The following is a 57,671-nucleotide window of genomic DNA, read 5'->3' on the forward strand; positions in this document are numbered from 1 at the left end:
GCTCGGTAAAGAACTGGAACAGTATCGCCGCCGCGCCCAATAACGCTAGGCCGGTGCGAACGTAGGCGAGAAACGTTCGTTCATTTGCAAGGCGAGTCCGTTCTAGGGCCAGTTTGTCGCGGGTATCTGAAATACTGCTCATGCGTCACCTTGTTTTACGTGTCGATGCTATTCGTGTCTTTCTTTTTACTGGCTTATTACGTAGGCTTCAAGCGCTTAATTTGCGACTCAGTACAGGCCCAACATTTTGCACACCTTAGCACAGCTTAAGTCAGGGAAATTAGCCGGCAGTCAGCGCCTGACTTTAACCGCGGACCTCACATCACTTCCCGCCGAAATACTCAGCCTCGCTGATAGCCTGGAAATTTTGGATGTGTCTAACAATAAGTTAAGCAGCTTGCCCCCTGAGCTTGCTCAACTTAAAAAACTGAAAATCCTGTTTGCCTCTAACAATTGTTTTACATCACTACCAGAGGTGCTCGGTCAGTGTGAAAATTTAGAGATGATCGGCTTTAAATCCAACCAAATTAGGACGATTACCGCTAATGCCCTGCCGCCAAAATTGCGCTGGCTGACATTGACCGATAATGAAATTGAATCGCTACCTGCTGCGCTAGGTCAGTGCCCCCGCCTGCAAAAGCTAATGCTCGCCGGCAATCGGCTACAAGTGCTACCGCAAAGTCTAGCCCAGTGCCAAAACCTTGAATTGCTACGAATTTCAGCCAATCAGCTACAACACTGCCCAGAACACATCCTCGATCTACCTAAATTGGCCTGGCTGGCATTTGCCGGCAACCCCTTTAGCCAAGATGACGCACGCAGCGTTTCTGTGCCAGACGTACCATCCTCAAGCTATACGCTGCAGCATGTGCTCGGCCAGGGTGCTTCCGGGGTAATTTCTAAAGCGACTTGGAATACGCCACCGCCACACTTAGCTCGCGATATCGCTGTTAAAATATTTAAGGGCGAGGTGACCAGTGATGGCTACCCACAGAATGAACTACGCGCCTGCGTAAAGGCGGGAAATCATCCCAATTTAGTGAAATTAATTGCGAAGGTAGAAGAAGAAAACTGCCTCGCCTTGGTCATGAATTTGATTCCACCACGGTACAAGAATCTCGGACAGCCACCGAGTTTTAGCAGCTGCACCCGTGACACCTTTGCCGACGGCTTTACACTATCAATTGCGCAGATCAGTAAAATTGTTGAGCAGATAACATCGGTTGTTGCACATCTTCATGACCAACAACTCTGCCATGGCGACGTATATGCCCACAACACCTTATTTGATGATGACGCCAACATACTGTTTGGCGATTTTGGCGCTGCGTCGATGTACCACATGCTCAGTGCTCAACAACAAAGCAAAATAAAAACGATAGAAGCGCGTGCCCTAGACTACTTTATTGATGATTTACTTAGCGTGTGCGCGCAAGAAGACCAGTGCAACCCCCAGTTTATAAAACTGAGGAAACAGTCCCTCACGTAGATCACAAAAAAGCCCAATCAATACATTGACTGGGCTTTTTAATTAAAAATTTAAAATAAAACTATTTTTTACTTTTCTTATCGTCGCCATCAGCATCAATTTTGAGCGATGTATTTTCGCCATCGCTATCACTTTCAAACGCAAAAGCACCTTCGCCGGTGTCGATACTCACTGAGGTAGAGCTTTCCTTGGCAGCGGGTGCGGCGGCTTTATCATCAGCACAGCCCATTAAAAAAGTCGCAAATAGCGCCAATGTCGTTCCTATCAGAAGCTTTTTCATAATGTCTCATTTATTTATGAATGTAACGAACACTATTGAGACTAGTTTCAACCGGCATAGTTCACTATTGGCATAACACGGTGATTGAAATGGACCGTTAGACAAAACTATTTAGTGACTCAGAGATGCTGTTGACCAACAAACATCCCTGAGTAGTAGCATAACGGAAGTGCTATTTTCCGATATCTAACTTTGCCTCCACGCCTTCATGTGCGGCAAAAATAATATAGCTACGCAGTGCTTGCACATCTTTCTTATTCAGCCTGCCCTTAAACGATGGCATACCACGGGTGCTCAATGCGCCGTCGATAATAACCGACTGCATGGCTTCATCTGCGACAAGCAGGGGAGACCAACGTAGATCCGGTACTAAGCCACTAGAGATAACATGGTCGCCATGACACACCACGCAATTGGCGTCGTACAGTGTTTTGCCCATTGCGATCGTCTCTGCATCGGCGGTGGATTCTGGCGGCACTGGCCGCTTCACCACCTCGCTTGGCAGCGCCGGAAGGGCGGCTTTCCCACCGAGCTTAAACACCATTAAACGGCCGACGCCTGCGTCACTCGCTGCGGGGAACAAGCCACCGTATACCAAGGCGAATGTCCCGCCCCAGCCCGAGGCAACGGCAATATATTGCTCGCCATCCAGCTCGTAGCTGATAGGCGGTGCGACAATCCCCGTTTGCGCAAAAAAGTCCCAAAGACGTTCGCCGTTGTCGGCGCGGTAAGCCACCAATTTGGCATCCGCATTACCTTGGAAAACCACACCGCCAGCGGTAGAGAGAATGCCGCCATTCCACGGGCTGTTATGTTCTACCTGCCAAGCGGCCTTCTGTTTAACGGGGTCCCATGCCAGCAGACGGCCTTTTACCGCGGCCTTTACCGCCTTGAACTGGGCGATTTCAGTCGGCAGTGAACCCATCGCGCTGTCTGCACCGGTATTCCAACCCTTTGCGTTAAACACGAAGTCTTTATCGTCGGCGTAAACATAAGGTGTTTCCATTGCCGGAATATAGACTAATCCAGAATCCGGATTAAACGACATAGGGTGCCAGTTGTGTCCTCCAAACGGTCCCGGCAATTGCATATACGGCGCTTTACCACCCCAGCGCGCTTCAGGGATTTCTACCGGCCGACCCGTTTCCGAATCAACGTGCGTCGCCCAGTTAACTGGCACGTAATTATTGGCCGACAGCAATTCACCCGTCGCCCGATCAATGACGTAGAAGAAACCGTTTTTAGGGGCCTGCATAATGACTTTGCGAGACTTACCATCAATATCCAGTTCAGCCAAGATCATGTGTTGCGTTGCGGTATAGTCCCAGGTCTCGCCGGGTGTTGTCTGGTAGTGCCAAACGTATTCGCCGGTGTCAGGCCGCAGCGCGACGATAGACGAGAGATACAGATTGTCGCCGCCACCGGGGCTGCGGATACTCTGATTCCAAGGTGAACCGTTACCCACACCGATATACAGCAGGTCTAACTCAGGGTCATAGGCCATGGAGTCCCAGACCGTGCCACCACCGCCATATTTCCACCACTCGCCTTTCCAGGTATCCGCGGCATTGGCCATCGCCGGGCCTTCAAAACCATCGGCTGGGTTGCCGGGCACCGTATAAAAGCGCCACAGCAGCGCGCCCTTATTGAGGTCGTAGGCAGAGACATAACCCCGCACACCGTATTCGGCACCACCATTGCCGATAAACACCTTGTCGCGAACAATGCGGGGGGCACCAGTAATGGTGTAAGGCTGACTTTGGTCCACAGTAATTGTGTCCCACAATTTTTTGCCTGTTTTAGCGTCTAGCGCAAGAAGGCGACCGTCGATGGTGCCAGTGATGATTTTGCCCTCGGCGAAGGCCACCCCGCGGTTCACCGCGTCGCAACATAAATCTGCTGCCTTGCTGCGATCGACCTTAGGGTCATACTGCCAGAGCAGGGCGCCGGTTTTGGCGTCTAATGCAAATACCTTATTCCATGTTGCGGTGACGTAAATCACGCCATCAACCACCAGCGGCGTGGCTTCAATGCCGCGGCTAACCCCCAAATCAAAAGCCCAAGCCAAACCCAAATCACCGATGTTATTTGGGCTAATTTGGGTCAGCGGTGAAAATCGTTGTTCAGCATCTCCGCCGCCGTGTTTTGTCCACTCAACAGCGGTTACTTCTGCCGGACTCGCCGGCGGTGCCGGCGTTTTAGCGCAAGCGAATAAAAACAGTGAGCTGAAACATAAAAGGCTGGCAGATTTCAGGATAGGCAATGGCCGGATATTACGCATTATTGTCTCCATGTTTTACATGATTACTTTTATGGGTCAGACAATGCCAAGCAAATGAACAGGTGTAAAGCACAAGCGTAAAAAACTCATCCCCAGCCTCGGCTCGGAGATGAAACACAGGAAACAAAGAATGCCTGCGAGCGTCGACTATCAGCGGCCCGGCATTTTCTCCAGGCAAAAAAAAAGAGCGCTCATATGAGCGCTCAAAAATACCTAGAGTAGGAGACTTCAAATGATTAGAGGCTAGCTAATACAGAAAGTTCAGCGGCGGAGGGAGCAAACCAATAACTTCCGCTGACTGGGGTCGAAAAATCCGTTAGGTGATCGTGTACTCCGTCACCTGAAACACCAAACATACTAGCCAGAATATGATCAAATCGCTGCATATCGCAGCTAAATGCTAGGAAATACAAGCCATGTTCCAGCACCCCGCCATAGGGGACACTGCGCCGATATAGTTTTTGCGCCTCGCCATTTATTTTCACATCACTGCGACTAACATGGGAATTTTCTGGCATCCGCGCATCATCAAGCTCAATGCTGTCCGGCTTGGTACGACCAATAACGTCCTCTTGCTCGCGTTGACTAAGGGCGTGAAAACTTGCGAGGTTATGCACCCACTGCTGGCTCATTACATAGCTGCCACCCGCGCCAGCTTCGCCCTCAGGGATCAATGCAACCACCTGCTGGCCCCGGCCTTTGGGGTTTTCGGTGCCGTCGATAAACCCCGACAGATCCCGGAAATCCTTGTACACGAAGCCTATTTTCTCAAGGTTCAGCGTCGCCACCGCCGCCAAAGCAGCACTCAGTTCCATGGCGGCATCAAAATTCGCGCTGTGATTATCGCCGTGCAGCCACACTAAAATACTTTGCTGGGTGGCCGGCGCGACTAGGTGCCCCTCGCCAATGGCAGTGAACGATTTAAGCCCGTGAGGCACTGCATCTGGGGTAAGCCGCTGCCAGCAATCTGCACCAAAAGCCCAGACATTGTTAACATCGGCACTCAGTGGTAGCGCGATAGCACTGGCCAATGTCGCACGCAGTTGGGCGTCGCTTAGCCCCTCTATAAGTTGATACTCCAAGAAGAAGTGCGAGGCGCTGCCTTCTACAAAAATTCCCGCTTGTGGTTCCACCATGTCGGTCTCCTATTTCATTTGCAATTCAATCAGTATCTTATAAACATGACAATCACGTCATCTACAATGCTTGTTAGTAGCTTGGCGCGGATTTACACTGAGCGGCCTTTTTATGCTCCGCAGAGGATGCCATTTTGGCCGCATCGTTAGAACAAAGACTGGCTTTTTTTGCAGCAGAACCCAAACAACATCTACTGCGCCAAATTATGCGCGGCATTGAGAAAGAAAGCCTGCGCGCCGACCCCGACGGCATGCTCGCGCAAACAGATCACCCCGCCGCGTTCGGTTCGGCACTTTGCCACCCGTCGATAACCACCGATTTTTCTGAAGCCCTACTTGAGTTTATCACCCCAGTAAGCGCCTCAATTGATGAAACCCTTGACGAACTCGACGCCATTCACCGCTTTGCCAACAGTGAACTCAACGACGAGATCATTTGGAATGCGAGTATGCCTTGCCGGTTAGGCAAAGGCGACGACGATATCCCCGTGGCTCGCTTCGGCAGCAGCAACACCGCCACCATGAAAACCCGCTACCGTTTGGGGCTGGGTCACCGCTACGGCCGCAAAATGCAAACCATTGCGGGCATTCACTATAATTTTTCTCTGCCGAAATCACTGTGGGCAGAACTGCACGCCGCCGATGGTAGTGAACTACTGCTAGAAACCTATATCACCAATAGTTATTTCGGCCTGATTCGCAATTTCCGTCGTTACGCGTGGTTATTGGTGTATCTGTTTGGTGCCGCCCCGGCGGTTTCCCGCTGTTTTTTAAACGGCCGCCCCCACCAATTACAAGCCTGCGGCGATTACACCCTCTATGGCCCACACGCCACATCGCTACGCATGGGCGATTTGGGCTACCAAAGTGACGCCCAAAAAAATCTGAATATCTGCTACAACCACCTCGACTTCTATGTCGAAACACTGCGCCGGGGTATCACTACCTCACACCCTGACTACGAAAAATTCCCTCACGACCAGCAGCTGTCGAGCGGCCTGCTGCAAATAGAGAACGAATTTTACAGCCCAATTCGGCCAAAACGCGTCACCCAAAGCGGCGAAATTCCAATTGGCGCCCTGCGCCGTGCCGGCGTCGAATACATTGAAGTACGGTGCCTAGATGTGAATCCTATGTTGCCGCTGGGCATCAATGCAGAGCAAATTCGTTTTATCGACGCCTTCTTACTGTTTTGCTTATACCAAGACAGCCCACCATGTGACGACGACAATAACGCCGAAATCAGCGCCAATTTATTGGATGTGGTCAACCGCGGCCGGGAGCCAGGCCTACAGCTAAATCAAAATGGCCAACCTCGCGCGCTGCAAGCGTGGGCCGAAGAGCTTATCGGCGGCATTGGCAAAATCGCCGCGCAATTAGATACTGCCCACAGCAGCAGCGATTACCGCGAGAGCTGCGCCCAACAGTTGGCTAAAGTTCACAATTCAGCGCTTACGCCCTCTGCGAAAATTGTGGCCGAACTCGAGAGTGGCGTGGAATCCTACTACCACTACGCCATGGCGCAATCCCAGATTCACGCCAAAGGTTTCCGCGATCGCGGCCTGCGCTCGGCTGAGGCGGCCCGCTTTAAGCGCATGCAGGAGCAATCATTGACCGCGCAGGCCAAACTGGAGGCGGAACAAGCAGGCGAAAATTTTGAGGATTACCTAGCGCGTTTCTACGAGCAATACCAAGCGCTGTGAATTACCTCGCCCACTTTTTACTGGCCCAAGAAGTATCTGAGCACTGCAACTTAGACACGCACGGACTACTAGTGGGCGGATTGCTCGGAGACTTTGTTAAAGGCCCGCTACGTGGCGATTACCCCAGCACCTGGGAAACCGGCATTCGCCTGCACCGGCGCATTGACGCCCTGACCGACAGCCATCCACTGGTTGGCCACTGCTTAGAATCACTACCAAGCGGCTACCGACGTTTTGGCGGCATTATGCTCGACGTGTGTTTTGATCATTGCCTAAGTGTGAATTGGCAAGATTTTTACTCTCAGGAATTAAGTAGTTTCACCGCACAAAGTTACCAACGCCTATTAGCGAGCAGCGATGATTACCCCAATGCCGCCAAACGTCAGATTCGATTTCTGGCCGAGTACGATGTTCTAAGTAAAATGGACAACTGGCATAATATTGAAGCCATGTTGGGTCGCATTGGCCAAAGGGTTAAGCGCGATAATCCACTCAATCATTGCGGCCCAGAATTGGCATGCTTACTGCCTTTAATTAACCAGCAGTTCACGGCCTTATACCCGCAACTCGTCGCACAATTATGCGATGAATTCGCGTTAACGCCGCACTAAACCACCCGGCTAAGGTCGGACTTGTCAGCTTTCAGATAATCCCCTACTGTATGGCGCTCACGGAGAGACCCACTATGCCACTCACATCCCGTTGGATTTATGCGTTTATTGTATCTTGCTGCTCCGCACTGCTGGGCTATGCCCTGTACACGCAATACTTTGATGGGCTTCATCCCTGCCCACTGTGTATTACTCAGCGCGCCTTTTTTGTCTTAACTGCCCTGGTCGCGCTCACCGCGCTGATCGTTCACCCCCAGCAAAAAGGCCGTTATTTTAGTGCTGGTTTAATGCTGTTATTTACCGGTTTCGGCGGCGCAGTAGCCTACCGACAGGTCTGGTTACAAGGCCTACCCGCTGATCAAGCTCCAGCCTGCGGCCCAAGCCTCGAGTATATGTTTGCTAATCTGCCTTTTAGCGAAGCCTTTAGTACCCTGATGATTGGCGACGGAAATTGCGCGGAAATTGTGTGGACACTGTTTGGTTTAAGTATGCCCAACTGGTCGCTATTCGCCTTTATCGGCTTGGGGCTGTGCGCCATTGTCAGCGCGCTGCCCATGGTTAAGCGCTAATGCTGGCAGGCTTTTTAACCCTGCTCGGCTGTCAACTGATAGGCGAGGTTTTACAGCGCGCCTTTAACCTACCTTTACCCGGCCCAGTTATCGGCATGCTGCTGTTATTTGCCGGCCTGTGCGTACGCGGCAATGTGCCCAAGGACTTGGAGGCCGGCAGCCAAAAACTGATTGAGTTACTGCCATTATTGTTAATGGCTCCCGCAGCAGGGGTGTTTTTTCTGGGCGCCGGTTTTGCCGACCAATGGCCGGGCTTTATTGCCGCAGTTACCCTTGGCACGGTCAGTACCTTGGTATTTTGCGGCCTGCTAATCCGTTTTTTAGAACGCCGGAATAGCCGCTCATGACCGATATCGTCCACGGCCCACTGTTTGCAATCACCCTCACATTACTGGCCTATCAGGCCGCCATGATGCTCTACCGCAGTAGCGGGCGCGCCGCGATTTTGCATCCCACTATTAGCGGCGCCACTCTGATTGCCCTTGCGCTATTGGCCTTTGGCCAGGACTATCATGCCTACTACCGTAATGTTAACTGGCTAACCTTCCTCCTCGGCCCTGCCACTGTGGCTTTGGCAGTGCCCTTGTATCGGCAGTTGCACTTGCTGCGCAATATGGCCGGGCCTCTGCTCATAACGGTGACGGTCGGTGCTATTTTTGCGTCGGCGTCGGCGTTAATCCTGGCCTGGTTGTTTGGTGCCAATCAAAGCACCTTACTGTCCTTAACCACCAAGTCCATTACCACGCCGATCGCCATTACCGTGACCCAAGATATCGGCGGCATCACCACTATTGCAGTGGCATCGGTGATTTTGACCGGAGTCGTCGGGATCACCACAATAACGTGGTTATTTAATAAACTGGGTATTCAAGATGATCGCCTATGGGGCTTTTGTCTGGGCCTTGCTGCGCATGCCATTGGCACTTCGCGAGCCTTTGAACGCAGCCCCGTGGCCGGGGCGTTTTCGAGTTTAGCGCTGTGTTTAACCGGCGCGTTTACTGCTGTATTTGTCCCCTTTGCCGCACATTGGTTTTTATAATTAACGGCAGGCTAAACACTAATAACTAAACGTCAGCGGCTCTTTGCTTTCACTGTTTACCGAAACGGGGAGCCGGAAATCTGCCGGCATTTTTTTTACGGTATATAAGCGGTCTCGAGCGACATGCTTATAGCTAAAATAATCGTCGGTTAACGCCTGAATCTCGTAGGCATCGTAATGATCCGCATTGGTGGGGTCAGCCAGTTTCATTCCTTCCAAGGTAACCCAACCCCGGAAAATACGAAAATAGGTGCCGCCCGATATACCCCAAAATCCAACTTCAGACTGCGTGCGAACATCGCCATTCTTGGCAGTAGAACGAAAATCAGCGCGGTAGGTTCCGTCCGCCGAACGCTCGGTTAGCCACTCTTTGCGACCACCGTCGTTGGTTTTGCGAATGCCATACCACTTGCCTAGCAACATTGTGCGGCTATCGCCGCCAACGATTTTAGACGACTGCGTGGGCACATCCGCCAGGACGTCGTTGCTTTGCGCCTGCACATGACTTTCTAAGTTAGTAGGGACCGGTGTCGGCTGCTTGCTGGTTTTAAACTGACTGCAACCCGCCAGCAACACCGACAGAACACCGAAATAAAGCGCTTGTTTCATGTAAAAAATCATTCCTAAATACTAGCCAATCGGCCGTTTAGTGTTCATATTATTTCGTATAGCCGACTTCGGGCTTAGCTAAGCGCTTGAATTTCCTCTAATTCCAGCAAACGCTGATGGGCGGGGAAATACAGCGCCGTCACGATCGCGCATTCTACCCCAGTTGCTCGTAAAGCTTGTGCATAAATCTGCATTTTTGCGGTATATCGTTCCGCTTGCGCCGCTAAAAACACATCGACACTGCCGCGCGTGCTGGCGGTTTTGTAATCGACAATCCAGCAGCGTCCCTCATCAATAAATACGCGGTCTAAAATGAGAGTTTGCCAATGCCCAGCCAACATACGACGAATAGTCTGCTCGCTATCTTGCCATTGATAACTGCCGAGTATCCACTGCCCCTTAGCACAGTTGAGCGTGTTATCGAGTAGACTCAGCACACGCTCAACACTGTCTTCTAACGCAGGTTCTGGATGGCAGTGATGGCGCAAACGCTGAGTGACGCCCTGACGTAAACGCCGTTGATCTGCCGTCCATTGCGTGCTGTCGCCACCGCGACCCAGTCGCTCCATCAGTTCATGAAATACAATGCCTACTGCGCGGTCTTCGATATTGTCTTCCAGCACCGCATTCTCAGTTTGGCGCTGGGCGCGCTGCAATGGCGAAACCACGGGTTCAGGCGGCTGCCACGCGGGGTTGAGCCCAAGGTGATAATCCCGTAAACGCGGCGCCAGCGGCACCCGCATGGGTGCGACCGCGTCATCTTGCTCAATAATCTCTGCCGTTTCAAAGGCGTCGCCGACGCTGTCCCACAGCCTTGCCAACACACTGCCTGATTTAGCGGCAACATCGCCTTTACTATTTATTTGGCAAACACCAAATAAATGTAACTCACGCTTCGCCCTCGTCAGCGCCACGTAGATCAGCCGGTCCATTTCCTCGTCGAGGGCGCGGCGCTGACTCTCGCTCATATAGTTGTACAGCTGGTCTGCCGCTTTATCACCATTATTACGCTGAGGCTTCGGCGCAAAAATCATATGACCCCGCAGCCGCTGCCACGCTAAAAGGTCGCGGTCGGCATTACGGCCCGCCGAACCCAAGCCCGGCAAGATTACTACGTCAAACTCCAGACCTTTGGATTTGTGAACCGTCATTAATTCGATCGTGCTACTGGGCGGCGCAGCGAACAAACGTTCTAAAGCGCGCTCTAAGCCCTGAATATCTTCCAGTAAACCGGCTGGCGCGTAGTCGTCTAAAAGTCGCAAAACTCGATCAATATCACTTTGCTGATGGGTTTCAATACACGCCGGACCGCCCAGTAGATGCCAAGCACTGCGCAGGGCCCAGCGCAGATCACGGCTTTCTGGGCAGCTCTCCAACCATTGCAATGTGCTGCGCAAGCGGCTCACAGCATGCTCGCCATCATCGCTGAGTTGTGTGCTTAAGGCCTCGTCCATAATAGCGTCGCGCAGCAACATTGGGCTTTCTCGCAAGCGCAACAAATCGTCCCAGCTCAGACCAACAAAGGGCGCCCGTAACACACTCGCCCAAGCCACGTCGTCAGCCTCATGCCAGAGCGCCCGCAGCAGAGCCATAAAATCCATGACCGCTGGGGTCGTGCCAAGGCTATCAATGTCTTGTCCGGAAAAGCCCAAACCCGCCGCCTTAAGCGCCGGAATAATATGTTTTAAATGACTCCGGCTGCGAATCAGAATTGCCACTGATGACGTCCTGCCCACCTCCGCATCACTTGCCTGTAATTCCAGTAAGTAATCAGTAATCTGCTTGGCCTCGGCCAAGGCTGCACCCGCTTTGCCATCAACCCCCTTCGCCAATACTTGCGGATGAATTTTCACCACACCGGCATTGCTGCGCTGGGGCAACGCCGCTTCGTAGTGACGGCCACGGTCAGTAAACAAAACCTTAAACGCGTCGTTTACCCAGTTAACCAAATCTGGCGAAGAGCGGAAATTGGCCTTGAGCTGCAGCGGCACAAGGGTTTTACCAGCAAAGCTACCGCGCTGCATAAGTTCGTCAAATAAGCTCACCAAACTGCCGCGGAATGCATAGATCGATTGCTGTAAATCGCCACAGAAAAACAAACTGCGGCCGTCATTGTCTTCCCAACCCTGACACAGGGCCTCGAGCAATTCGATTTGACTAACCGAAGTATCTTGCATCTCGTCCACCAATATATGGCGCACGCGATCTTCCACTAATAGCGCATCGCCGACCGCCTCACCGTGCTCAATCGCGCCTTCGCTGCTCAGGGCAATAATTGCACGCTGAGCAATCTCGCCAAAATCGACGCCGCCTTTGCGCTCAAAACTGAGCCGCAGATGGGCGAGTAAGTAGGCGAGGGCGAGACGGAAATGGCCAACCAATTCTCGGCTGCTATCGGGGAAATACGGTGGCGGCAAATTGGCGATGCAGGCGAGGTGTTCTGATACCTGCGCAAACTGATCTGTGTCTTCGAGGTTTTTCAACCAGGCCTTGGCCTCGCTGGTGCCGGGCTGACCGGCTTTGAGTCCGGCGTAATTTAAAGAGCGCGGCTTATACAACTCACCCTTGCCGCTGAGCATGGTGCTCGCCAAAGTTTGAATCAGCGCAAAATCCGCCAAGCCCAAATTTTCAGCTAAGCGCAGATCCGCCGCCCACGAATGGGCTTCATTACTACCGGAAGACTCGACAAAGCCGCGAATTAATTGATCGATGTTTAAAGTCTGCAATGCCTCCCAGGCCGGTTCAAACTGGCTGGCGACCTCTTCAGCCAGCGCCTGCTCCATTTCATCGATATCGCCACTTAGCACGTCTTTTAACCACTGATCGCGCTTAGACAAAAGTGCCGCTAATAAGGGCAGCAAGGTCTCGATGCGATTGCTGCCGTAGGCCAATAAACTCTGCAGGGCGTCAGCCAGCGCTGGTGGGCAATTTGCGGCATCCATTTGCCGAAATAGGCTGAGTATCGCCTCACGGTAGAGCGAATCGGCATCGCTAACGGGCGCAGCGGCGCCCAAGCCTGACAACAAGGGCAGGCGGCGCACTAGGCTGCCGCAAAAGCTGTCAAAGGTGGTTATCCGCAGGCGAGCACTATTTTCTAGCAAGGACCAGTGCTGGGCAGCGTCATGGACCAAGACCTGATTCACCGCGTCGCGAATATCTTCTTCAAAGCCTGAGCTGGGTGGTTCAGTATTTTCGCCGCCCAGGGCTTTAGCACCCGCTTGCAAGGCATGAACAACCCGCTCTTTAATTTCACCTGCCGCTTTATTGGTAAAGGTGATGGCGACCACTTTTTCTGGCTGATCAACGGTGAGCAGGCAGCGCAAGTAGCGCAGCAGCAAAACACCGGTTTTACCGGAACCGGCGGGGGCGCGCACCAATACCGAGTGGCTGGGGTCAACGGCACGCTCGCGCTGATCTTGATCTGGCGGACGTGGAAAATTGCTCATTCGGCATCCTCCTGCTCGACGGTGTCCCGCAGCAAGGGCAGTAAAAACTGACTAAAACTGCGACCGTAATTCTGGCTGTAATCGTGATGAATATTGCCCGCCAAAATACCTTCCGCCATACCTTGCAGTGCGGTTGACCAAGCATCGAGCTCGGCCTGCCATTTATCTGGGCTATCAACGTCATTGTCTTTATCCGGCCGTTTAGCAATCACGCTATTAGCCCAATTGCTACGCATGTGAATCGCTAAGTCCTCTGGGCTTTTAAGCTGGGCGAGCATAACGCCGTCGATATGCAGTGAGTCCTTAACTTCATCTCCCGACTGCACCAAAGCATAGATCGGCAACTGAGGTTCAGTCAGGCTATCGACATTAAGTGAGCGGCCATTAATGCTGCCGGTTTTATAGTCGATCACCAGATGCTTTCCGCCAACATTGTCAATGCGATCCATGCGCAGCCTTAAGGGAATACCCGCCAATTTGGTTTCGATTAATTGCTCAACCGCGATCACTTCAAAGTCTTGCAGACGCTGTTTTTCTTTTTCTTCTAGCCAGCTGCATACCAGACGAATCACCCGCTCTTTTTCAATATTTAATAAGGATTCGCCAAAGCGGGCGACGCTAAACTCCGGCCCCTGCAACGCCTGCTCGCAGCAACTGCGCACGGCGGCCTCTAGCTGCACGTTATTTAGGGCATCGAGAGCCGCCTTGTTTTTTAGCCGCTCCCAAACATGCTGCATGGTGTCGTGAACCAAAATGCCCTGTATCCGATGATCAAGACCTTCGGCTGGCTGCGGGAATTCCCGCAGATTTAAACGGTACTTTAAAAATGCGAAGAACGGACTGCTGGCGTACTCCTTAAACAAACCCGTACCACCGCGAATACTGTCGCGCTGCGCTGAGTCTACCGCGCGAACCTCATCGCTAGTGGGCGTCGTCACCTGACCACTGGTTTGGTAGCGATTGCCAATATCCCGCTGCTCGTCGTCTTGCCAACGCGGCAACAGTGAACAAGGACCTTGGGGACTACCGACCTCGCTTTCACGGCAATGGCTAATGTGCACCTCCGGCGCCGACGCCAAAAGGCTACTTAAAAGCATGCGGTCACGCTGTAAACACAGGCCGGGATCGCTACCCTCTAGCCCGGCTTGCTGCTGCAATTCCAAAGGTAAAAACGGCGATGGTTCAACTCGGCGCGGCAAGGCACCGTCATCAAGACCCATAATCCACGCTGCGTCAAAGCGCAGGCCAAGGGCATCGTCGTATTGCATAATTCGCACAGGGCAAGCCCAGTCACGACTTACCGAGAAGCGTTTGGTACTGAGAATATGTTGCAGCCAAGACAAGGCGCTGTCATGGCTCACCGGCCCCAGCTGCCGATCGAGGGCGCGAAAGACATCCATGGCCTGACTAAAACCACGGCGGCATTGTTCAACCACGGGGTCGTTATCGTCAGCATTCGGCCAGCCCGCAGAGAGTAATAATTGATCAAAAAACCGCACCCACTCCGAGGGCAATTGCGCCCCCGGCATGGTCTTGAGCATGCTAGCTAAATCGTGAAGAAAATCACTGACCGCAGGCTCCTCTTCCTCCATTTTCTTTGCCAAGGCCAGCGCACTTTTAAGGGTGGCTTCAGGGCCAAGACGATCACGCCAACGCAGATCCAAGCGCGCTCGAACACTGCGCGCCTCCGGCCAACCACGCACAAAACGCGAGCGTAATACCCGACTAAATTGCTCTAGCGGCATAGCCTTAGCCGCAAGCGAGATTAGATCCCAAGCCGATTTAATTAAGGGGTACGACAATAGCGTTTCGCTGCCATCAAAAAGCCAAGGCTCCCTAGGCTGAGTATCCGCGGTGGGGAACAATCCGCTTGGGTAGAGCTGACGCTGCAACACCGCCTGCAAAACCGCCTGGTATTGATTCATATCCGGCACCAACACCGCGAGCAGTTTATTGGCGTGTTCACCCTCGGCGCTTAGGTAATCGCCCAGCCATGCCGTAAGTGCTTCACACTCTTGAGTCAACTGCGCTGCCGATTGAAAATGCGGCGTGCCGTTAAAACCCTCAATAGTCAGCTGTTTAATGGCCAGCACTTGCGCACATTGCTCAATAAAATGCCGTGGTGCTGGGCTAAGGCTCAATTCGGTGCTCAGTATTAACTGATCGGGCAACTCTAAACTGCCCTCAGCAAGCATAGGCAATAAAGCCGCCGGCAATTGCTGGGCACTCAGCGCCTGCTGCTCATCAAGCTTTTCCTGTAACGCTTGCTGCCACTGATGAAAGGCTTGGTATTCTTGCGAGAATAAATAATATTCCCGGTCGCTACTCAGACGGTACTGGGCGTGCAGCTGAAAGGCATCTACAAACTGGCGAGCAATCGCCATGCTATTTAGACAGTTTTCGGGAAAGTAACTACTGGACTCAATAATGTCCCTGGCCAAGGCCAGTAATTGAATAGGGCGCAGCACTTGTTTAGCGGGAAAGCTGGCGTCCCATAACTCGGCAAACCACTGATCCAGCGGCATGACGGTAATGGTTTCGATAAAGGCTTGGTCATGACTGCCACGCAGCTGCGCGATGTGCTCACGACACTGACGGGCGCTGGCATCGCTGGGCATCAGCACTACACTGCGGCCGGTAAAGGTCAGTAATTCCGCTAGCTTGAGCTGTTCCAAATGCGCGTCCTTTTCTATTTAGCTGGCATTAGCCTAGCCACGCATAATAACGCAACCGTATTCACATTGTCGTTCCTAGCAACACGGTAAAATTTAAACCGGACAGCAAGTAGGAAAGCCATTGATAATGCTATTTGACGAAGATCCTTGCAGAGAAATTACAGCGCGGCGCCATCAATTTTAGAGTTATCAGCTAACGCACAAAATTAGTTGGCTTCTCTATTTCATACAAGTCGTCTGAAATAGTAGCTAACTTTTCCTCGAGTACGGCCTTGGCATCGTTGAGCCCGCGATTATAAAAATAGGCGCCGACTTCTTCTGCAAAAAAATCGATAAGAAATTCAGCCTCAAATTTGCCAATATCCTGATCTAATTCAGCGACAAAATAGCGCTGTATCTTATCAATTATCAGGGATTTTTCTTCGGCGGAAAACTCAATCATCGCCATGGTCCGTATCTCCGTGTTAAATCATTTAAGCGTGTTTGGCAGGCTGGGTAGACGCTAATCGTTTCACTGCGGCGGCACCCGCCCAGTGACCGCTGGCAAAACAGGCGGTTAACAAATAGCCGCCGGTGGGGGCCTCCCAATCGAGCATTTCACCAACACAATAGGTGCCCGGCAGTTTTCTTAGCATAAAGTCCTCGTCGAGCTCGCTAAAGCAAAGGCCACCTGCGGTGCTAATGGCTTCGTCTAAGTTGCGGGTGCTGCACAAGGTTTGCGGCAAGGCTTTAATCAAAGCCGGTATCGCGTTTATATCTGCCATTTGCGCTTTACTGGTTAGCGTTTTTAATAAGGCCAGTTTGGCACCAGACAAACCGCACTGCTTGCGCAGCACATTGGCGAGGGAATCTTTAGGACGGCGCTTGGCAATTGCCTGCTGCAATTTTTCTAGGCTGCGGTCTGGGTCAAGATCCCAAAATACCGTGCATTGACCGTGCGCCGCGATGCCATCACGAATGGCCGCCGACACACCGTAGACTGGCCCTCCCTCAATACCATAGGCAGACACAAGCGCATCGCCTTGTTGTCGCCAAAGTTTGCCACTTGTATCGGTCACACTGATGGCAATCGTTTTTAGGGGCGCTCCAGCATATTCAGCGATAAACTCTGGTCGCCAAGGATATTCGAAACCACAATTACTGGGCCGCCACGGGGCGCACTGTATGCCGCGCTGTTCAAACAGTCCCAGCCAATTGCCAGTAGAGCCGAGTGCCGACCAACTGCCGCCGCCTAGGGCGAATACCGTAATATCCGGATTAACCTCTAGCTTGTGCTCAGGACCTTGAATCACAAGTTCCCCTTCCGCATTCCAGCCCTGCCAGTGGTGGCGATGGTGAATACGCACGCCACTAGCACGCAGCCGCTGCAACCAGCGCCGCAGTAACGGCGCAGCTTTTTTTTCAACAGGAAACACGCGACCGGAGCTACCGACGAAGGTTTCAACGCCTAAATCTGCCGCCCAATTGCGCAGGGAATTAGCGTCAAAAGCATCGAGGCAGGGCCGTAAGTCGCTAGCGCGATCGCCGAACCGAGCGACAAAATCTGGCCACGCTTCGTTGTGGGTGAGGTTAAGCCCACCAATACCGGCACGTAAGAATTTGCGCCCCACCGTTGGCATGCTGTCGTAGACTGCCACGGCATAGCCCGCTGCGCTCAGTTGCTCCGCGGCCATTAAGCCCGCGGGGCCACCGCCAATAACAGTTGCGCTAAGGTGGGTAGAGTGGGGCATATGTCGGGATTCCTGACGTGCAAAGCTGAGGCCGCGTATTGTAGCGTAATAGCGATAGGCCTTCAGTAAGCCTTAGTCTTGCGTATTGCTGTCCACTTTTACGCTCGAGCGCCATAGAATACGAGACACTGAAAAACCAAAATACACGCCGCTATTCTTCCGAAATAACGGGCTATCGTCAAAGCTCGCGCCATGAAGATCGAGGTAGCTCAGGCCCAGCATTACTCGCCAATTCGACTTAGCGTGCCATCGCAAATTGAGGCCTGCGCCACTGCTATTGTAGCCGGAGCTACCCCGATAGAGCGGCCTAACAGCAGTGGCGTCACGCGGCCCAACGCCGTAAAAATAATCATGGTAATCCGCGCTGCCATAGCGCATTTGCACACTTGCCCGCAATGAGAAAGCGTCACTTAAGCGCCGGCCCCAGCGTAACTCTGGATTAAACACCCAACCTTCATAGTTCATTGCCGGAAAGCCGTCCACCGCCAAGAGCGCCCGCAAATTAAACCGCAGCTGTATTTTTTCCATTGCACTATCATGCAGCTTAAGGCGCAACGAAGGTCCTAGTTCAAAACTAAAGTCGAGGTCGTCCATGCCCTCACGGGCACTATTATCAGCGCTATTTACCGGTAAACTCCCGCCAGCAGAAATATCGAGATCCCAGAGCGGGTGTTCAAATACCATGCCCCGCAAACCCTCCCTGTCGGCCTTTAGACGTTCACCGCGATAAATCACATAGGGAAATGGCAAAGCGTAGCTGCGGTCTTGATCGGCACCAGGATAATCGGGCAGGTGAAAAAATGCCAAACCGCCACCGAGTTCCCATCGCGGCAACTGGCCCGTTTTCAAGTCCTCAGCCTGGACTGCGCTGTTTAGTAAAATCCCCAGCAAGCTCAATATTGCTTTTCTTCTCACGCGCTTCGCCTCATACGATTTTACTTTCCGTCACATGCTCGCGACTTTTGCCTTAAAACTTTCAGGCACTGGGCAAACGGATTTTCGCTTATAATCAAAAAACAGCATGGTGTTTTTTACTCTTGCCGCTTCTCTATTTTTGCTTACGTTACGCAAGCTGAACAGTAAATCAAAGCTTTTGGCAGTGAAATTACAGGCAGTAACGTCGATTGCGAGGTGGTCACCATAGTCCGTCTCCGAGATGTAAGAAATCTCAGAGTGAGCCATGATCAATCCCGCTTCTTCAAATGCCGTAGCGTGCTCGTAGCCCAAGGCAATAATAAAACGTAGTTGCGCTTCAATGGCAATTGCCGGGATACGATCCGCAGCAAGATGATTGGCCACATTCACGTCGGAGTATAAAACGATATATTCAGTGGTAAATAGAAAGCGTTCGGGGAGTTCAATTGATTTTCTGGCCATCGTGGTTCTCATTTTCTAATTCATTTACGCAGCCTGCAGCTTGCGCAGCACTTTTTCAAGCGCGATTTTGAAAACCACCGATGGCGGGCAATTATAAGCGCCGACGCACGCGCCGTATGTACAGCGCCATGCCCATGGCAAATACAGTCGCAACCCCTGCAGCGAAAAGTGCCGACAGACTGTCACGGACATTGCGTCCAAGACCATCAATGAAGTGCCATTTATGTAGTGTTGCAAAGCTCAATCCTTCTAAACGGTCGCTGTCGCGTACGATGGCAGCTAAAGCACCGCTGCGTGGCTCAACATACACACTCACATGGTCAGTACTATCGTAATCCAAGGCAATGACTGGCAGACGCTTATTCACAAAACCGTATTCACCGCCAAAGTCCGTCACTGTGCGCATTTTTAGCAAGGGCGCGTCGACAGGCAAATATGCCTTGGCAATGGCGGCAGCGTGAATTGCCTCGCCATTCACGAGTTGCTCACCGCTTTGCGCACTGTAGTACCGCATGCCACCCTCAGCCCAAACCCGGAAGTAATGGTCCTGTGCGATATGAATAAGATCAGCTTGCACAAGCGTCGAACTCAACATTGACCAATTCAGCTGCACCTCAGCCAAGGGCGCAACCATGGCCGGCACTGCGGCTATAGATGGCAAAAATTGTTTTTGCCACAAATGGTATAGGCCGCTGGCGGTAAAGGTGATTGCTGTTATTGCCACCGCCAAGCCAAACCCCCGGTGCAGGCGCAGGAGTGCCGAGTTTTTGCGCCGTGGTCGTCCCGTCCGCCACTGCAAATAGTATTGCAAGATACCGGCAAGTGCGATCAGGCCTCCACCGAGGAGGCAGAGACTCATTAAACCTATACGCAGCGTCGAATTCTCAATAAAAACCCACGAATGCAAATTGCGGAAGAACGCACTGCTTAAGGCTTTAGTGTTGTTCACCATGGTGCCGAGTCGGTCACTGGCAGTGTCTACATAGACCCGCATTCCGTCGCCCCGTTCGAAGTCAACTCGCCACACCGGCAACAGCCGATTAACGTAAACGTAGTCTCCATCGAATTCGGTTTGCAATACCATTGCGCGAATCGCGCTGCGTTGATCACCCAAATAATGGCGGGCAAGATGCGCCGCATAGGCTGTTTCGCCATGTTCAATTACCTCACCGCTGCGGGCATCTAACCAAACCGCTTCACCGGCAACAACAATGCGATAACAAGGCCGGCCCTGCCAAGCGAGTAGGCGCACGGCCGATGCGTCGCCGATGACGCCAGCACGATTTGCCGCCTCGGCCACACTAAGTAAATCTGCACTTACAAGGGCCTCAAGCTTATAAGCAAAGGCATCTGCGACCGGCTGTATTCGCGAGATAATCGGGTGCGATAGTCCACTTAAACCCCAGCAAATAATGGCTACGCCCACCACCATACCCACTCGCGCGTGCCATCGGAGTAAGAGGGCAATCAAGCTATTTCGTCGCGATTGATTAGCATTCATTACAATTCCACTCGCAAGCCAATTGTCGCTATACGGGGACTACCGGGGGTAAATGCTGGCCCGTATTTGCTGGTTGTTTCTGCGTAGCGGCGATTAGTTACATTGTAAATTCGCGCATAAAAACTCATCTGCGAATTGAACTGATATTCAGTGTGAACGTTGAGTAGGCTGTGACCGGCGTATTTGTCTCGATCGCTGGCAATGCCGTCGTTGTCGTTTTGCTCATCGAGCCAATGTGCGCCTTGACGCACCCACTCGAATTCGATGTGGCCACCATTGAGAACGTGGGGACGATAATTCAAGCGCGCATTGAGAAAACTTTCTGGAGCGTCTGGCATACTATTGCCGCTGTAATCGCCGCTGCGGTCTAGCCATTCTTCATAGCGATGTTTTGAGCGGGTATACGCCAGACCAATATCCAAGCGCTCGCTAATATCGCGCTCTAGGCCCAGTTCTATGCCTCGGTGCGATGTTTCACCGGCATTGGCATTGCGACGGGTTCCAGTTTGCGGATCGGCTATCGATAAAATTTCATCTTGCTTGCGCATGTAATACACAGCGAAATCAAAGCGACTAGCGGAGTCCAGATTTCCCCGCAAACCAAGCTCAATACTATCGGCTTTTACCGGTGCCAAAGCGGTGGAATCAGCAGTGTCGCCAGCGCGAAATAATTGTGAAGCAGAGGGAATTCGAAACGCATGGCGATAAGCGGCATAGCCGTTGATCCCCTCAGAAAAATCGTATACCAAGCCCAGCTTTGGACTCAGATGTTCAAAATCCAGACTTTGATCTTGGGGACGTAAATGAGCGGGGTCTTGCGCTGCATCGGCAATATTATCTTGATAGTCATAGGCAATCGCATCGTAGCGCAGACCAGCACTGATACGCAGCGGCTCAGTCAATTGGCTCTCGACATGAACATACGGTGATACCGATAAATAATCGACGGTGTAATCGTATAAGCGGCCCGCTTTTTGATAGCTTAGCCAGTACTGGCCGGGATCCTTGTCAGTGCGCTCAATATAGTACTGTATTTGTTCGCCACGGCTGCGATCGATGTCGACACCGCTTATTACAAAACTGCTTTCCGAAAAATCCTTGCGGTATTTAAGCAACACGCCAACGGAGTCGTGGCCGTCTTCATTAATATGCGCGTCTTGGGAGTCCAGTGCGGGGGAACAACTTGGGCACCACGCCGGCGCTGGCTGCACTCGGCCGGTATTTAAAGTCCAGGTCGCGACATACGCCAGAGAATTACTACGGATAAATGGGGTGATGCTTACACTGTGATCGTCACCATTAAATTCAAACGCCGAAGATAGGCGCAGCGCGCTGACATCGCGGTAACCGATGGTATTGCCTGCTTTTTCAGGCTGACTATAGTAATCCGCAACACTCAGCGCCGAACCGCCAGTTGCCATCGACACATTACTAGCACTCAATACCGTGTTCACCTGCCACGCTGAATCAAGTTGGTGAAACCAGCCCAGGACTAATTCCTGCCGTTCACTTTCGTTATTTTCCCGCCAACTGCCGTTCTTTGCCACTGACACATTAAGCGTATAGCTATTTTTTTCGCTAAGCTGCGCGCCTCGAAATTGACTGCGATAGCTGTCGTATTCACCTGCTTCAATGGTGAGCGTACTGCGATCTTCCTTAGCTGGCTGAGCCAGTAAACTGTTAATCACCGCGCCCATGGCGTCTGAGCCATAAAGCGCCGAGCCCGGCCCCTTGATAATTTCGACGCTGTTCGCCAAGGCCGTATTCACCTCGTAGAGCGCATTATGATTAAAGAAGCCAGCGGAGCGCGTTGGTACACCATTCTCGAGATAGAGGTATACCGGGTTGTAAGACACCGGCTGGCGAATCGCCGCGGCCACACCCTCACCACCAGATCCCAACTGCACAATATTTACACCAGGAATGCGATTCATTAATTCACTGGCATGACGTGGATTGAGGGCTTCAATCGTCGCCTGATCTATAACGCCCACGCTCGCTGCGACATCCGCAAGATGCTGAGCATCTCGGGTAGCGGTAACTAAAACCGTTTCTAGCACCGCATGCTCAGCAATCGCCGGCAAGCAGACAAGGACAAGGCTTAATAAAAAAATACGCGACTGGTAATTCGGCATGTGCACCTCAATTTTGAGCTACACATTCTAGTGAATACTCTGCCTAGCACAATGCGACATGATGTCGCAGGGCGACTCAGCGTCCTACTCTTTTTTGGGCTTATGACTGTTCGCTAAATTGTGGTACGCCGTCCGGAATCTGGTACCAGGCCTGTTTCTGACTTACCCATAAATGGGCTTCCGGTTTAAGCACGCGGGTATCGTTTAGACTCGCCGCTTTAAGTTTAATAAGGCCTGGTTCATCAGGATTAAAATGATAAATTCGATTACCGCAGTGGGGACAAAACTTAGCGTAATTTTTATTGCCGCTGTCGGCCAGTCTCTCCCATTGCGCCAATTCCCCTTGTAGAACGAGGGTATCGCTTTCGATAAGCGCGGTTATACTAAAAGCACTGGTAGAGAGTTTTTGGCAGGCTATACAATGGCAGGCGATCACTTTTAATGGTGGTGCCAATAATTGATACCGAACATTTCCACATTGGCAAGATCCTTCAAGTGGGTATTGAATACCGCTCATATCATCCTCCGCTATGTCATTCACAGTGAGCCCAAAGACAGGCTAGGCTAAAGCGCCATTGGCATAGTACCGCTAGGTTTGTTCGGATTACAGAGATTCGCAGTAAAACAAAGGGGGTTATCATTAACGGAGAGGAGGCAATAGAATGATATGCACAGCATTCCGTTGCTAAATTCCAACGGGGCGATAGATGCCCCGACTAGAAATATTTATAAAGTAAACTTAGATTTTCGCCGCTTGGCGCTCAGAATAACGCTTCTGCTTTTTTTGGTCATACATAATGATATCGGCATCGGCGAGTATTTTTTCAACCGTTAAATGCTTGTTCGCATTAAAATCGACAATCCCATAGGAAAACGCCAAATCGTAACCGCGATTCACCCGTGCATTAAAATCCGCGAGTATCTCCGCAAAACTCACCATAACAGCCTCAGCCGCATCTGGCGGCGTATTGCTTAGCAAGACAACAAATTCATCGCTGCCTATTCGGGCAAACACATCGGAAGCACCTAATTTATTTTTCATTTGCTCGCTAAAACTACGCAATGCGCGGTCGCCTTCGCGACGGCCAAATGTCTCATTAACCGTCTTAAATTGATCAATATCAATCATGACCAAGGATGCCGGCAAATCCAGACGAGCACACATATTCAAACCATGCTCGGCCAACATCAGAAAACCACGTCGGTTACTAATATTGGTTAGCTCATCCAAGGTGTTTAATTCTACGGTTGCAATCTCAGCTTCCACAATCAAGGCGAGGTCGCGCAACATTTCCAGATCTTCGCCAGACAATGTCCGTGCGTGGGTATCGATTAAGCATAAGGTACCGAGTACATGACCGTCCGGCGCACGCAAGGGGCATCCCGCATAAAAGCCAATATTGGGTTCACTTAACACCAGAGGATTATTAAAAAACCGCTCATCGTCCTTGGCATCTGGCACTACCAGAATACTGTCGTCGAGTATGGCGTGGCCACAAAAGGAGATGTCCCGCGGCGTTTCGCGCACGTCTAAGCCCATGCACGACTTAAACCATTGGCGATCTTCATCAATCAAACTTACCAGCGCAATTGGCACATTAAACAAGCGTCGCGCCATTCGCGTAATACGATCAAAACGCTCTTCCATAGGCGTATTCAAAATATTTAGTGCACGCAGTGTTTTTAAGCGCTCAACATCATTTACTGGTATTTCAGGAGCTATCACAAAATCACCTCTGCAGCGTCGTTATACACGCAGCGTTTAAAATGGTAACGATCTATTTTCGACCGCTATCTCTGCCTCGACTATCGCTGCTAAATCACTCAACATTTCCAAGTCTTCCGTCGACATGGTTCGTGGCTTCGAGTCAATCAAACACAATGTCCCCAGCAATTGTCCGTCTAGCGCCCGTATAGGACAGCCCGCATAAAACGCAACATTTGGCGCATTTACGACCAGCGGATTGTCAGCAAAACGCTCGTCTTCTTTAGCGTTTTCTACGACTAGAATCTTGTTATCGAGAATCGCGTGCCCACAAAAAGAGACATTCCGTGAAGTTTCCCGCACATCCAAACCGATACAAGATTTAAACCATTGGCGATTCTTATCAACTAAGCTAATCGCGACTATTGGCACATCGAAAAGCCGTTTTGCCATCCGCGTGAGGCGGTCAAAACGCTCTTCCTTCGGCGTATTTAAAATATTAAGCGCACGTAAGGTTTGTAGACGCTCCACTTCGTTCTCTGGATTCTTTGGCGCTTTCACACAACCACCTCGGCAACGCAACTTTTGCGGCTCACTAACAGGATAAGGCTACTCGCACAAATCAAGCGTCTGTATTTTGTACAGCGACTTCCCAAGCCTTCGGCTTCAGTATAGACGACCATACAAAGTAAGCTTGTTTACCTCGGATAAACAGTGTGGCGGGATAATGATCCTTATCACATACGGGCTTACCACTATCACGCTCATTTAAGATGAAAAACCGCCGTCAAGTATCTGATTTAGAATATTTATTTTAAAAATGGAATCCCGGTACTTGCCGTGTTTATAGTTGTTGATTCGTCTTTTAAATCCGTGCCACTCAAGCCTTTTCGCAAAGCACCTCGCACTAAATAGAGTGCGGTCTCGGCGGCTTGCGGATAGCTCAAGCCCGCCTCGCGAATATTCGAGATACAATTGCGCTGGGCGTCCGAACGGCCTCGTTTTGGCGAATGCGTAATATAAAGGCCGAGACTGTCTGGCGAGCTCAAACCCGGTCGTTCGCCGATTAAAATAATACTCAATGTCGCGCCAAGCGCTTCGCCAATATCGTCAGCCAATGCCACTCTGGCCTGACTCGCCAAGCACAACGGGCCAAGCCGCAAGCCCAAGGCATGCAAGCCATCGATCAATAACCGCGACAAGTTCACCGCGTGGGCCACTACTGCTGCAGATGACAATCCGTCAGCTATTATCAAGGCCACATCAATCGGCCCTTGCTCCGCCGCTCGACTGCGCAGCGTTTGCCACTGCTGTTCGGGCAACTGACGTCCCAAATCTGGCCGCTGCAAATAGCGGTTACGATCCCCAGCAACACTGCATAAAGAAATAATAGGGAATAGCATATCGCGCTGATCGTTGCCTGCACTGGTCAGATCAGTTGTGCAGGCAACAATCAGTTCATCGAGGTTGAGCGCCTGGTGCACTGCATCTCTCGCCCTTGCGTGGTCTAGTTGAAATTGTAAATTTACCCTCGTGGGCGCAGCGACACCGGCACGACCGAGCGCGATACGCGCCGTGGTGTATTCCCGTAGCGGCCGCCAAGCATCAATTGTCTTACTTGTCATCGCCAAGCTCCGCTAATTCAATGGCCTTAGCAAACGCCGGTGGTAGGTGTGAACCGCTCACCAATTTACCGCCGCTGTCCATGATGCCCGTTTTCTGTAACCACTGAAAAAACTCCGGTGCCGGCGGCAAATTTAAGAGGCGACGAACAGCGAGGGCATCGTGATATGAGGTGCTTTGGTAATTCAGCATAATATCGTCGCCACCGGGCACGCCCATGATAAAACTGCCCCCCGCTAAGGCGAACTGGGTTAACAACATATCCATGTCATCTTGGTCTGCCTCGGCATGGTTGGTGTAACAAATATCACAGCCCATCGGCAGGCCAAGTAATTTACCGCAGAAGTGATCTTCTAAACCTGCCCGAATAATCTGCTTACCATTGTACAAATACTCAGGACCAATAAAGCCAACGACGGTATTCACTAATAGTGGTGAAAAGGTCCTCGCCAAACCATAAGCGCGTGTCTCAATGGTTTGTTGGTCTACGCCGTGATGAGCGTTTGCCGACAGCGCACTGCCTTGCCCCGTTTCAAAGTACATGACGTTGTTACCGACGCTACCGCGATTGAGGCCTAAAGCTGCATCCTGGGCTTCTCCTAGCATCGCGATATTTATGCCAAAACTCTTGTTCGCCGCCTCACTGCCGGCGATGGACTGAAACACCAAGTCCACCGGTGCACCTTGTTCCATCAGCGCCAAAGTCGCACTCACGTGGGTCAGCACGCAGGATTGCGTGGGAATCTCGAAGCGCTGAATAAACTCGTCTAACAAGCCCAGCAATCTCCCCACCGACTGCGTATTGTCCGAGGCAGGATTAATACCAATGACCGCATCGCCGCTAGCATAAAGCAAGCCGTCGATAATACTCGCCGCGATACCAGCCTCATTATCCGTGGGGTGATTCGGCTGCAGCCGAGTCGAGAAATGGCCGCTTAGACCAATGGTATTGCGAAAGCGCGTGACAACCTCACACTTCTTGGCTACCGCAATCAGGTCCTGTACCCGCATAATTTTACTCACCGCGGCCACCATTTCTGGCGTTAAGCCCGGGGCCAAGGCAGCAAGGCTTGCAGTGTCTGCGGCATCGGATAATAACCAATCGCGAAAATCGCCTACATTTAAATGCGCCACTGCTGCGAATGCCTCAGCATTATGACTGTCTAAAATCAGCCGAGTGATTTCATCACTCTCGTAGGGAATGACCTGCTCATTAAGAAAATGACGCAGCGGTAGATCAGCCAATGCCCACTGTGCCGCGACCCGCTCTTCGTTACTGCTTGCGGCTAGACCTGCCAGATAGTCGCCGGAGCGAGCTGGACTCGCCTTAGCCAATAAAGTTTTTAAATCAGCAAACTGGTAACCACGCTGACCCAAACGAATACGAAAACTCATTGCGCACCTGCGGTTGATAAATTTCTGGCAAGGATGCCACCGACCCAATCTAGCAAGCCCCTGGCCAAGGTGCAAAGCGCAGTATTAAAAATTCACCTTGGTTTTGAAGCCGCCAAATAGCATGCGCTTGCCATCACCCAATGGTCTCGATGTTCCCCTCTGGCACAGGCAATATAAGCCCATCTACATAGCTCATTGACGGCACTCCCACGGATAACTGAATGAGCTTATTTTTAGCACAAGCGCGGCCCGCAAATGTAGCCGCAATTTGCCTATAGGGTTACGAAGGAACTCCGTCGGGATCGCCAGCTTCCCTTGAAGAAATTGTAGTGAGCACCCACTACCCATAAGATCACGTTATATCTGAAAAGATAGCGTCAGCTCAAGGCGATTTTGACAAGACTCCGCAAGAATGTGTTCATGCGTTACAATAGCCAAAATCACCATGAGAACAGACAAGAAACCATGCTGAACTTTCTTCCTCATTGGCTGCGCGGCAGTCTGACCTTGCTATTAATTGCGTGCTCTACGCTTAGCTTGGTACCCATTCTCTTAGTTGTTGCGATACTCAAATTATTGATCCCGATCCCAGCCTGGCGACGCTGGTGTACCGTTGTGTCGATTGAGATCGCGAATTTGTGGGTGGGCTTCAATAATCTATTGCTCGATGCCATAAACGATATTCACTGGGATATTCAAGGTGTTGAGGACTTAAGCCTTGAGGATTGGTATTTTGTAACCTGCAATCACCAGTCGTGGGCCGACATTTTAGTTGCGCAAAAAGTACTATTTCGAAAAATCCCCATGCTCAAGTTTTTCCTAAAGCAGCAACTCATTTGGGTTCCGGTCATCGGTTTAGCTTGGTGGGCCTTAGATTTTCCTTTCATGAAACGTTACTCCGCCGCCGAGATTGCTAAGAACCCGGCCTTAAAGGGCAAAGATTTGGAAACAACGCGGAAGGCCTGCGAGAAGTTTAAATACACGCCGGTAACAGTGTTTAACTTTTTAGAGGGCACTCGCTTCACCCCGGCAAAACACCAATACCAGCAGTCGCCTTACCAGCACCTATTGAAGCCCAAGGCCGGCGGCGCTGGCTTTGTATTAGGCGCAATGGGCGAACAATTGCACACCATGCTCAATCTCACCATTTACTATCCTGGTGATGATCGTAGTTTTTGGCACTTCTTATCTGGCCGGATTACCGAGGTGGTAGTCCGTGTTGAAAAGAGAGCGATTTCGCCGCAGTTTTTAAGTCGAGACTACTTAAACGACGAGAAATTTCGCAGTGAATTTCAGCAATGGGTGTCCACTTTATGGGAAGAAAAGGATCGCTTAATTAACGATCTTCATCAAGAACTTCGCGATACTCATAAAAAAGCGGCCTAGCGAGAGGTACACAAGACTTTAAACGGCGAATACATTAGGAACTTAATGCGGGGCGCTTACGCGCCGCCGCCCTTCAGAATTAAAGCTTGGCGAAAGGGTCAGGTCTTGAACTGACCTTAGATTTCTTTGCTTGACGCTTTTCTTTTTGCGACAAGGCCGGTTTTTTTTTGGTTTCCTTATTACTCTTTTGTTCCTTACTCATAACAATGCTCCTTTACACGGTGGTGTTACTTCGCCGGTCTCGACGTCATACCTTTTAGGAACTTGAACAAATCGCTGTCGGTAGACAACACCAAGGTGGTCTGCTGATCAACAAGTGACGAGTAGGCCGCCATAGTCCGAGTAAATTCATAAAACTCGACCGACTGCGGGCTTTGATTATAGGCGCTTGCGTAAATTTCGGTAGCTTTTGCGTCAGCTACACCACGAATTTCTTCAACTTCGCGATAAGCTTCAGATTGTATTTTATTTAGCTCCCGAAGGCGGTTACCGCGAATCCGCGCGGCCTCACCATTGCCCTCAGATAAAAACCGCTCGGCAATCTGGCGACGTTCACTGATCATGCGATCATATATTTTAGGTCGCACACTGGCATTGTAATTAATGCGTTTAAAGCGAATATCCAGCAATTCGATACCAAAGACACTAACCTTCTCAGCGGCTTCTTTAAATATTTCTTGCTCGACTAATTGCCGACCTTTCTCAATTGGCACCAAGGCACCCATATTCAAACCTTCCGAGGACGATGCCAGCGCTGCATCACGCAGGGGAATGCGGTCCTTAGTGGTGCGAATAATTTCAATCAATTCGTGCTTGGCAACCGCATTGCGCGTTTCGCTGCCGAGAATATCGTCCAGCCGCGACTGGGCGCTGCGCTCATCGCGTAAGCGCAAGAAATACTGCAGCGGATCAACAATGCGCCAGCGCGCAAAGAGGTCAACAGAAATATACAACTTATCTTTGGTCGGCATATCCGACGGTGTACCGTCCCATTCCAAAACACGCTTGTCGATGGGATTCACTTCTTGAACAAAGGGCACTTTAAATTTCAGGCCCGCCTCAGTTACCGGTTCGCCAACGGGTTTGCCGAACTGGGTAATGATGACCTGTTCAACTTCATCAACGGTGTAGGCGGAGCTCATCAAGATAAACAAGCCACCAAATACAAGAACCATAGCTGCAATAGATTTAGTGTTTTTCATTTTTTGCCCCCCTTTTGTTCACCAATGTTTAATAGGGGTAGCAAGCCACTCATATCGTCATCAACCAGAATTTTGTTTTGGATACGGGGCATAACCTCCTGCATGGTTTCTATGTAAATTCGCCGCCGCGTTACTTCTGGCGCTTTACGGTATTCGGTAAACAAGGCGTTAAAACGCGCAACATCACCCTCGGCCTCATTAATACGTTTTAAACGATAACCATCTGCCTCGCGAATGCGCTGGTCTTTCTCACCTTCGGCGAGGGGAATAACTTTATTGTATTCCCGGCGCGCTTCATTAATAAGCTTCTCTTTTTCCTGCTGCGCCTGATTGACCTCGTTAAAGGACTCTTGCACCGGACGCGGCGGATTGATGTTTTTAAGCTGTACTTGGTCAATATTGATGCCCATCTCGTACTTACTGGACAGCTCCTGCATTTTTAACAGCGCTTCAATTTCGATTTCTTGACGACCAATGGTAATGACTTCATCTACGGTGCGATCACCGACCACTTCACGCATTACCGACTCCGACACATAGCGCAGTGTTTCGGCGGGTTCGCGCACAGCAAACAGAAATTTAACGGGGTCTGAGATACGGTACTGCACAACCCACTCAACCAACGCGGCGTTTAAGTCACCGGTTACCATCTGGGTTTCCAGATTGCCGTCCCGACTACCTTGGTAAGCGTCCCGCGCGCCTGGCGTAGAAAAGCCAAACTCTTGCTTGAGCTGCCGCTTTACTGGCACAACCGTCGACTTATCAATCCCCAATGGCAACTTGAAATGCAGGCCCGGGGGCACTTCTTTCAGGTACATACCAAAGCGCTGTACAACCGCTACCGAATCACTCGGCACCGTGTAGTAGGCCGACCACAGGCTCAGGCCCACGCCAAACACCAAGAACAATGGTAGTGCACGACTGAGGCCGCCAGCGCCACCGCCCTTGCCGCCACTGCCACCTGTAAATCGGTTTTTCAAATCATTGATCCCTTTATTTATGATCGCGTCTAAATCTGGGGGCGACTTCTGACCAGAGCCCCAAGGGTCTTTGGCACCGTTATTGTTCTGTGCGGACATGGACTTGCCTTTAATTAGAGTTCAGCACGTCTAGTTATGAGGGTAGGGACTGTAGATTGCAAGCTGAGTAGAGGCTTATGTCGTAAAGAGCGAGCGTAGGCAAAGTAAACGCACTCATCATAGTACCTAGGATTTTAACGGTGAGCGCATTACAATTTACGCTGCCCCCGTCGCGTTCTTTTCAAAATACTACACAGGATTTTTATGGCTGACCTCGCCCTTTATCAGTATGTGCTGATCGGCCTGATTTTTATTTGGAGTGGCTTTGTTCGCTCGGGACTTGGCTTTGGCGGCGCGGTGCTGAGCCTACCGTTCCTTCTGCTCGTGCATAACCAACCACTGGTCTTTTTACCTTTAATCTCGGTGCAATTATTGGTGTTTTCCTCCGCCACCTTATTGGTGAATAATCGTGGCAGCCAAGCGAGTAAGCGCGAGCACAGCAGTACCGTTGATTGGCCCTACCTCCGCTATATGCTCGGCATTATGATTGTGCCGAAACTTCTGGGGGTTTTCGGCTTAATTACCCTGCCGGCTGACATTCTCAGTATCATTATTTTTTCTATCGTCTCGCTTTATGCGCTTTCCTATATTGCGAACAAACCGTTTAAAAGTAACAGCAAGCTTATCGACGCCGTGTTTTTGATTCTTGGCGCTTATATAAGCGGCACCTCGCTAATTGGCGCGCCATTGATTATTGCGGTTGCGGCCCAGCACATTGCCCGCGAACGTTTGCGCGACACGCTATTCGCGCTGTGGTTTATTCTAGTCAGTATCAAACTAGTGGCATTTATATACGCCGGCATCGACTTACAGCTAATCCACCATCTTTGGTTACTGCCTTGCGCAGCTATCGGCCACTTTATTGGTTTGCGCTTCCACCAACGTATGCTCATTGCGGAAACTCCGATCTTTTTCCGAATACTGGGTTGCACATTATTACTGATAAGCGCGATCGGTCTCTGGAAGGCGCTCAGCTAAGGCTTATTCATAACGGCGCCCACCATGCTCTAACCAGCCACCGACGTGACGGCCAGCTGGATCGTGGTGGGTCCAATGCACTACACCACCGCGGTCGGTCCACTCGTATTCGCCATAAAAAACGATATTGTCACCCGTCTGTAAACCGGCGACTCGAGGAGCAAGATCAATATTATGGGCCACTAATATCGTCTGCCCAGACGCCAGCCGGAGAATGAATTTCTGGTGACGACTGCCTTTATTATCGTCTGGCAATATTTTTTCAACCGTTCCAGCACCACGCACCTGAATATCACTGCGTTTATTTTTATAGGCATTGCTGAGGATTTGATCTTGATCAGTCGCAACTGCCGTGTGATTCGGCGCAGAGGGCAGTGCAACACGTTCAGGGTTATTGCCATACCAGTTATATGCCGCAACAAGCACAACAATAAATAATGAAGCCAGTTTTTCCATGGGGAGGCGGAACCTGAATTACTGAAAGCGCTCATAATCAGTGAAATCTGCGCGTAGTTCAATTTCCTAGGACCAGGGAATTAATCGGCCGCTCAACAATATTACTGGAATACCTCACCCCGATATTTCAGCCAACCCCTATTATCTGAATTATCGGAATAAGTGTGACTAATATTTCCACCGGTCTCGCTCCAGTCATAAATACCATGAAACTCAATCACTTCCCCTTCCTTCAAGGTATCTAGGCTTGCGGCGTGACTGGTGTCATGCACTATATTCACAATCTGATTATTAGGAAGCCGAACAACAAAACACTGACAAGTGTCACCATCGAGGATTTCAATCACCGTGCCCGAGCCAGAAGTCATAACGTGCTTTGATTTTTGCTCGAACAATTTGGCGATGTCACCTTGAGCGACAGCCTGTATTGATTTAAATAAAAAAAGCAGCGCGAGGCTGCAAATAAGAACTCGTGTATTCATACTCTACCTGAGATAAACCATGCCGCCTTGGCAGTCCATTAACTCAAGTTAAGCAGAATTTCTAAGAAATTGTGATCCGCGTGTCACAAATTAAGCGTTTAATGACCTTAAGCGCAAAATCGTCTAATAAACCGTTACTTCAGCAAGAAGTGATTAGCTGATCATCAGAAATATTGGCACAATAGTTTCTAATTTTCACTTAAACAGTGATCGACTGTTAGTCTGCCAATGTGAGCGTTTTAATATTTCATGCGTCTATCGTCACACAGTACTTATAACTCAATCTGATTGCTTCCGGATCCAGCGGGATTTGCAGCATTTCTTGCTTGTTCCACGCCGGAATTAAATCAGTAAAGGCGGGCGATCCCGGGCACCCATCTTGGCCACCGAGCATCGCAAACCAGTTTTCATCACTATGACCGAGGTCAAAGAAGTAGCGAGCAGTTGAGCTCATCCCAACATAGTGCTTTCCAGTTGCAAATCCATGCGCTGATTTCATTAAGGTTTCATTTGCGCCGCCAATCTCTACTTCGCCAAATCGCCACCGTTTACCTAGCAAGGGCAATGCAGCAAGAGGATGATTAAAGCGCAGGCGATGGACCGCGCCCCAATGGCGATATTTCTTAAGCGCTTTTTCACACTTAGGGAGCGCCAAACTCACAGCATTCTTCAAATCGGCGATCGGAACCTTAGCGATATCTGCTAACAGCAAGCTGCGTGGGTCCCAGCTCACAGTCAAAACCGCCATGTCGGTTTTGCCATGCAGCGCGACGGCGAAATGGTATAGCAAGAATTCAAATACCAATGCGCCTTCGCTATCAGTTCGATATTCACCATCCCAATCAGCTAAGCATTTATATACGGCTGTCTGTTTACGGTCGATAAGTGCTAATAGTGCGTCTCTCAAAACAATGCCACTGTCACTTTTTACATCAGTCATTAGACTACAGAGAAGCTCTCTGTCGATTTTAGCGGCGGAACCAAGTACGCTTTTTAATCTCGCCACTCGGTCATCAGGTGAAAAAAAACAACTAATCAGAACATCAGAATCACGCTCCGGCTTATTGTTAGCAGAGGCAACATAACCTTCACTGGGGTTGTAACGCAAAGGCAGCGCAGTGGTATCAACCATCTCATCCCAGCAGTCATGATCCGCACTCTTCAGTACAATATCGTCGGGCCTTGTCGCTGCGCGCTTTGGCAGCCTAGCCGCCATAAGCTGAGCAATATTACCCTCAGTATCGGCGTACACCATATTTTGACCAGCAACGGCAAAATCCTTTAAAGCAAACTGGAATTCGTCGAAATTACGCGCCCTGGCAACATTGAGCATAGCGGTAATTTCATCACTAATTTGATGCCCCACCCAACGAAAGGCCAATCGTGAACCATTAACGGCCATCGTTTTTTTATTGAACATCGGCGCGTCTGTCAGTAGAGGTCCAAAGCGCGAATCGGTAAGTGTTATTTCGCGAGCGCGACCCCAGCGGGTCGCTATAACGCAGCGGCGTTGGGTAAACGTACTCTCAGCGTGCTTAGCAACGTCAAATAAATCGCTGGATGCGGCATGCATTGACGTACCACCCCACGCTATTTGGGGACTCCGGCCAACCATAACCGCGGGTAAACCCGGCAGCATATAGCCAACTGTTTTGAGTGTAGGGCAGTGTAAACCGCCCAAAACCCAAAAGCTTGGCAACGCCAACGGCAGGTGGGGATCGCCACTTAACATCGCATTACCACTAACGGTTTTACGAGCCTGAACTGCCACGGCATTTGACCCACCCGGCTTGCCAAACAAGCCACTGAGCCAGTCCAGCGCATCATCCGTTGATAACACGTTTTCCGCTGGTACCGGCGGACCGCCTGCGAAATTCATTAAATGTCGCCACACCGCTAGCCAGTCTTTGCGCTTACGAAGCGGCAATAGTTTCGGCCACATACCCCAAGAGAAATCAGCGCAGTTTAATCTTGCCAAGGTTAAAAGGTCTTCAACTGACCACGCGGTGGGCCGCACATTGAGTATTTGAAATTCCTCTGGCCACAGCGCCCTATTGTCTACGATATTAGCGATTACATAGTTTATGCCGTCGGCGTAGCCTTGCATCCACTGCTTGCTTTGCTCTGGCATCGCGGCATAACATTCTTTACTGACTCGAGCCAGGTCAAGAACACGCAAGGTATGGTCAGTAGCATTAGCGATCGGCCCGAGTATTTCCGACAGCCGCCCCTGACTGACGTACTTCAGGAATTCGATCTGTCCCAAGCGCAAATGGGCGTGACTAATTCCCAAGCCCACCGCAAGATCGCGCTCGTTCTCAGCTTGAATAAAGGGAACGAGATGATCATTCCAATGAATTTTTATTGGCGCTAGCAAGGGAGCCCCCGCTAGCGGCAAAGCATCAACCCTTTGTGCAATAGTGAAATGACGCCGCGGCATGGTGATATGGCCAATCACCACCTGAGCTAGTAAAGCGGCAATTCCCGGCAAATCTGTAAGGCGCGGCATCCCATATCCTAGTGAGTAATAGCTATCTACGCCATACTGTAAACGCCTTGTCAGTGCCGGTAAAGCAAGCGCAAGTTTAAATGTGAACCACACGTCACAATGTATCAACTGGGTAGGGGTAAACTTGAGTCAGTGCAGGAGGAGTCGGATAGCTCGAAGTCGGTTGCCTGTTGCTAAGTAGACGCCCAGAAAGGAAGGGCCGTAGTTTGATTTTACTAATTACGCCCCCTTGAATGCGGGGCGCTGTAAATCAATTTTCTGCCATGCTATTGTGTTTTTTCATCGCGAGTTCCTTGAATCCACTGCACAATAGGATATACCGCGATACCCGCAACAATACCCGGAAATCCTTCGTACACCATGTTGTGCAGGTCGAAGTAGCGCCAGAGCAAGGCAGTCACAACACCGACAGCACTCATCGCAATGAGTGTCCCCTCGCTGGGACGGCGGCCACTAATTAACACTGCCAACACGGGTACAAACGCACTAGCCAAACCAGACCACGCCATCACCACCATACCGAATACCGTTTGGGCACTCATTAAGGCCCAGCCCAATGCAAACAACGTTACGCCAAAGGTCGCCAGTTTAATCAACAGCGGGCGCTCAATGTTTTTAGGGGCAAGGTCGTGGGTGAGGGCAGCCGACGCGCTGAGTATCAATGAGTCGGCGGTCGACAAGGTAGCAGCAAATATTCCTGCCAGAATAAGGCCAACCATCACCGGCGACAATAGTTCCTGAGCCATCGTTGGCAGGGCTAGTTCTGCGTCGAAGCTGCCAATCTCTGGCAAATATAATCGAGATAATAAGCCAACAGCGGTAGCCATTAAGTAAAAAGCAACGAACCACAGATAATACCAAACCCGCGCACGATTCATGTCGCCAGTATTAGCCAGTGTCATGAAGCGCACCATAACATGCGGTTGCCCGGCAACTGAGAATCCGGCAAACAACCAACCGAGTGCGAACAATACCGCACCAGCCGCACCGGGAAACGCGAGATCTTCAGGGAACCAATTCATGTAGCTGGGAATTTGGTAGAGTGCATCGACGGTCGCAACTGGACCACCCAACGCCGCAATGGCAACCCACAGCAGAACGCCCATGGCGGTGATCATCACCACCGACTGAGCGGCGTCCGTCCAAATAGAAGCGCGAATCCCGCCGGCCAAACAGTATGCGGCCACCAGCACAGATCCGGCAACCGCGCCGGCCCAACGCGGCCAATCGAATAAGGCCTGCAGGGCTTTACCACCCGCCAGTAATTGCGCAGCGGCATAAGCAAGCAATAAAACCAAAGATAAGAGGGCAGCAAGCTTCTGATAGCGGCCCATTGTTGTGCCGGTCCAACTACTGAGCACGCCTATATAGCTAAGTTCGCCGCTGCTCTCAGTCATGCCCCGCAATCGTCGATGCACTAGTTGCGAAGCAATAAAGTCACCAGCGATCCAGCCCGCCATCACCCAAAACGCCGACAAGCCCACGGTATAGGTGTAACCAATAACGCCAATAAACATATAGCCGCTATTATTAGTCGCTACCGCCGACAAACCCACCAGCCAAGGCTGCACGGAATTACTGGCCAGATAATAGTCACTGCTATGATGTCGGTTTAGAAAAACTGACGATAAGCCAATCAAGACGAATAAACTTAAAAAGGCTGCAAAGCTCCAGGCAGTTACCATATTCAGATCCGAATTTTTCTGGTTGTGATGACAAAAACTGAGCTTATGAAGACTGCTCCACCGTGGGTGCCAGCAATTCAATCAACAGTGGGTGTTCACGCAATTCGGCTAGCGCCGGGTCGCGATACAATTCCTCGCGGTAAGATTCTGACTGTGCCACCGCATGCGTAAAGTATCGGGCAGCATCATCAAGATTACCTTGGCAAGTATGCGCACATGCTAACTGGTAAAATGCATGGGCATTGGTTTCGTCTAACAACAGTGCCTGCTGGCACAAGTTTATTGCCCACTGCGGCTCATTTTGATCGAGGGCAGCGTCTGCCTTATAGGTGATGGCTTCGATGTCATCCCCTCTGACGGCAAGAATTTGATCGTAGATTGCAATTTTGCCTGCCGGACTCGTCTCTTGGCTGGCTCGCAGCCACAGCGAGTGGATTTCTTGAGTCAGCGTAATCTCTTCGCGGTTAGATTCGATATGCGCGGTTTCTTGTTTTAACTGTTTCTCAATCGCGCGCAGACGCTTTTCGTACTCTTGAACCAACTCGGCAACTTGCTCGTTGGCAACACTGTGTACTTTTTCTTTAATATCGCGAACCGAATTCCAGCCCATCAGCACTAAGGCCGAACTCACGCCAGCAATAAGATAGAAAAAGTAAGTGACCGTATTCGTCGCATAAGATACCGCCTTGTCAGCGGCGCCTAGTTCGCGATCAACCACTTCGGCAGCCAACTCGCGGTGGGCACGCTCCATGTCGATACGCAAGTTACGGACCTCGTCGAGCATATAGCGCTCAATAAAAGGCGAGTAGAGTGGCTTTTCTAAGTTGTCGATAGTGGCATCGACTTGGGCCTCGCTGGGTTCTGACTCAGCATTTTCAGCCGCAAAGGCAAAAAGGGGCAGAAGCCCCCAAGCGAGGATAAACCCCCGTATTACGCTGCGCATATAGCTTCACCGTGGTCGTGTACCTCGACCAGACAGCGGTGTAAGCTGGCAACGCCTTGTTCATAGTCATCTTCATTGACCACAAATTGCATATCGACCTGACGCATAGACTGGTGCATTGCCAGCACGCTGATATTAGCCGAAGCCAAAGCGACGACGGTTTTTGCCAACATGCCCGGCACCTGCATATCACTGCCAATAGCAGAAATAATGGCCACCTTGCGCGTACTCACTTCCGCATCGGGAAACAGTTCTTTTACCGCGCTAACAATGCGCTTAACGGTTTTTAGATTGACGCCTAAATAGTTAGTTATCGTGTTGGCGTTAATATCTTTGGTAATCACGGTGCCTTTATAGCGCTCGATCGCACCTAATATTTTTTGCTCGTACTGCCACAGTGCGCCCACCATATCTTGGTCAAATACTTCCAGCGCATACACTTGCTTGCGACCGGCAATGATTTCGACACACGGCTTTTCGCTGCGGTAGTCACAATCAATCAGGGTACCGGAATGATTTGGCTCAAAGGTATTTTTAACCCGCAGAGCGATTTTTTGCTGACGCAAACCTTTGGCCGCGCGGGGATGTATTGCTTCCATCCCCAGGTTAGCAAGTTGGTCTGCAACATCGTAATTTGTGCGGCCAATCGGCACGACTTTCTCAGCGCCAACCATACGTGGGTCTGCACTACTAAGGTGGTATTCCTTGTGAATAACCGCTTCTCGCGCACCACTGATAACAGCCATACGGCTAAATGTCATTTCACTATAACCGCGATCGAAGCTCGCCATTAAACCTTCTTTACAATGGGCATAGCCCGTCACAATTGGCAAAGTAGTGTTTAAGTCGATACCCGCTAACGCTTCGCGAATATGTTCATCCAAGGGCAGCGCTTCATCTGCACGCCAGCCAGACAAGTCAATATAACAACTGTTGATGCCATCGCGCTTGAGCAAGGTTGCGGTATTCCAAGCACTGTGGGCTTCACCGATACTGGCCAACATTTCCCGCACGGTTAGCAAATGGTCTTCCAGGCCGAAATGACCGTGCTGGCACAGGCGGTGTAAATTATCCATGCAGCGCTCAGCCTCGAACAACCGACCTTCGATATAAGTATTGGCCGCTTCAAGCTGTGTGGTATCGGGAAATAATCCGGTGTTAATTTCCTTCAAGGCATTGCCGACGTCACTTAATGCGTCACGCCATAATGTTTCTGCACCATCATCGGCAAATAAGGCGTAAACCCCAGGATGACTATTGCGCTTGTTTTCTAATAGTAAATCGGTAACGCCGCCGTATGCCGATACTACAAAAATACGCTGGTAAATGTTTCCGTTTTCGCCACCAGCCAAAATAATATTGTCACGCACAGCCTCGTAATTAGTCATCGAGGTGCCGCCAATTTTCTCTACACTGTGTCCCACTGCTATTCTCCCTAGAATTAAAAAATTATTTTTTAATAATTCAATAGCTTAGCGTACAGCCTCTGCCGCCAAGGGGTAGACCCCATTCTCGTCGTGTACTTCTTTGCCATTCAGCGGGGGATTAAATACACAGGCCATCTTCATGTCTTCACTGCCGCCGCGCAGTAGATGATTGTCGTGCTTGTCGAGGATATACAGAGTACCCGCTTCAATGTTATACACTTTGCCATCGCTCAGTGTTTCAACTTCACCATTACCTGACATGCAGTACACCGACTCCAAATGATTCTGGTAATGAATAGGGGTTTCGGTATTCGCGTAAATAGTGGTGATGTGGAATGAAAAACCCATTTTGTCGTCTTTCAATAGCATGCGTACGCTGCTCCAGTTTTCACTGTCAACGCGACGTTCAGAGTTTTCACATTCTTCAAGTGTTCTTACAATCATGATCTTGTCCTTGTTCAATACTAATTCGTTAAGCTCAATTGCCGAATATAGCGCGCCTCTTCCGCAAATTTCATTTGCAGAAGAAGCGCGAATTCAACCGCTTACGAGGCTTTTTTAGCTATTGACTTCCCGAGTACCTCGGCGATGCTATCAGTCAAAATATCCAGGCCACGAATGAGCTCTGCTTTTTCAATGGTCAAAGGGCAGAAGACTTTAACGACCTGATCAAGGCTGCCACAGGTTTCGATTACTAAGCCACGCTCAAAACAGGCACGGCCAATTTCTCCAGCGGTCTCTCCGTCGCGACAGGCCAATCCCTGCATCATTCCACGACCCTTGGGCAACATCTTTGTAACACCGTACTTTTCGGAAATCTGCTTGAAGCGCTCGCTTACAATCGCCGATTTCTCAACAATCTCCGCTGCAAATTTATCGTCCTTCCAGTAGTGGCGAATTGCCGCTGCTGCAGTAATAAAGGCGTGGTTATTACCACGGAATGTACCGTTGTGCTCACCCGGCTCCCAAATATCCAAATCAGGACGGATTAGCACAATAGCAAAGGGCAGACCGTAACCACTCAAGGATTTAGACATGGTAATGATGTCTGGCTTGATTCCACTGGCTTCAAAGCTAAAGAAGGTACCAGTGCGACCGCAGCCCGCTTGAATATCGTCAATAATCAGTAGAATGTCATGCTTGCGGCACAATTTTTCGAGGCCGCGCAGCCAATCATTATTGGCGACATTAAGGCCACCCTCGCCTTGTACTGGCTCAACAATCATTGCCGCGGGTAGGTCAACACCCGACGACGGATCCGAGAGCAGTTTGTCCATCATCTTCAAGCTGTCTGCATCACGACCGTAGTAGCCGCAATAGGGCATGCGGGTCACATCGCCTAGACCAACGCCAGCACCACCGCGGTGATGACTATTCCCTGTCGCGGCCACGGCGCCTAAGGTCACGCCGTGAAAGCCATTAGTAAACGACACAATGCTCGTGCGGCCAGTTACTTTACGCGCCAATTTTAGTGCCGCTTCTACGGCATTGGTGCCAGTAGGGCCAGTGAACTGAAACGTGTAAGTCATTTCCCTTGGCGCGAGGATGTGTTCATTAAAGGCCTGCAGGAAGTCACCCTTGGCTTCAGTGTGCATATCTAGGCCGTGGGTGATGCCATCACGCATAATGTAATCAACCAGCGCCTTTTTAAGGACCGGATTATTGTGGCCGTAGTTTAGGGTGCCGGCACCGGCCAAAAAGTCGATGTACTGTTTGCCATCGGTAGAGTACAGATGCTCGCCCTGGGCCTTATCAAAGGTCACCGGAAATGAACGGGCGTAGGATTGTACTTCGGATTCGAGTCTGTCAAATATAGTCATGTTAAGTCCTCTTAGTGTCCTTTACTGAGCGGATGAATACTGAGTAAAAATGATGTAGCTCAGATTTCCTGAGCAAAGGGGCCGATACACAGCAACGCTTCGCTGTCGTGCTGACCGCCAAAATGCGTTTCTTTTTCAAACCAAATGCTGTGGTTTAATTCGGTGTCCAGATCGCGAGCAAAGCTGCGGAACAAAGCCCACGAAGCCTCGTTATCTGGTGTAATTGTCGTTTCCATATATTTCACTTCGGTACAGGCTGGACGCTTAATCACTTCTTTGAGCATCTTCTTGGCCAAGCCCCGTCCACGCTGACTCTTATCCACCACCACCTGCCACACAAATACAGTGTTCGGCTTAGCGGGAATAATGTGCGCAGAGATAAAGCCCACTAATTTGCCGTCTTCTTCAGCGGCAACCGCCGTGTTGGCAAAGTGGGTGCAATGCAGCAGATTGCAATATACGGAATTGGTGTCTAGTGGTGGGCTGGCCGCCACTAATTGGTTTAGGGCGTAACCATCTTCCGCCGTTGGCTGGCGAAAACGAAGCGTGGCAGCCGTGGCTTGCGTCGCGCTATTTGATTTCAACACAATCTTTTAGTGTTCATAATAATTTAACGAAGATGACGCACAACATTAGGGCGCTAGTTTCGCCAATCATGCTATTTATCGCCAAATATATGAACCCGTTCTCCTGTTCATTTACTTAGAATACGAAGCATTATACGCTTCTTTCGTAAACTAATTCAAGCTAGACTATTGACAAACGCAGGCTTTAGCTGATGCAAAACCCTCTACAAGCCGCTACTATTGGGCCGCTAAGCCAATCTCAAGGCATCAAAAATGAATCGTATTGACGAAGTATTAGTGTCACTCCGCCGGGTTACCCGCGCGATTGATTTACATTCAAAGCATTTAATGAAGACCGCAGGCCTCACTGCACCACAAATGCTCATCTTACAAACCCTTCGGGATCAGGGCGACGCGATAATCAGTGATGTAGCCAGCCAGGTGAGCCTTAGCCAGGCCACCGTCACCAGTATTATGGATAGATTGGAGAAACGCGGCCTCGTTATAAGAGAGCGCTCAAATCAGGATAAGCGCAAAGTGTTTGCTAGCCTGACCGATACCGGCAATGACCTTATTCGCAATGCCCCCATGCCCCTACAAGATTATTTTATTCGCCAATTCAGCGATCTGCAGGAATGGGAACAAACCCAAATCATCAGCTCATTGCAGCGTGTCGCCTATATGATGGATGCTCAGCATATCGACGCCGCACCAGTATTAGACGTCGGCGCAATCGATCGGCAGAGCGAGGAGGAAAGCCACGCCTTTGGTTTTGCCCGCGACTAAAACTCCCTACGCCAACCCTGGCGTCGCATAAGTGCCACACTTCGCCGTTACATTGTTAGGCATGCAAACAGCAGTGAATTGAAAGTAACGGTGTAATGGAGTGCCCCAGCGGTCATCAAGCCCAGTTTTTACGGCAGTAAAAATAAGCGTGATCTATATCTATGCCAGCAATGTACTTAAATTTAAGTCGACCCGGTGCCGGGCCCATCGTCGCTTGCAATCGATCACCACAGCGACAATCAATCCCTGCCACACACTCGCAAACTTAAATCCAAACAATTTTGCACCACAAAACGCATCTGGGGATTAAAACCGCGATGCAAGGGCAAACGCTTTATCGATACGTCCTGCAATGCCGGGTTTGCTGTTGCGACAGCATGCAGCTTGAGACTTAACGCCTTAGGTATAGACCAAAAGCGCAACAACATTGAATTCGCCCAGCGTCAATATCCCCAGACGCTGTTTCAATCGATTGCCGCCCCAACTGTAAGTCCACAATAAAAATATTGGCCCCAGAATAGCTTACAACTCAGACTTAACAGCTACACCGCTCTGACAAAGCTGTAATTTAAGGGGTAAACTGCCACCTACTAATATATGGAGTCACTCTAATGCAGGTATCTTCGGCTTATCGATTCGTCCAATGTTTGCTGCTTGGCCTATCGCTAACCTTGCTAAATGCCTGCAGTGCAGAGCTAAACAACAGCGACGGCGAAGCGCAATCCGCTGCCGCAGCAAGCTCCAGTGCGGCATCAAGCCGCAGCCGCATGCCCAACGACCCCTCGCTAAAAGCCCTTTACATTCAAAGTTGTTATGGCTGCCATAGCTCGGGTGCCGCAGGTGCACCACGCAGCGGCAACACCGAACAGTGGGCACCACGGATGCTAAAAGGCTTAGACACGCTCTTAGTCAATACCAAAAATGGCCTCAATAGCATGCCGCCTAGAGGTATGTGCATGAATTGCAGCGACGATGATTATCGAGCGCTAATCCTTTTTCTGTCAGGGGAAGCAGAATAATCGCTATCGGCAACTTCAAAGGCTGATCCGTGAGCTATGCTTGAGCGTATTAACTTTTCAGCCGCACAAGGACACAACGCACAATGTCGCAAACTCAACGCATTCAAATAGGGATCAGCGCCTGCTTACTCGGCGAGCCGGTACGCTACGATGGCGGACACAAGCGCCTTCCTTTTGCTGACGATGAGCTTAGCCGACATTTTGACTTCCTTAAAATATGCCCGGAACAAGCTATTGGCATGGGCGTACCTAGACCCACAATTCGCCTAGTAGGCGACCCCGACAAGCCGCAACTTATTGGCAGCAGCAATGCCGAGCTAAACGTCACCGACGCTATGCAGGCTTTTGCAAAAGAAACCACGCCCAAACTTACCGAGATCAGCGGTTATATTCTCTGCGCTAAATCGCCAAGCTGCGGCATGGAGCGCGTACCGGTATATGACGAGCAAGGTAACGGCCTAGGCAAAGTAGGCGTTGGGCTATTTGCCCGGCAATTAATGGCCGTCCACCCCTTGCTGCCTGTGGAGGAGAATGGTCGCCTCAACGACGTGCACCTGCGCGAGAATTTCGTCTTGCGCGTGGTTGCCTACTCGCGCTGGCAAGCCATTACAGCCCAAGGCCTAAGCTCAAAGCTTTTAGAAGATTTTCACCGCCGTCACAAATTTTTATTGCTGGCTCACAATCAAGCTATTTACCGAGAATTGGGGCCAATTGTCGCCGAAGCCGGCGAGATAAACGAGCGGGGCGAGCGCTACATAAAAAAATTCATGCTGGCGCTAAAACAACCTGCCAGCACCAAAAATCACACTAACACGCTGATGCATATTCAGGGCTTTTTTAAGGATCACCTAGATGCTGACGACCGACTCAAACTTACCGAGACGGTTCGCGACTATGCTGCTGGGCAGCTGCCATTGCTCGTACCACTGGAAATGCTAAGCCACTATCTAAAGAAGTATCACATTGACTATCTACTCGACCAGTACTATTTCGATCCCTACCCCCGAGATTTGAAACTGCGCATGGGAATGTAAACCATGACCGCAGTTGTATGGTTTCGCAACGATTTACGCAGCCTCGACCACCGCGCGCTCAGCGCTGCCTGCGCCAAACATCAGAATGTGCGCGGGCTTTATTTGCTTAGCCCCAAGCAACTCGACGAGCATATTATTGCGCCAATCCGACGCCACTATTTGCGCCGCGCGCTCGACGAACTCGGACGCCAACTCGGCGATCTGGGCATCGTTCTTGATATTATAGACGGTGGGCATTTTGCTGACGCCACAAAGCACCTTGGCAACTATTGTCGCGACCACCAAATCGACACCGTATACGCCCATCGCGAGTGGTTGCTAGACGAAATACATCGCGATGCAGCCTGTATCGAAGCAGGTGTGCCACTCACACTGATCGATGACAGCCTACTCAGCCCACTCGAGATTGCCACCGGAGACGGCGGACCCTATAAGGTCTTTACCCCGTTTTCCCGACGCTGCCGCACGCAACTAATGGCTAACTTCCCCGTATGCTCGCGCCGCCCCAAAGCCGTAGCAGACAAAATTGACAATGCGCCGTGCCCTCCTTTTGGCCAAGAGCGGGATGCCAGCGCGTGGCCCGCAAACCAAGACGACGTGTTAGAGCAACTCAGGGGCTTTTGTGCCGAACGAGCCCATGACTATCGTGAATACCGTGACATCCCCGATCTCGACAATACCTCGCGTTTATCCACCGCGCTCAGCCTCGGCTTGCTCAGCCCACGGCAATGTTTAGCACGCTTGCAGCAAGAATGCGGCGACGCGATTTGGGACGCCAGCAGCGGCGCGGGAACGTGGCTTAACGAGCTGCTGTGGCGGGAATTTTATCGTCATGTCGCCTATCATTTCCCGCGGGTAGTCCGGGGGCGCGCTTTCCAAGCCTACACCGAACAAATTCCTTGGCCCAATGACGCGGCGTTATTTGACGCCTGGCGTGAGGGGCGCACCGGTTACCCGATTGTTGACGCCGGAATGCGGCAACTTCGCGACACCGGCTGGATGCATAATCGTCTACGCATGATTACGGCGTCGTTTCTCTGTAAAGATCTACACATAGACTGGCGCTGGGGTGAGCGGCATTTTATGGAGAGTTTAATTGACGCCGACTTTTGCTCCAATAATGGCGGCTGGCAATGGGCTGCTTCCACGGGTACTGACGCCGCGCCGTATTTCCGGATTTTCAATCCCACCACGCAAGGCAAGCGCTTTGATCCCAACGGTGATTTTATAAAGCATTACCTGCCAGAACTCCAAGACCTCACCCCGAAAGCCATCCACCAACCTAAAGAGCAGGGCAATTACCCTGCTCCTGTCGTCGATCACCAAAAAGTGCGACAAATTACCCTCGCACTTTTTAAGAATGTGAGGGACTAAGATCCCGTAATCCGCTTTAATTGCCCACCTTCGCTACTGGCTAAATAGCGCCTTAGTGCACTATGCTAGACAAAGCTCGGGCACAATAAATTAAAAGGAGAAACCGTGCGATTTGCTGTACTAAGTCTACTCATATTCAATAGCTTTTTTTTAAGTCATTCCGTCAACGCGGCCACTAATGCCCAGCGGGTGTTCGGCCTCAGCGAATATGTCTACATAGAAGAACTAGGTGTGCGTTACAAAGCCAAAGTTGATACCGGCGCCGAAAGCGCATCGATCAATGCTATTAACGCCAAGGTTGAGAAGGGCCGCGGCAAAAAAGACGACCTCGTGCACTTTGACTTAGTGCTGCCTGACAACACCTTGAAATCGGTTACGCTGCCACTGAGTAAACATATTCGTATAAAACGACGCGCCGCCGATTACGCTGACGACGAAAAAGACTATAGCCGCCGGCCGGTGCTCGAACTAACCCTCTGCGTAGGTGGTGAGTCCCACAAAGTGGAAGTCAATCTCGCGGATCGTCGACAGTTTTCCAAGCCCATGCTGATTGGTTCAGAACCATTGACCGCCTTCGGCGCCTTGGTCGACCCCAGCAAAAAATATTTACAGGACAAATCACTCTGCCCAATAAAAGCAGACTCCCAGGAGCACGATGAATGAAGGGCGTTAAATTACATGTCAGAGTATTGGCGCTCGCGCTGCTGCTAATCGGCGCGGGCAGTACCGCCTGGCAGATTTTTGTGCTGAATATTCCAGTGTCAGCCGAAACAACCGAGCCAGTGTGGGTAATAGATACCAAACTGACGTTTAGCGCCCGCGACAATACGCCCGTTAAAGTGCAAATGTTTGTACCCCCGAGTTGGAGTAAGTTCATCACCCTGAACGAGAGCTTTATCTCCAAGAACTACGGTGTTAACACCGACATTATCAATGACAATCGTCAAGCAATATGGTCTGCACGCCGCGCGGAGGGCCAGCAACAATTGTTCTATCGCTTGATGCTAACCAAACGCAACAACTCGCGTTTTGCAGAATCGGAAGCGGGCCCTCTGTTTCGTGAAAGCCCACAATTAGAAGGCGTAGAAAAAGTCGCAGTAGAAGCATTGTTAAAGCCTATTCGCGAGCATTCCGCCGATATTGAAACCTTTATTCGCGAAGCCATTAAGCTTATCAACGAGCCTAGCAACGACAACGCTCGCTTGCTCCTAGGCAATAATTACACCCAAGACAACAAATCACTCGTGCTCGAGCTACTACTGTCCTCTGCCCATATTCCAGTTGAGCGGGTACGCACTCTGCGCTTGGTTAGCGACGTCGCCCAAAGCCCCGAGCTGTGGATGCGCAGTTACAACGGCAAGCGCTGGCTGTATTTTAACCCTGAAACAGGCACCCAAGGTCTGCCCGATGACCGCGTGGTGTGGTGGACTGGCAACGACCCCATCGCCAAAGTTGAGGGCGGCCGCCATTTAAAAGTAGAAATCACAGCCAATCAAAAAGTAATGAACTCGATTACTTTGGCCCAATCGATAGCTGAGACCAAAGAAAACAAATTCTGGGCTTTATCACTTTACGATTTGCCCCTGCAGTCACAACAGACCTTTGAAATAATTTTGATGATTCCCATCGGCGTGATGCTGATTTTATTACTGCGTAATGTTGTTGGCCTCGAAACCCTGGGCACATTTACACCGGTGCTAATTGGCCTCGCCTTTCGGGAAACCCAAGTGGTGTGGGGCATTATTCTATTTACCCTCATTACCGCACTGGGCCTGTCGATACGATCTTATCTTGAACATCTGCATTTGCAATTGCTGTCGCGGCTCTCGGTGGTATTAACCTTTGTGGTGATTATCATGGCCCTGATAAGTGTACTCGGCCACCGCCTTGGCTTGGATCGCGGCCTGTCGATCGCCTTGTTCCCAATGGTCATACTCACAATGTCTATTGAGCGAATGTCGATAGTTTGGGAGGAGCGGGGTGGCCTGCACGCCGGTAAAGTAGGTATTGGCACCCTCATCGCCGCTACCCTGTCGCACCTGATGATGACCTACCCAGCATGGACTTACTTCGTCTTTACCTTCCCCGGTATGCTTTTGATATTTATGGCATTTATGCTGATCCTTGGCCACTACCGCGGCTATCGACTGACCGAGTTGTTCCGCTTTAATGCCATGATCAAGGGTAGACAATAATGTCCTTATTTAGCACTTGGAAGGATCTACGCAAACGCGGGGTAATGGGGATAAACCAGCGCAATGCAGACTATGTGCTGCGCTACAACCAGCGCCACCTCTATCCCTTAGTCGATGACAAAATAAAGACTAAGGAGCGAGCGCTAAAAGCGGGCATTCATGTACCTGAGATGTATGGCATCATTGATTCCGACAAAGGTATTAGCCAGCTAAAAGACATTGTTAAGGGCCACAGCGACTTTGTTATTAAGCCCGCTCAAGGAGCCGGTGGTGACGGTATCCTCGTGATCGCCGACCAGTTTGAAGGTTACTACCGCACCACATCTGGCCGCCTACTGAGTACCGAAGATATCGAATTTCATATTTCCGGTATTTTGTCAGGCATCTACTCTTTGGGTGGTCACCGCGATCGCGCACTGATCGAGTACCGGGTAATCCCAGACCCTATCTTTAGTGCCATTAGCTATGAGGGCGTGCCTGACATCCGTATCATCGTTCTGAAAGGCTACCCCTTGTTAGCAATGCTGCGACTCCCCACGCGTCAATCTGGAGGCAAGGCCAACCTTCACCAAGGCGCTATTGGTGTTGGCGTTGATTTGGCTACGGGTATCACCCTCGATGGCACCTGGCTTAACAAGCTAATCAATAAACACCCAGACACCACCAACCCAGTGCGCGGCGTTCAGCTCCCCTATTGGGAAGGCTTTATGTCACTGGCCACGCGCTGCTATGAACTCACTGGTCTCGGCTACTTGGGCGTAGACATGGTGCTGGACAAAGACCAAGGCCCGCTAATGCTAGAGCTGAATGCACGGCCTGGCTTGAATATACAAATAGCCAACGACGCCGGCCTCGCCGCCCGTTGCCAAACCGTCGAAGACGAAATTGCTCGCCTCAACGCCAAGGGCATCACCTTGGCCAAGCCAGCGAAGCGCATGGCATTTTGCCAGCGAGAATTCGCGCAGCCCCTGCGAAAGCTCGAAAGTTTAGAGCCCGACAATGGCGCTATCGATATTCAGCTGCCACCTAACTGAGTAATCGCAGGCATAAAAAAACCACCGACCGCCGCAGAAATCCCGGCAGTAGGTGGTTTATTGCGTGCCGCGCTACTTACTTAGCTGCGCGCTCCTTGGCAATAAGCTCCTCCGCAACCTTTAGCATTTCTGCCTTTCCGCCTGCAGAGCGGCCTGTCACCCGGTACTTACCATTTACGATGATCTCTGGGGTACCGGCAATACCATAGGCCCGAGCACGCGCATCCGCCTGTTTAACCTGGCTATTTACGCCAAATGAATCAAAGGTTTTGCGAAACTTCTCGGCGTCGACATCGCTGTGTGCCACAAACAATTTCTCAATTGCTGCGCTATCACGCAAGGGGTTGCGATCAACGTTAATCGCATTAAACAAAGGGGTATGGACTTGATCGATAACGCCCAATGCCTCAGCCGCATAGAACGCCTTAGCGTGCACAACCATCAGCTCGTTCCACATTGCGGGCGAACGCTTGAACTCAACATCGCCCGGCAACTGCTTAACCCAGGCTTCAAGCATAGGGTCGAAATCAAAGCAGTGACTACAGCCATACCAAAACACTTCGGTGACTTCGATCTTTTGCGGATTTGCTGTACGTACTGGCTGAGCGATACGAATAAAACGCTCACCGCCACTGGCCACACCTGGGGCCGCAGCCGTCTGTGCGGCGGCACTAACAGCCGCTTTAGCAGGTGCAGCTGGCTCAGACCCATCGCTACATGCCGACACCATCAGTAAAAAGCTGAACACACCGGCTAACGGTAGAAATTTCTTAAACATGAAGCCCCCTGATTATTTAATCGAATATTTTAAGATCCTGCGTCATTGAATTAACTCAAATTGCGGACTCAATATCATTGTCTTTTGTGAAGCTTTTCAGACAGCTGACACGAATAATGGTTCTAAATCTATACATGCGTAAATTACAGCGATAAAAAAGGCGGCCTAAGCCGCCTTTTTACTGGGTAGTGTTTAAGGGTGTAAGCCCTGGATGAAACTAGACACTGCCTCAATTTCTGAATCGCTCAACTTAAACGCGATTGTTCTCATCACCATTGCATCGCCGTCATTAGTTCGCCCTTCACGGCCGTCAGCTGCCGCGCGGAAGGCTTTTAACTGAGCGGCAGTGTAATCGGCATGCTGACCACCCAGCGCAGGGAAGCCCGCTGCGGCCATGCCGCTACCGGTAGGTGAGTGACATGCAGCACACGCTGGAATATTGCGGTCCGCAATACCACCACGGTATATCGCAGCACCCTTGTCAACAATGGCGGGATCAGCCTGGCCGGTGCTGATCGCTTTACTTGCGTAGTAAGCGGCAATATCAGCAATATCTTGCTCAGACAAATTATCAGTCTGGCCCGCCATCATCGGTACCGGCCGAGCACCTGTTTTAATATCGGTGATCTGCTTAACCAAATAGCGTTCGCCCTGACCGGCCAATTTCGGGAAGCTAGGTGCCGCGCTATTGCCGTCGGCACCGTGACACGCAGCACATGCTGCCGCCTTCATCTTGCCAGCTAGGGGATTACCCTCAAGAGCCACCGCTGTTCCGGCAAACATCAAGGAGGCGAACATCACTAATGTGGTTTTCTTCATTGTTAATTACTCTTTAAACAGATAACGCTGTGCAAATATAAATCAACGCACTCGACTTAAGACTTAGGTGCTGCCATAAACTCGATTAAGGCTTTAAAGTCGTCGGCGCTGCAGTCAAAACATAAGCCCTTAGGTGGCATGGCATTAAAACCTTCGTTTGCATGCTTAACGAGGGTATCCATACCTTTTTCTAGGCGTGGCGCCCAATCAGCAACAGCATGGGATTTTGGCGCGCCATTAGCCCCAAAAGCATGGCAAGCAAAACACGATTTTTGATATTGATCTAGAACCGCCTGCTCAGTAGCAAAAGCAGAGACACCAGACATTGAAAGCAACATAGCTACGAGCCATTTATTCATGATCTACCTCTCAATATTTCATTTAACCGCGCAGGACGAGTCAATATAAAAACTGCGGCATTATACACAACTACATGGCGCCGGGGCCAATAATTGCCGTAAAATGCCGCTGCTTTAGCAAATTCCCCTCGGACTCTCTATGTCATCAAGCCCAGCACTGAACTATCGCCGCGCCAGCTATTTAAAAAGCTCGCCCAACCTCACCCACTGCCCAGACGACAGTGGTGCCGAAGTTGCGTTTGCAGGCCGCTCAAATGCGGGAAAATCTAGCGCAATCAATCGCTTAACTGAGAACAAAAAACTGGCAAAGACCAGTAAAACCCCAGGCCGCACCCAGCTGCTTAACTTCTTTGTTTTAGATGACAGCGGTCGCCAGCGCTTAGTCGATCTGCCCGGCTATGGATTTGCCAAAGTGCCTCTGGCCGTAAAAAACGAATGGCAGCGGAATCTAGAGGCCTATTTACAAAAACGCCAATCACTGCGTGGAATGGTGTTGATGATGGATATCCGCCATCCGCTGACCGAGTTTGACCAACAAATGGTACGGTGGGCGACCAAAAGCACGATGCCCATGCATATTTTGCTAACAAAATCGGACAAGCTAAAACGCGGCCCCGCCACGGCAACACTGCTCGCCGTACGCAAAAGCCTCGCCGAATTTGGCGATTTAATTAGCGTACAGCTTTTCTCCGCCCCAAATGGTGATGGTCTGCCAGAGCTGCGGAGTAAATTGGACGAGTGGTTGGACAGCAATAATATGGTCGATATGGTTTATATCGACGACAATGGTGATGAGATTAGCAGCGAGCCCGAAAATCCCGCTTAAAGGCCATTTTATCTGGCAAACAGGCTAAACATGGACGAAAAAAGCCCGACAAGCTCAGCTCGCCGGGCAATCCTACTCCAAATGGAGTCAGGGGGGAGACAAGTCTCCAACGCGGGCGCCATCCTCAAGCACATCAAGATAGCGGCTATATGACTTTAGACGCGGAATTCTAATTGCGCAAATTTTAGCCAGCTCATATTTGCCTTTCCGCGCATCACCCCCGATTAATGCGCTTCATCCCAGTTTGCGCCAACACCGACACCCACCTCTAAAGGCACTGCCAAATCGGCCGCAGCCATCATCAGCCGTATGACTTCGGCCTGCACAACGGCCAAATCGGCCGGAGCAACCTCCAAAACCAACTCATCGTGAACCTGCATGATCATTTTGGCGTCCACGGCACTACTGCTTAAATATTGATCAACCGAAATCATCGCTCGCTTGATAATATCTGCGGCGGTGCCCTGCATGGGCGCATTGATCGCGGTACGCTCCGCCGCTTGGCGCCGCATACCGTTACGAGCATTGATTTCTGGCAGATGCAGACGACGACCAAACAAGGTTTCAACATAGCCTTTCTCGGACGCAAGCACCCTGGTTTCATCCATATAACGCAATACCCCGGGATAGCGCTCAAAGTACAGATCGATGTATTGCTGAGCCTCTTTACGACCCAAATGCAGCTGCCTCGCCAAGCCAAATGCTGACATGCCGTAGATCAAACCAAAATTAATCGCCTTAGCATTGCGGCGCTGCTCATCACTAACATCGCCTGGCGCGACGCCAAACACTTCGGCCGCAGTCGCGCGGTGAATATCCTCGCCGCGGGTAAATGCGTCGATCAAGCCGCGATCACCGGACAAATGCGCCATTATGCGCAATTCTATTTGGGAGTAATCCGCCGCGAATATCACGTATCTCGGCGGCGCGATAAAGGCCTGGCGAATACGCCGCCCCTCAGCACTGCGAATGGGAATATTTTGCAAATTTGGATCGGAAGATGACAGACGCCCGGTCGCCGCCACCGCTTGATGGTAGGAGGTGTGAATACGACCGGTTTTGGGATCAATCTGTAGCGGAAGTTTATCGGTATAGGTTGATTTAAGCTTGGCCATGCCCCGGTGCTCAAGGATCACCTTGGGCAGAGGATAGTCGTGAGCCAATTCCACCAGCACCTCTTCAGCGGTTGACGGCGCACCTTTCGGCGTCTTTTTTGTAACTGGAATTTGCAAGCGCTCGAACAAGATTTCTCCCAACTGCTTGGGTGAGGCCAAATTAAACTCGCCACCAGCTAGCTCATAGGCCTGTTTCTCAAGGGCCTGCATTTTCATGCCCAACTCGTGGCTTTGCTTGCCGAGCAACTCGCGATCCACGTATGCGCCATTGCGCTCGATTCGAGACAACACCGACACCAGGGGCAGCTCAATATTTCGATATACCGCCAACAAGCCTTCGCTCGCCTGCAGTTTGGGCAGCAACGCCTGGTAGAGGCGCAGGGGAATATCGGCGTCTTCAGCCGCATAGGGGCCAGCTTGCTCTAAGGCGATTTGATTAAAAGTGATTTGCTTGGCGCCTTTGCCCGCAATATCTTCAAAATGGATGGTGGTGTGATCTAGGTATTTCAGCGCCAAGGTATCCATATCATGGCGGCTACCGGTGGAATCTAAAACATAGGAGGCCAGCATGGTGTCGTCGTGAATACCGCGCAGGGTAATGCCGTGGTTAAGCAGTACATTGGCATCGTATTTAAGGTTTTGACCCACCTTGAAGCACTCAGGGTCTTCCAGTAGCGGCTTAAGCTGGGCCAATACAGAAGCCTCATCCAGCTGATCCGGCACATCGAGATAATCGTGGCCGAAAGGCAAATAGGCGGCTTCCCCCGCGGCTACCGCAAACGAGACGCCGACCACCCTGGCCTGCATATAATTCAAGCTGGTTGTTTCGGTATCAAACGCGAAGATCGATGCGGCGGCCAGCTTAGTCAGCCACAATTCAAAATCGGCTTGCGTCAGAATAACATGGTATTTAGCAGCATCTAATCGCGGCGTGGGCTCGACAGAAATAGCCAACTCATCTGCTAGCGCACCAGTACTCGCCAAGCCTGAGGGCGCAGATACGACCTCGCCACCCCCTGACTCTGCGCTAATCGCGGCGCTACGCTCTTCACGGCTCAACTCGTCAACCCAGGTTTTGAATTCAAACTCTTTAAACAAGGCCAACAAACGCTCGGTGTCTGGGGCCGTCGGCAAAAGATCTGCCACCCCCACATCGAGGGGCACATCGCACTTTATCGTTGCGAGCGTGTAAGAGAGTAGGGCGTTGTCATGGCTGTCGACCAACTTCTTCGCCACACCTTTGGCGCCGCGAATCGGCAAATCGGCGACTTTGTCGATATTTTCGTAAATGCTGCTGACACCGCCCAGCGCCTGAATAAGTGCCAGCGCGGTTTTTTCACCCACGCCAGCAACGCCTGGAATATTGTCGACCTTGTCACCCATAAGCGCGAGAAAATCGATAATTAACTCGGGCGGAATACCGAACTTATCTTTAACCCCAGCCACATTCATAACCGTATCAGTCATGGTATTCACCAAGGTGACATGCTCGTTGACCAACTGAGCCATGTCCTTGTCGCCAGTTGATACCAGTACCGGCCGCTCTTTGCCCGCCTGCGCCGCGAGGGTACCAATCACATCGTCGGCCTCAACACCGTCGATCACCAAGCGCGGCAATCCCATGGCATCGATAATGGCATTGATCGGCTCAACTTGGCTGCGCAAATCATCTGGCATCGGCGGCCGCTGGGCTTTGTATTGGTCGTACATATCATCACGAAAGGTTTTGCCTTTGGCATCAAAAACCACCGCAATTGGGCAGTCTGGATAATCTTTGTATAAACGCCGCAGCATATTTATAACGCCCTTGATTGCGCCAGTTGGCTGCCCTTTCGAGGTATTTAGCGGCGGTAGCGCGTGAAAAGCACGATATAGGTAGGAGGAACCATCAACCAAAATCAGAGGTTTTTTTACAGTCATAGTAGAGAGTTAAGACGTCGCCATTGGAAGCGGAGAGTGTAGCACGAGCCTCCGCAGCAAAATATTCCCACTCGCAGCAAAGCCAAAGTGTTACCGTAATTCACACAAAACCAACAATGTGACCGCCACATTACCCAATTGTTAACGATATTTAAGAAGACATCTCGCTTAACTGTGTTACCTTATGTAACACAAGGTAACCTTTTACCTTGAACCGAGCAAAAGAGACCTCGGTTGATTAGAGGAGAGAGGAAAATGAAAAAACTTACCAGCGCAATCTTAATATTGGTTGCCAGTACGATGGCGACTGCTGCCGAACCGGAAGTAGGTGCGAATCAGTCGCTGGTATTGGCTTACAATCTAAGCACTGTTACACAAATAGCAGAGCCTAAGATTGAATACGCGTCGCAGGCTTCTGCTGATCGCTTTTTGGAAAAAACGCTAGATGTTGTTTCAGCCACACTGAATGTGGAGCTGGATATGCAAACTCACTATACGGTGCCTAGCATCGCGAAAAATTAAGACCAACGCGCAAGCAACTCTGGCTATGAACTAGCCTATTAGCCAATAGTTAAGTCTTGCGCATACGTCCTATACTGCGAAGCAGCTGATAAACGCTCGACCAAGCTGGCGATACAAGCCAAGAAACCCATCCGTATTTGTTATTTCGACACCGAGTGGATCGATTTCGATGATTGGTATATCCAATCCAGAGGTCAAGGCATTTAACATGGCCGCAGGGTACTGAGGCTCACGAAAAACACAGCCAAACTCACCTTGTTGCAAACGCGCCCGCAACTCAACAATATGCCGTGCTCCAGGCAGGCGGTCCGACGTTGGCATAACGACTTCAGCCTCGGAGAGCTTATAGTGCCGCTCAAATCGGCTGAAACCATCGTGCAGCAATAAATAGGGACGTCCACTTAAGCGGGCAATATCGATCTGCAACTGCTTATCGTACTGACGAAACTCGGTACTGAAACGAGCAGCGTTGGCATGAAAATACGCACCTCGGGTCGGCATACGATCCGACAGAATGCGGGCGATACGCCGCGCCATATGCTGTACCTGCTCAGCGTCCATCCAAACATGGGGGTCTTCGCCAAGACTGAGTGCGGGGTAAAGTGCGACGGCATTGCTTTGTTCAGCAACCGCCTTTTGCAAATAAGACTCCATCGCGGGACCAACCCACAACACCACATCGGCACTGCGCAAGCGCTGCATATCTGAGGGGCGGAGCTGAAAATCGTGCGGGGAAACGTTTGCCGGCGCCAATACATCGACGGTGACAGCGTCACCAGCGATATCACGTACAAGTAATTGCAGAGGTGTAATACTCGTTAAAATCACCGGCTTGTCGGCAGCCCAAGCCATATTTCCGAACATCCATACGAGCACTAATCCCGACACTATTGCTTTCAAACAAATTTCCCCATTGTGTACTTCCACGCTAATGCAATATTATAACATTATATTCTTGCCAAAATCCTTGGGCGCCCCAAAGTAATGCACAACATTAACACGCAACACGATCACCAACACTGTATTGATGAAGCTTTGCACAGCGCCCGAGAACTCTGTCAGCAACGCCAACTTAAATTCACTAAAATCAGAGAACAGGTATTGGTCACCATATGGGCGAGCCATAAACCGGTTGGCGCCTACGCCATCCTTGAGGAACTGGCAAAAGAAGCGCTCCGCCGACCAGCACCGCCAACGGTATACCGGGCACTGGATTTTTTACTGGATAATGGCCTGATCCATCGCATCTCTTCTCTCAATGCCTTTGTTGGCTGCAATGAGCCCGGCCACACCCATCAAGGCCACTTCCTCATTTGTCGCCACTGCCAAGTTGCAATTGAACTGGATACACAATTAATTTATCCCGCAATCTCGGCCGCCGCCGGTCAACAAAGCTTCGTGGTAGACACCGCAAGCCTCGAAGTCGTTGGCAGTTGCGCACATTGTGTCGAGGCCCGCCACCATGTCTGAGTCAGCCCTACTTAGCCTGCATAATGTATCGTTAAAACACCAACAACAAAACTTGTTGAGCAATATCAGCCTAACTCTTACTGCCAAGCAAATCATGACAATTATTGGTCCCAACGGCGCGGGTAAGAGCACGTTGATCAAAGTCGCACTGGGCCTCAGCAAAGCAGACAGCGGTGAGGTTTATCGGCGGCCGGGCTTACGGATCGGCTATATGCCCCAACAGTTAATCCTTAATCCACTTATGCCATTAAGTGTGTCGCGATTTTTAGCCATGGCGAGATCCAATCGCCAGCAAATCGACGCCGCATTAGCGCGCACCGGTATAAGCCACTTGCGTGAGCGGCCACTACACGACATTTCAGGCGGCGAAACTCAGCGGGTATTACTAAGCAGGGCCCTGCTCAGCAGCCCCAACTTACTCGTGCTCGACGAGCCAGCCCAGGGCGTGGACATTAGCGGCCAGACTGAGCTGTACGAACTCATCAGCGCTCTGCGCGACGAATTGGGCTGCGCGGTACTGATGGTCTCTCACGACTTACATTGGGTCATGGCACAGACCGATACAGTTATTTGTCTGAATCAA

General features: G+C 50.9%; 55 protein-coding genes (2 of these 55 only partly in view). 19 read left to right on the forward strand and 36 right to left on the reverse strand.

What is annotated here, in order from left to right:
- On the reverse strand, window positions 1–142 hold the 5' portion of the coding sequence (locus ABD836_RS07350; protein WP_344934059.1) for a DUF202 domain-containing protein. It extends 134 nt beyond the left edge of the window; the window shows 142 of its 276 coding nt (coding positions 1–142); it begins with the start codon at window positions 140–142; its stop codon lies beyond the left edge, outside the window.
- Window positions 143–247: 105 nt separating this feature from the next.
- Here ABD836_RS07350 and ABD836_RS07355 point away from each other — a divergent pair, with 105 nt between their 5' ends.
- Window positions 248–1,489 carry a leucine-rich repeat-containing protein kinase family protein gene (locus tag ABD836_RS07355; RefSeq protein WP_344934061.1) on the forward strand — a complete coding sequence of 414 codons (1,242 nt, stop codon included), beginning with the start codon at window positions 248–250 and terminating at the stop codon, window positions 1,487–1,489.
- A gap of 61 nt (window positions 1,490–1,550) precedes the next feature.
- Here ABD836_RS07355 and ABD836_RS07360 read toward each other — a convergent pair whose 3' ends face one another.
- From ABD836_RS07360 to ABD836_RS07370, 3 genes are all read right to left on the reverse strand, one after another.
- Window positions 1,551–1,769, reverse strand: coding sequence for a hypothetical protein (locus ABD836_RS07360; protein WP_344934064.1), 219 nt, complete (start codon window positions 1,767–1,769; stop codon window positions 1,551–1,553).
- A 172-nt stretch (window positions 1,770–1,941) separates the two neighbouring features.
- Complete coding sequence (locus tag ABD836_RS07365; protein ID WP_344934065.1) at window positions 1,942–4,050, reverse strand: PQQ-dependent dehydrogenase, methanol/ethanol family; 2,109 nt, start codon at window positions 4,048–4,050, stop codon at window positions 1,942–1,944.
- A gap of 236 nt (window positions 4,051–4,286) precedes the next feature.
- Entirely contained in the window at window positions 4,287–5,186 is a 900-nt protein-coding gene (locus ABD836_RS07370) for a Dyp-type peroxidase (protein ID WP_344934067.1), read from the reverse strand.
- A 134-nt stretch (window positions 5,187–5,320) separates the two neighbouring features.
- Here ABD836_RS07370 and gshA point away from each other — a divergent pair, with 134 nt between their 5' ends.
- From gshA to ABD836_RS07395, 5 genes are all read left to right on the forward strand, one after another.
- A complete protein-coding gene (gene gshA / locus ABD836_RS07375; RefSeq protein WP_344934069.1) occupies window positions 5,321–6,889 on the forward strand; it encodes a glutamate--cysteine ligase in 1,569 nt (522 codons plus the stop codon).
- Window positions 6,886–7,500 carry an acyl carrier protein phosphodiesterase gene (locus ABD836_RS07380; protein WP_344934071.1) on the forward strand — a complete coding sequence of 205 codons (615 nt, stop codon included), beginning with the start codon at window positions 6,886–6,888 and terminating at the stop codon, window positions 7,498–7,500. Before gshA ends, ABD836_RS07380 begins: the two co-directional genes overlap by 4 nt.
- Window positions 7,501–7,574: 74 nt before the next feature.
- Entirely contained in the window at window positions 7,575–8,069 is a 495-nt protein-coding gene (locus tag ABD836_RS07385; RefSeq protein WP_344934074.1) for a disulfide bond formation protein B, read from the forward strand.
- On the forward strand, window positions 8,069–8,416 hold the full coding sequence (locus tag ABD836_RS07390) for a CidA/LrgA family protein (RefSeq protein ID WP_344934076.1): 348 nt from the start codon (window positions 8,069–8,071) through the stop codon (window positions 8,414–8,416). Before ABD836_RS07385 ends, ABD836_RS07390 begins: the two co-directional genes overlap by 1 nt.
- Complete coding sequence (locus ABD836_RS07395; protein ID WP_344934078.1) at window positions 8,413–9,108, forward strand: LrgB family protein; 696 nt, start codon at window positions 8,413–8,415, stop codon at window positions 9,106–9,108. Before ABD836_RS07390 ends, ABD836_RS07395 begins: the two co-directional genes overlap by 4 nt.
- Before the next feature lie 18 nt (window positions 9,109–9,126).
- Here ABD836_RS07395 and ABD836_RS07400 read toward each other — a convergent pair whose 3' ends face one another.
- The 14 genes from ABD836_RS07400 to ABD836_RS07465 form a co-directional block, all read right to left on the reverse strand.
- Window positions 9,127–9,717, reverse strand: a complete 591-nt coding sequence (locus ABD836_RS07400) for a hypothetical protein (RefSeq protein ID WP_344934082.1) — start codon at window positions 9,715–9,717, stop codon at window positions 9,127–9,129.
- A 74-nt stretch (window positions 9,718–9,791) separates the two neighbouring features.
- The gene (locus ABD836_RS07405) at window positions 9,792–13,163 is read right to left on the reverse strand and encodes a UvrD-helicase domain-containing protein (RefSeq protein ID WP_344934084.1); all 3,372 of its coding nucleotides are present in this window, start codon (window positions 13,161–13,163) and stop codon (window positions 9,792–9,794) included.
- Entirely contained in the window at window positions 13,160–15,838 is a 2,679-nt protein-coding gene (locus ABD836_RS07410) for a PD-(D/E)XK nuclease family protein (protein ID WP_344934087.1), read from the reverse strand. Before ABD836_RS07410 ends, ABD836_RS07405 begins: the two co-directional genes overlap by 4 nt.
- A 193-nt stretch (window positions 15,839–16,031) precedes the next feature.
- On the reverse strand, window positions 16,032–16,286 hold the full coding sequence (locus ABD836_RS07415; RefSeq protein ID WP_344934089.1) for a DUF2164 domain-containing protein: 255 nt from the start codon (window positions 16,284–16,286) through the stop codon (window positions 16,032–16,034).
- A 25-nt stretch (window positions 16,287–16,311) separates the two neighbouring features.
- On the reverse strand, window positions 16,312–17,568 hold the full coding sequence (locus ABD836_RS07420; protein ID WP_344934092.1) for a BaiN/RdsA family NAD(P)/FAD-dependent oxidoreductase: 1,257 nt from the start codon (window positions 17,566–17,568) through the stop codon (window positions 16,312–16,314).
- Between the two features lie 72 nt (window positions 17,569–17,640).
- On the reverse strand, window positions 17,641–18,483 hold the full coding sequence (locus ABD836_RS07425; RefSeq protein WP_344934094.1) for a MipA/OmpV family protein: 843 nt from the start codon (window positions 18,481–18,483) through the stop codon (window positions 17,641–17,643).
- Between the two features lie 30 nt (window positions 18,484–18,513).
- A complete protein-coding gene (locus tag ABD836_RS07430; protein WP_344934097.1) occupies window positions 18,514–18,945 on the reverse strand; it encodes a thioesterase family protein in 432 nt (143 codons plus the stop codon).
- Window positions 18,946–19,036: 91 nt separating this feature from the next.
- Window positions 19,037–20,446: a PepSY domain-containing protein gene (locus tag ABD836_RS07435; RefSeq protein ID WP_344934099.1), complete on the reverse strand. Its 1,410-nt coding sequence runs from the start codon at window positions 20,444–20,446 to the stop codon at window positions 19,037–19,039.
- Entirely contained in the window at window positions 20,446–22,581 is a 2,136-nt protein-coding gene (locus tag ABD836_RS07440; protein WP_344934102.1) for a TonB-dependent receptor, read from the reverse strand. The genes ABD836_RS07435 and ABD836_RS07440 overlap by 1 nt, the downstream gene beginning before the upstream one ends.
- 100 nt (window positions 22,582–22,681) lie before the next feature.
- The gene (locus tag ABD836_RS07445; protein ID WP_344934104.1) at window positions 22,682–23,098 is read right to left on the reverse strand and encodes a GFA family protein; all 417 of its coding nucleotides are present in this window, start codon (window positions 23,096–23,098) and stop codon (window positions 22,682–22,684) included.
- A 222-nt stretch (window positions 23,099–23,320) separates the two neighbouring features.
- Window positions 23,321–24,307 carry a sensor domain-containing diguanylate cyclase gene (locus ABD836_RS07450; protein ID WP_344934107.1) on the reverse strand — a complete coding sequence of 329 codons (987 nt, stop codon included), beginning with the start codon at window positions 24,305–24,307 and terminating at the stop codon, window positions 23,321–23,323.
- A gap of 36 nt (window positions 24,308–24,343) precedes the next feature.
- Window positions 24,344–24,847 carry a GAF domain-containing protein gene (locus tag ABD836_RS07455; protein ID WP_344934110.1) on the reverse strand — a complete coding sequence of 168 codons (504 nt, stop codon included), beginning with the start codon at window positions 24,845–24,847 and terminating at the stop codon, window positions 24,344–24,346.
- A 248-nt stretch (window positions 24,848–25,095) separates the two neighbouring features.
- Complete coding sequence (gene eutC / locus ABD836_RS07460) at window positions 25,096–25,911, reverse strand: ethanolamine ammonia-lyase subunit EutC (RefSeq protein ID WP_344934113.1); 816 nt, start codon at window positions 25,909–25,911, stop codon at window positions 25,096–25,098.
- Window positions 25,901–27,304: an ethanolamine ammonia-lyase subunit EutB gene (locus ABD836_RS07465; protein WP_344934116.1), complete on the reverse strand. Its 1,404-nt coding sequence runs from the start codon at window positions 27,302–27,304 to the stop codon at window positions 25,901–25,903. The genes eutC and ABD836_RS07465 overlap by 11 nt, the downstream gene beginning before the upstream one ends.
- A gap of 420 nt (window positions 27,305–27,724) precedes the next feature.
- On the opposite strand from ABD836_RS07465, the gene ABD836_RS07470 reads away from it, so the two are divergent.
- Window positions 27,725–28,690, forward strand: a complete 966-nt coding sequence (locus ABD836_RS07470) for a 1-acylglycerol-3-phosphate O-acyltransferase, YihG family (protein ID WP_344934119.1) — start codon at window positions 27,725–27,727, stop codon at window positions 28,688–28,690.
- Between the two features lie 79 nt (window positions 28,691–28,769).
- On the opposite strand, the gene ABD836_RS07475 is transcribed toward ABD836_RS07470, so the two are convergent.
- From ABD836_RS07475 to hflK, 3 genes are read right to left on the reverse strand one after another with little or no spacing between them, the layout of a single operon-like run.
- On the reverse strand, window positions 28,770–28,892 hold the full coding sequence (locus tag ABD836_RS07475; RefSeq protein WP_257722006.1) for a hypothetical protein: 123 nt from the start codon (window positions 28,890–28,892) through the stop codon (window positions 28,770–28,772).
- 25 nt (window positions 28,893–28,917) lie between these two features.
- Window positions 28,918–29,892: a protease modulator HflC gene (gene hflC / locus ABD836_RS07480; RefSeq protein ID WP_344934122.1), complete on the reverse strand. Its 975-nt coding sequence runs from the start codon at window positions 29,890–29,892 to the stop codon at window positions 28,918–28,920.
- Window positions 29,889–30,971: an FtsH protease activity modulator HflK gene (gene hflK / locus ABD836_RS07485; protein ID WP_344934125.1), complete on the reverse strand. Its 1,083-nt coding sequence runs from the start codon at window positions 30,969–30,971 to the stop codon at window positions 29,889–29,891. The genes hflC and hflK overlap by 4 nt, the downstream gene beginning before the upstream one ends.
- A 204-nt stretch (window positions 30,972–31,175) precedes the next feature.
- Here hflK and ABD836_RS07490 point away from each other — a divergent pair, with 204 nt between their 5' ends.
- The gene (locus ABD836_RS07490; protein WP_344934127.1) at window positions 31,176–31,949 is read left to right on the forward strand and encodes a TSUP family transporter; all 774 of its coding nucleotides are present in this window, start codon (window positions 31,176–31,178) and stop codon (window positions 31,947–31,949) included.
- Between the two features lie 3 nt (window positions 31,950–31,952).
- On the opposite strand, the gene ABD836_RS07495 is transcribed toward ABD836_RS07490, so the two are convergent.
- The 9 genes from ABD836_RS07495 to ectA form a co-directional block, all read right to left on the reverse strand.
- Window positions 31,953–32,405, reverse strand: a complete 453-nt coding sequence (locus tag ABD836_RS07495; RefSeq protein ID WP_344934129.1) for a DUF3465 domain-containing protein — start codon at window positions 32,403–32,405, stop codon at window positions 31,953–31,955.
- A gap of 101 nt (window positions 32,406–32,506) precedes the next feature.
- Complete coding sequence (locus ABD836_RS07500) at window positions 32,507–32,887, reverse strand: DUF3465 domain-containing protein (RefSeq protein ID WP_344934131.1); 381 nt, start codon at window positions 32,885–32,887, stop codon at window positions 32,507–32,509.
- A 247-nt stretch (window positions 32,888–33,134) separates the two neighbouring features.
- On the reverse strand, window positions 33,135–35,396 hold the full coding sequence (locus ABD836_RS07505; protein ID WP_344934133.1) for a penicillin acylase family protein: 2,262 nt from the start codon (window positions 35,394–35,396) through the stop codon (window positions 33,135–33,137).
- 266 nt (window positions 35,397–35,662) lie between these two features.
- On the reverse strand, window positions 35,663–37,081 hold the full coding sequence (locus tag ABD836_RS07510; protein WP_344934135.1) for a sodium/proline symporter: 1,419 nt from the start codon (window positions 37,079–37,081) through the stop codon (window positions 35,663–35,665).
- 43 nt (window positions 37,082–37,124) lie between these two features.
- Window positions 37,125–38,024 carry a TPR end-of-group domain-containing protein gene (locus tag ABD836_RS07515; RefSeq protein ID WP_344934137.1) on the reverse strand — a complete coding sequence of 300 codons (900 nt, stop codon included), beginning with the start codon at window positions 38,022–38,024 and terminating at the stop codon, window positions 37,125–37,127.
- Window positions 38,012–39,448 (reverse strand): aspartate kinase, encoded by a 1,437-nt coding sequence (locus tag ABD836_RS07520; RefSeq protein WP_344934140.1) that lies wholly within the window; start codon window positions 39,446–39,448, stop codon window positions 38,012–38,014. Before ABD836_RS07520 ends, ABD836_RS07515 begins: the two co-directional genes overlap by 13 nt.
- Window positions 39,449–39,496: 48 nt before the next feature.
- Window positions 39,497–39,895: an ectoine synthase gene (locus tag ABD836_RS07525; protein ID WP_344934142.1), complete on the reverse strand. Its 399-nt coding sequence runs from the start codon at window positions 39,893–39,895 to the stop codon at window positions 39,497–39,499.
- Window positions 39,896–39,996: 101 nt separating this feature from the next.
- Window positions 39,997–41,271 (reverse strand): diaminobutyrate--2-oxoglutarate transaminase, encoded by a 1,275-nt coding sequence (gene ectB / locus ABD836_RS07530; RefSeq protein ID WP_344934144.1) that lies wholly within the window; start codon window positions 41,269–41,271, stop codon window positions 39,997–39,999.
- A 59-nt stretch (window positions 41,272–41,330) separates the two neighbouring features.
- Window positions 41,331–41,858, reverse strand: coding sequence for a diaminobutyrate acetyltransferase (ectA, locus tag ABD836_RS07535; protein WP_344934146.1), 528 nt, complete (start codon window positions 41,856–41,858; stop codon window positions 41,331–41,333).
- Window positions 41,859–42,110: 252 nt separating this feature from the next.
- Here ectA and ABD836_RS07540 point away from each other — a divergent pair, with 252 nt between their 5' ends.
- Window positions 42,111–42,623: a MarR family winged helix-turn-helix transcriptional regulator gene (locus tag ABD836_RS07540; protein WP_344934148.1), complete on the forward strand. Its 513-nt coding sequence runs from the start codon at window positions 42,111–42,113 to the stop codon at window positions 42,621–42,623.
- Between the two features lie 239 nt (window positions 42,624–42,862).
- Here the strand turns inward: ABD836_RS07540 and ABD836_RS07545 are convergent, their stop codons facing one another.
- Complete coding sequence (locus ABD836_RS07545; protein ID WP_344934151.1) at window positions 42,863–43,051, reverse strand: hypothetical protein; 189 nt, start codon at window positions 43,049–43,051, stop codon at window positions 42,863–42,865.
- 183 nt (window positions 43,052–43,234) lie between these two features.
- Here ABD836_RS07545 and ABD836_RS07550 point away from each other — a divergent pair, with 183 nt between their 5' ends.
- The 6 genes from ABD836_RS07550 to ABD836_RS07575 all read left to right on the forward strand — a co-directional run bounded on the left by ABD836_RS07550 (window position 43,235) and on the right by ABD836_RS07575 (window position 49,279).
- Window positions 43,235–43,642 carry a c-type cytochrome gene (locus ABD836_RS07550; protein ID WP_344934153.1) on the forward strand — a complete coding sequence of 136 codons (408 nt, stop codon included), beginning with the start codon at window positions 43,235–43,237 and terminating at the stop codon, window positions 43,640–43,642.
- 83 nt (window positions 43,643–43,725) lie between these two features.
- Entirely contained in the window at window positions 43,726–44,676 is a 951-nt protein-coding gene (locus ABD836_RS07555) for a YbgA family protein (protein ID WP_344934155.1), read from the forward strand.
- A 3-nt stretch (window positions 44,677–44,679) separates the two neighbouring features.
- Window positions 44,680–46,050 carry a deoxyribodipyrimidine photo-lyase gene (gene phrB / locus ABD836_RS07560; RefSeq protein ID WP_344934157.1) on the forward strand — a complete coding sequence of 457 codons (1,371 nt, stop codon included), beginning with the start codon at window positions 44,680–44,682 and terminating at the stop codon, window positions 46,048–46,050.
- A 105-nt stretch (window positions 46,051–46,155) separates the two neighbouring features.
- Window positions 46,156–46,713 (forward strand): ATP-dependent zinc protease family protein, encoded by a 558-nt coding sequence (locus tag ABD836_RS07565; protein WP_344934159.1) that lies wholly within the window; start codon window positions 46,156–46,158, stop codon window positions 46,711–46,713.
- Window positions 46,710–48,245 (forward strand): inactive transglutaminase family protein, encoded by a 1,536-nt coding sequence (locus ABD836_RS07570; protein ID WP_344934162.1) that lies wholly within the window; start codon window positions 46,710–46,712, stop codon window positions 48,243–48,245. The genes ABD836_RS07565 and ABD836_RS07570 overlap by 4 nt, the downstream gene beginning before the upstream one ends.
- Window positions 48,245–49,279, forward strand: coding sequence for an alpha-L-glutamate ligase-like protein (locus ABD836_RS07575; RefSeq protein ID WP_344934164.1), 1,035 nt, complete (start codon window positions 48,245–48,247; stop codon window positions 49,277–49,279). Before ABD836_RS07570 ends, ABD836_RS07575 begins: the two co-directional genes overlap by 1 nt.
- A gap of 76 nt (window positions 49,280–49,355) precedes the next feature.
- Here the strand turns inward: ABD836_RS07575 and ABD836_RS07580 are convergent, their stop codons facing one another.
- The 3 genes from ABD836_RS07580 to ABD836_RS07590 form a co-directional block, all read right to left on the reverse strand.
- Complete coding sequence (locus ABD836_RS07580; RefSeq protein ID WP_344934166.1) at window positions 49,356–50,057, reverse strand: thiol:disulfide interchange protein DsbA/DsbL; 702 nt, start codon at window positions 50,055–50,057, stop codon at window positions 49,356–49,358.
- A gap of 192 nt (window positions 50,058–50,249) precedes the next feature.
- Window positions 50,250–50,876: a c-type cytochrome gene (locus tag ABD836_RS07585; protein WP_344934168.1), complete on the reverse strand. Its 627-nt coding sequence runs from the start codon at window positions 50,874–50,876 to the stop codon at window positions 50,250–50,252.
- Window positions 50,877–50,932: 56 nt separating this feature from the next.
- The gene (locus tag ABD836_RS07590) at window positions 50,933–51,235 is read right to left on the reverse strand and encodes a c-type cytochrome (RefSeq protein ID WP_344934171.1); all 303 of its coding nucleotides are present in this window, start codon (window positions 51,233–51,235) and stop codon (window positions 50,933–50,935) included.
- 139 nt (window positions 51,236–51,374) lie between these two features.
- On the opposite strand from ABD836_RS07590, the gene yihA reads away from it, so the two are divergent.
- The gene (gene yihA, locus ABD836_RS07595; RefSeq protein WP_344934173.1) at window positions 51,375–52,061 is read left to right on the forward strand and encodes a ribosome biogenesis GTP-binding protein YihA/YsxC; all 687 of its coding nucleotides are present in this window, start codon (window positions 51,375–51,377) and stop codon (window positions 52,059–52,061) included.
- Between the two features lie 224 nt (window positions 52,062–52,285).
- Here yihA and polA read toward each other — a convergent pair whose 3' ends face one another.
- Window positions 52,286–55,096 (reverse strand): DNA polymerase I, encoded by a 2,811-nt coding sequence (gene polA, locus ABD836_RS07600; protein ID WP_344934175.1) that lies wholly within the window; start codon window positions 55,094–55,096, stop codon window positions 52,286–52,288.
- Window positions 55,097–55,351: 255 nt separating this feature from the next.
- On the opposite strand from polA, the gene ABD836_RS07605 reads away from it, so the two are divergent.
- A complete protein-coding gene (locus tag ABD836_RS07605; RefSeq protein ID WP_344934177.1) occupies window positions 55,352–55,618 on the forward strand; it encodes a hypothetical protein in 267 nt (88 codons plus the stop codon).
- A 69-nt stretch (window positions 55,619–55,687) separates the two neighbouring features.
- Here the strand turns inward: ABD836_RS07605 and ABD836_RS07610 are convergent, their stop codons facing one another.
- Complete coding sequence (locus ABD836_RS07610) at window positions 55,688–56,518, reverse strand: zinc ABC transporter substrate-binding protein (protein ID WP_344934179.1); 831 nt, start codon at window positions 56,516–56,518, stop codon at window positions 55,688–55,690.
- 84 nt (window positions 56,519–56,602) lie between these two features.
- Between ABD836_RS07610 and ABD836_RS07615 the strand changes: the two genes are divergently transcribed.
- Both ABD836_RS07615 and znuC read left to right on the forward strand, forming a co-directional pair.
- Window positions 56,603–57,088: a Fur family transcriptional regulator gene (locus ABD836_RS07615; protein ID WP_344934181.1), complete on the forward strand. Its 486-nt coding sequence runs from the start codon at window positions 56,603–56,605 to the stop codon at window positions 57,086–57,088.
- Window positions 57,081–57,671 carry the 5' portion of a zinc ABC transporter ATP-binding protein ZnuC gene (gene znuC, locus ABD836_RS07620; RefSeq protein ID WP_344934183.1) on the forward strand. It continues 165 nt past the right edge of the window, so 591 of the gene's 756 nt are visible here — the first part of the coding sequence; the start codon lies at window positions 57,081–57,083; the stop codon falls past the right edge of the window. The genes ABD836_RS07615 and znuC overlap by 8 nt, the downstream gene beginning before the upstream one ends.

Source organism: Zhongshania borealis (assembly GCF_039539625.1).
In the GTDB taxonomy this organism is placed as follows: domain Bacteria; phylum Pseudomonadota; class Gammaproteobacteria; order Pseudomonadales; family Spongiibacteraceae; genus Spongiibacter; species Spongiibacter borealis.

Bases quoted from the DNA above. Each gene is read 5' to 3' on its own strand.
- ABD836_RS07360 (WP_344934064.1), bottom strand. From the start codon at position 1,769: ATGAAAAAGCTTCTGATAGGAACGACATTGGCGCTATTTGCGACTTTT.
- ABD836_RS07365 (WP_344934065.1), bottom strand. From the start codon at position 4,050: ATGCGTAATATCCGGCCATTGCCTATCCTGAAATCTGCCAGCCTTTTA.
- ABD836_RS07370 (WP_344934067.1), bottom strand. From the start codon at position 5,186: ATGGTGGAACCACAAGCGGGAATTTTTGTAGAAGGCAGCGCCTCGCAC.
- ABD836_RS07385 (WP_344934074.1), top strand. From the start codon at position 7,575: ATGCCACTCACATCCCGTTGGATTTATGCGTTTATTGTATCTTGCTGC.
- ABD836_RS07390 (WP_344934076.1), top strand. From the start codon at position 8,069: ATGCTGGCAGGCTTTTTAACCCTGCTCGGCTGTCAACTGATAGGCGAG.
- ABD836_RS07395 (WP_344934078.1), top strand. From the start codon at position 8,413: ATGACCGATATCGTCCACGGCCCACTGTTTGCAATCACCCTCACATTA.
- ABD836_RS07400 (WP_344934082.1), bottom strand. From the start codon at position 9,717: ATGAAACAAGCGCTTTATTTCGGTGTTCTGTCGGTGTTGCTGGCGGGT.
- ABD836_RS07405 (WP_344934084.1), bottom strand. From the start codon at position 13,163: ATGAGCAATTTTCCACGTCCGCCAGATCAAGATCAGCGCGAGCGTGCC.
- ABD836_RS07415 (WP_344934089.1), bottom strand. From the start codon at position 16,286: ATGGCGATGATTGAGTTTTCCGCCGAAGAAAAATCCCTGATAATTGAT.
- ABD836_RS07420 (WP_344934092.1), bottom strand. From the start codon at position 17,568: ATGCCCCACTCTACCCACCTTAGCGCAACTGTTATTGGCGGTGGCCCC.
- ABD836_RS07430 (WP_344934097.1), bottom strand. From the start codon at position 18,945: ATGGCCAGAAAATCAATTGAACTCCCCGAACGCTTTCTATTTACCACT.
- ABD836_RS07435 (WP_344934099.1), bottom strand. From the start codon at position 20,446: ATGAATGCTAATCAATCGCGACGAAATAGCTTGATTGCCCTCTTACTC.
- ABD836_RS07440 (WP_344934102.1), bottom strand. From the start codon at position 22,581: ATGCCGAATTACCAGTCGCGTATTTTTTTATTAAGCCTTGTCCTTGTC.
- ABD836_RS07445 (WP_344934104.1), bottom strand. From the start codon at position 23,098: ATGAGCGGTATTCAATACCCACTTGAAGGATCTTGCCAATGTGGAAAT.
- eutC (WP_344934113.1), bottom strand. From the start codon at position 25,911: ATGACAAGTAAGACAATTGATGCTTGGCGGCCGCTACGGGAATACACC.
- ABD836_RS07465 (WP_344934116.1), bottom strand. From the start codon at position 27,304: ATGAGTTTTCGTATTCGTTTGGGTCAGCGTGGTTACCAGTTTGCTGAT.
- ABD836_RS07470 (WP_344934119.1), top strand. From the start codon at position 27,725: ATGCGTTACAATAGCCAAAATCACCATGAGAACAGACAAGAAACCATG.
- ABD836_RS07475 (WP_257722006.1), bottom strand. From the start codon at position 28,892: ATGAGTAAGGAACAAAAGAGTAATAAGGAAACCAAAAAAAAACCGGCC.
- hflC (WP_344934122.1), bottom strand. From the start codon at position 29,892: ATGAAAAACACTAAATCTATTGCAGCTATGGTTCTTGTATTTGGTGGC.
- hflK (WP_344934125.1), bottom strand. From the start codon at position 30,971: ATGTCCGCACAGAACAATAACGGTGCCAAAGACCCTTGGGGCTCTGGT.
- ABD836_RS07490 (WP_344934127.1), top strand. From the start codon at position 31,176: ATGGCTGACCTCGCCCTTTATCAGTATGTGCTGATCGGCCTGATTTTT.
- ABD836_RS07495 (WP_344934129.1), bottom strand. From the start codon at position 32,405: ATGGAAAAACTGGCTTCATTATTTATTGTTGTGCTTGTTGCGGCATAT.
- ABD836_RS07500 (WP_344934131.1), bottom strand. From the start codon at position 32,887: ATGAATACACGAGTTCTTATTTGCAGCCTCGCGCTGCTTTTTTTATTT.
- ABD836_RS07505 (WP_344934133.1), bottom strand. From the start codon at position 35,396: ATGCCGCGCCTTACAGATTTGCCGGGAATTGCCGCTTTACTAGCTCAG.
- ABD836_RS07510 (WP_344934135.1), bottom strand. From the start codon at position 37,081: ATGGTAACTGCCTGGAGCTTTGCAGCCTTTTTAAGTTTATTCGTCTTG.
- ABD836_RS07515 (WP_344934137.1), bottom strand. From the start codon at position 38,024: ATGCGCAGCGTAATACGGGGGTTTATCCTCGCTTGGGGGCTTCTGCCC.
- ABD836_RS07525 (WP_344934142.1), bottom strand. From the start codon at position 39,895: ATGATTGTAAGAACACTTGAAGAATGTGAAAACTCTGAACGTCGCGTT.
- ectB (WP_344934144.1), bottom strand. From the start codon at position 41,271: ATGACTATATTTGACAGACTCGAATCCGAAGTACAATCCTACGCCCGT.
- ABD836_RS07540 (WP_344934148.1), top strand. From the start codon at position 42,111: ATGAATCGTATTGACGAAGTATTAGTGTCACTCCGCCGGGTTACCCGC.
- ABD836_RS07545 (WP_344934151.1), bottom strand. From the start codon at position 43,051: ATGTTGTTGCGCTTTTGGTCTATACCTAAGGCGTTAAGTCTCAAGCTG.
- ABD836_RS07550 (WP_344934153.1), top strand. From the start codon at position 43,235: ATGCAGGTATCTTCGGCTTATCGATTCGTCCAATGTTTGCTGCTTGGC.
- ABD836_RS07555 (WP_344934155.1), top strand. From the start codon at position 43,726: ATGTCGCAAACTCAACGCATTCAAATAGGGATCAGCGCCTGCTTACTC.
- phrB (WP_344934157.1), top strand. From the start codon at position 44,680: ATGACCGCAGTTGTATGGTTTCGCAACGATTTACGCAGCCTCGACCAC.
- ABD836_RS07570 (WP_344934162.1), top strand. From the start codon at position 46,710: ATGAAGGGCGTTAAATTACATGTCAGAGTATTGGCGCTCGCGCTGCTG.
- ABD836_RS07575 (WP_344934164.1), top strand. From the start codon at position 48,245: ATGTCCTTATTTAGCACTTGGAAGGATCTACGCAAACGCGGGGTAATG.
- ABD836_RS07580 (WP_344934166.1), bottom strand. From the start codon at position 50,057: ATGTTTAAGAAATTTCTACCGTTAGCCGGTGTGTTCAGCTTTTTACTG.
- ABD836_RS07585 (WP_344934168.1), bottom strand. From the start codon at position 50,876: ATGAAGAAAACCACATTAGTGATGTTCGCCTCCTTGATGTTTGCCGGA.
- ABD836_RS07590 (WP_344934171.1), bottom strand. From the start codon at position 51,235: ATGAATAAATGGCTCGTAGCTATGTTGCTTTCAATGTCTGGTGTCTCT.
- yihA (WP_344934173.1), top strand. From the start codon at position 51,375: ATGTCATCAAGCCCAGCACTGAACTATCGCCGCGCCAGCTATTTAAAA.
- polA (WP_344934175.1), bottom strand. From the start codon at position 55,096: ATGACTGTAAAAAAACCTCTGATTTTGGTTGATGGTTCCTCCTACCTA.
- ABD836_RS07605 (WP_344934177.1), top strand. From the start codon at position 55,352: ATGAAAAAACTTACCAGCGCAATCTTAATATTGGTTGCCAGTACGATG.
- ABD836_RS07615 (WP_344934181.1), top strand. From the start codon at position 56,603: ATGCACAACATTAACACGCAACACGATCACCAACACTGTATTGATGAA.